A 57052-nucleotide genomic window follows, 5' to 3' on the forward strand; every position below is an offset into this window, starting at 1 on the left:
TACGAGGTGAACAACACCTACCGCGCCGAACTCGAGAAGAAGACCGGCATCCTCTTCTCCGGCACCTCCCCCGACGGCAAACTCGTCGAATACGTCGAATACCCCCGCGACATCCACCCCTACCTCGTCGCCACCCAGGCCCACCCCGAACTCCGCTCCCGCCCGACCCGCCCCCACCCCCTCTTCGCCGGACTGGTGAAGGCGGCGGTCGCGCGCAAGATCGGCAAGTAGCGACCGGTTGTACGGTTGCCGGGGTGTCCGCCGCGAAGGCGGGCACCCCGGTTGCACCGGGGTACGGCTCGTGCGGAAGGACAGGCATGACGATCAGGGACACTCCGGAGGAGTGGGAGGTCCGGGGGACGCGGACCCCGTTCACCGGCGCCAAGACCTCGATGCGGACCGACGACGTGGTCATGCCCGACGGGTCGGTGGCCGGCCGCGACTACCAGGTCCACCCCGGCTCCGTCGCGGTGCTCGCCCTCGACGACGAGGACCGGGTCGTGGTGCTGCGCCAGTACCGCCACCCGGTGCGGCAGCGGCTGTGGGAGATCCCGGCCGGCCTGCTCGACGTGCCCGGCGAGAACCCGCTGCACGCCGCCCGGCGCGAGCTGTACGAGGAGGCGTACGTCAAGGCCGAGGACTGGCGGGTGCTGACCGACGTGTACAGCACCCCCGGCGGCTGCGACGAGGCCGTGCGGATCTTCCTCGCCCGTGAGCTGTCCGAGGCCGAGGGCGAGCGCTTCGCCGCGGAGCACGAGGAGACGGACATGGAGCTGGACCGGGTCCCGGTCGCGGACCTGGTGCGCGGGGTGCTCGCGGGAGAGCTGCACAACAACTGCCTCGCGGTCGGCGTCCTCGCGCTCACCGCGGCACGCCAGGGGGAGGGCCTGGAGGCTTTGCGCCCGGCGGAGGCACCGTGGCCGGCGCGCCCCTTCGCCTCCTGAACCGGCCGCTCTCCTGATCGTGTGACCATCGCCTGATCCGATCGGGCGACCTGCCCGCCGTGCTCCTCCCGGAACGTCGCAGAGCGTGAACTAGGCTCTTCAAACGCCCGTACCGGAGTCCCCGGCGGGTATGCGCGTGCGGTGGACGGGAGCGTGGCCCGTGACGGATCAGGCGGTGGACGCAGGTGGCGGGAACCTGACGCGTGACGACCGGCCGGCCGCGGCCCCACGCCCTCTCTTCCTGGGCCGCACCCGCGAGTTGAAGGACCTGCGCGCCGACATCGCGCGCGCCGGACTCGACACCATCTCCGGGCGCAAGGCGCCCCGCGCGCGCGTCCTGCTCATCGCGGGCCGGCCCGGCTCCGGCCGCACCGCGCTCGCCGAGAAACTGGTACGGCAGGTCGCCTCCCGCTACCCCGACGGCGTCCTGCGCGCCCGGCTCGGCGAACCCGACGGCACACCCGTCCCGGTCGAGCGCGCCGCGGGCGACCTGCTCACCGCCCTCGGCCTGCCGGTCCCGCCCGGCGCCCGCGAGGACGAACTCGCCGAGCGGCTGCGCGAGGCCCTCGCCGTGCGCCGCGTCCTGCTGCTGCTCGACGACGCGGCCGGCGCCGAACAGGTCGACGCGCTGCTGCCGGACAACGCCGACTGCCTGCTCGTCGCCGTCTCCCGCGGCCCCCTCACCGGCATCGCCGACGTCCGCCCCTGCACCCTGGGCGGCCTGGACGCCAAGTCCGGGGTGGAACTGCTGGCCGACCGCATCGACCCGGTCCGCATCACCGTCGACCCACGCGCCGCCGAGTCCCTGGTCGAGGTCTGCCAGGGCCAGCCCGCCGCCCTCGCCCTGGCCGGCGGCTGGCTCGCCGCCCACCCCAAGGAAGCCGTCTCCGACCTGGCCAAACGGCTGCACGCCGACCCCGGCGACGGCGCCGCGCTCGACCGCGTCCTCGACTTCGTGCACGGCGGCCTGCCGGGTCCGGCCGCCCGGATGCTGCGGCTGCTCTCCCTCGCCCCGGCCGGCGACGCCGACCCGCACACCGCCTCCGCGCTGGCCGGCTGCTCCCTGGAGAGCGCTCGCGCCCTGCTGGACCGGCTCACCGCCCTCGGCCTGCTGCGGGCCGTCCCCGCGCCGCTGCCCCGCTACGAGGTCCCCGGCTGCCTGCACCCGCTGCTGGCGGCGCTCGCCGCGCGCGAGGACCGGCCCGCCGAGCTGCAACTGGCCCGGGCCCGGATGCTGGAGCGGACCGTACGGCTGCTCCAGTCCTGCCGGGCGGCCACCGAGACCGAGGGCCCCGAGGCCGCCGAGCGGCTCAGGCAGCTGCCGCCCGCGCTGCGCTTCGCCTCCCGGGAGGCGGCCGGGGAGTGGCTGCGCGCCCGCCGGCCCGCGCTGCTGGCCGCCGCCCGGCTCGCGGTCGCCGACGGGGAGCTGGACACCCTGGCCCGCCGGCTGATGGCCCAGCTGGTGCGGGCCATGGTCGCCCACCTCGGCACCGAGGCCGCGGCCGGCGACCTCTACGGCGTGCACCGCCTGGTCCTGGACGTGTCCAGGCGCCAGGACCTGCCCCGCGAGCAGGCCGCCGCCCTGCTGAACCTGGCCGATCTGGACGCCCGCACCGGCCGCACCGCCGAGGCGCTGGCCCGCTACCGGACCGCGCTGGACGTCGGACGGGCGGCGAACGACCCCTACGCGACCGGCCGCGCGATGGAATCCGTAGGCGGCGCCCACCAGGAACTGGGGGACCACGACCGGGCGGCCGACTGGTTCGGCCGGGCCCTGGCCGAGCGGCTGGCGCGCGGTGAACACGCCGACGCCGCCCGGCTGTACGGCCGGATCGCCACGGCGTACACCTACACCGGCCGCTACGGCGAGGCGCTGCGCAACTGGCGGGCCGCCGTCGCCGGTCACCGCAGGACGGGCGATGTCCCGGCCCACGCACGGGCGTTGAGCGAACTGGCCCGGGTACAGGAGTACGCGGGCCGCCCGGCGGAATGCCTGCGGACCTGCCAGGAAGCCGTCGAGTGGGCCCGCCGCGCCGAGGACGTACGGCTGCAGGCCGCGCTGCAACTGCGGCTGGCCGACACCCTGGAACGCCTCGGTGATCCGGCGGCGGCGCGGCTGCACCGCGGGGCCGCCGAGCGCCTGCTCACGGGCGAGATCCGGCCGGCCGGGGACCGGGCCGAGGACGGCCAGGGGGACAGTACGGCCGATACATCGCAGGCACAAGACTCTGGAGCCTGCGAAATCCGCAGCACATCTGCTGAAGATTGATGCAATGAAAGGCTAGACAGGGAGAACGCCTTCATTAGACTGGCTCTGCCGCTCGTTCCCCTGCGGTGTCTCCTGGTATGCCCCCGCATGCCGGGGTACGTCTTTATTGCCCCACATTCCCTGAGTCAAGGACCGTGATCGACGTGAAGGTCGGCATCCCCCGCGAGGTCAAGAACAACGAGTTCCGGGTGGCCATCACCCCGGCCGGCGTGCACGAGCTGGTGCGCCACGGCCACCAGGTCGTCGTCGAGCGGAACGCCGGCGTCGGCTCCTCGATCCCGGACGCGGAGTACGTCTCCGCCGGCGCCGAGATCCTGGAGACCGCCGACGAGGTCTGGGCCGCCGCCGACCTGCTGCTCAAGGTCAAGGAGCCCATCGCGGAGGAGTACCACCGCCTCCGCAAGGACCAGATCCTCTTCACCTACCTGCACCTGGCCGCTTCCCAGGAGTGCACGGACGCCCTCCTGGCCTCGGGCACCACGGCGATCGCCTACGAGACCGTCGAACTGCCGGGCCGCGCCCTGCCGCTGCTCGCCCCGATGTCCGAGGTCGCGGGCCGCCTCGCCCCGCAGGTCGGCGCCTACCACCTGATGGCCGCCGCCGGCGGCCGCGGTGTGCTGCCGGGCGGCGTCCCGGGTGTGCCGGCCGGCAAGGCCGTCATCATCGGCGGCGGCGTCTCCGGCTGGAACGCCGCGCAGATCGCCATCGGCCTGGGCTTCCACGTGACCCTGCTCGACAAGGACATCAACAAGCTCAAGGAAGCCGACAAGATCTTCGGCACGAAGATCCAGACCGTCGTCTCCAACACCTTCGAGCTGGAGAAGGCCTGCCTGGACGCCGACCTCGTGGTCGGCGCGGTGCTCATCCCGGGCGCCAAGGCCCCCAAGCTGGTCACCAACGAGCTGGTCTCCCGCATGAAGTCCGGCAGTGTCCTTGTCGACATCGCGATCGACCAGGGCGGCTGCTTCGAGGACTCGCACGCCACCACGCACGCCGAGCCGACCTTCAAGGTCCACGAGTCGGTGTTCTACTGCGTCGCCAACATGCCCGGCGCGGTGCCCAACACCTCGACCTACGCGCTCACCAACGCCACGCTGCCGTACATCGTCTCGCTGGCCAACAACGGCTGGGTCGAGGCGCTGCGCCGCGACGCCGCGCTGGCCAAGGGTCTCAACACCCATGACGGCAAGGTCGTTTACCGCGAGGTCGCCGAGGCCCACGGCCTGGACCACGTGGAGCTGGCCACCCTGCTCGGCTGAGTCCGGGATCGAGGAGTCGACCAAGTCACCCCGCAGGAAAAGGCGATACGTCAACACGTGCCGTCAACGCCACGCACCCGGCCGGACCTTGCCCCACAAGGTCCGGCCGGATGTGTGTATGGTCACTTCGCCGCACTCGGTCAACTCGCCTCGAACACAACCTTTCGACCGATTCGCGTACCGGTGAAACCTGCCGTGCGACGGCCGTACGCCCTTGACAGAGGGATGTTTCATTGCCGACACATCGGGCCGGGTCCGGCGGATTGTGTTGCTGCGGACGCCCGACACGCCATAGAGTCGCAAACCGTCGGCATGGTGCCACGCTGACCTGTCTAGAAGTTTCCTGGTCACCAAGGAGGTAAGACGACTTGTGAATGAGTCGACATTTTCTCCCGGGGGTGGTCCAGGAATGCCTGTGCAGGGCCAGAGCCCCACGGGGCCCGAGGCTGTCGGCTCCGTCGCTGTGCGCACCTTCGCAGCCCACCAGGGTCACCGGTTCTCAGGGGTGACCCAGCCAGGACACCAGAGCATGGATGGCCATCACGTGAACGCCATGGCCGGCGACGGAAGTGGCGCGCCCCACAACCACTTCGCCGACTACGACGAACTGCCCGAGGGGCACTTCTACGACCCCGACGCCGAGTACGAGCCCGATCCGGAGTACGCGGCCACGCTCGCGCCCGACGCTGCCCGCCAGCGCCGTGAGCGCGTCGGCCCGACCGGACGCCCGCTGCCGTACTTCCCGATCCCGGGCCCGCTGACCGACCACGGACCCGCGAAGATCATCGCGATGTGCAACCAGAAGGGCGGCGTCGGCAAGACCACGTCGACCATCAACCTGGGTGCCGCGCTCGCGGAGTACGGACGCCGGGTGCTGCTCGTGGACTTCGACCCGCAGGGCGCGCTGTCGGTGGGTCTCGGCGTCAACCCCATGGAGCTGGACCTCACGGTCTACAACCTGCTCATGGAGCGGGGCATGTCCGCGGACGAGGTCCTGCTGAAGACGGCGGTCCCCAACATGGACCTGCTGCCCAGCAACATCGACCTGTCGGCGGCGGAGGTCCAGCTGGTCTCCGAGGTCGCGCGCGAGTCCACGCTCCAGCGCGCGCTCAAGCCGCTGATGGACGACTACGACTACATCGTCATCGACTGCCAGCCCTCGCTCGGCCTGCTCACCGTCAACGCCCTCACGGCCGCGCACAAGGTGATCGTGCCGCTGGAGTGCGAGTTCTTCGCGCTGCGCGGTGTCGCGCTGCTGACCGAGACGATCGAGAAGGTCCAGGAGCGGCTCAACCCCGACCTGGAGCTGGACGGCATCCTCGCCACGATGTACGACTCGCGCACCGTGCACAGCCGTGAGGTGCTCGCGCGCGTCGTCGAGGCGTTCGACGACCACGTCTACCACACGGTCATCGGCCGCACGGTCCGCTTCCCGGAGACCACGGTGGCCGGTGAGCCGATCACCACGTACGCCTCCAACTCCGTGGGTGCCGCCGCCTATCGCCAGCTCGCCAGGGAGGTGCTCGCCCGGTGTCACGCCGAGTGAGTCTGCCGGGGGCCGACGAACTGTTCCGTACGACAGGGGGGACGGCGCTCCAGGCGTCCACTCCCCGGCGCCAGGCCGGCGGCGAGGCCCGGGTGCCCGCCCCCGCGGGGGAGAGCGACCCGGCGTCCGCGCCGGCGGAGGACGCCCCGCAGTCGGTGCCCGCGCGGGGCGGCGACGGCGAGGGCGCGGAGCACGCGGCGGCCGACGCCGAGCCGGCCGAGGCCGGGGAGTCCCGCAGCAGGGGCGCGAACGGGCCGGGCGCGGAGCGCGCCGGACGGCGCCAGGGCGCGCCGGACGGCGCCGGTGCGGCCGCCGACGCGCCGCGCAAGCGCGGGCGGGCGGCCGCCCGCCGGCCCAGCGGCCGCGAGCGGCACGACGAGAAGATCACCGTGTACGTCTCCGCCGAGGAGCTGATGGACCTGGAGCACGCCCGGCTGGTGCTCCGCGGCGAGCACGGCCTCGCCGTCGACCGGGGCCGGATCGTGCGGGAGGCGGTCGCCGTCGTCCTCGCCGATCTGGAGTCCCGCGGGGACGCGAGCATCCTCGTCCGCCGGCTGCGCGGGCGGTAGCGGTAGCCTGCGGAGGCCATGACCTCGAACGACGTCCCTCCCGCCGCCCCGGGCCCCGCCGCCCGCAGACGCGTGCTGGGCAGGGGCCCGGGCACCACCGCCCCCCACTCGGAACAGACCGGTCCCACCGCCCCGGCGGCCCGGGCACCCGAGTCCCCTCCGGCCGAGCCGGTCGCCGCCGAGCCGTCTGCCGCCGAGCCGGTCGCCGCCGAGCCCGGGACTCCGGACACCGCGCCCCCGCCGCTGTCCGCCCCCGGTCTCGCGCCGGCTCCCGCCCCCGATCCCGACAGCGCCCCGGAGGCCGGCGACGGTGTCTTCAAGGTGCGGCTCTCGAACTTCGAGGGGCCCTTCGACCTGCTCCTCCAGCTGATCTCCAAGCACAAGCTGGACGTCACCGAGGTCGCCCTGTCCAAGGTCACCGACGAGTTCATGGCGCACATCCGGGCGATGGGGCCGGACTGGGACCTGGACCAGACGACCGAGTTCCTGGTGGTGGCGGCCACCCTGCTGGACCTGAAGGCGGCCCGGCTGCTGCCCGCCGCCGAGGTGGAGGACGAGGGGGACCTCGCCCTGCTGGAAGCCCGCGACCTGCTGTTCGCGCGGCTGCTCCAGTACCGCGCCTACAAGCAGATCGCCGACATCTTCAACCGGCGCCTGGACGAGGAGGGCCGCCGCTACCCCCGTACCGTCGGCCTCGAACCGCACCACGCCGACCTGCTGCCCGAGGTCGTCATCAGCATCGGCCCCGAGGGCTTCGCCCGGCTGGCCGTCAAGGCGATGCAGCCCAGGCCCGAGCCGCGGGTGTACGTCGACCACATCCACGCGCCGCTGGTCAGCGTGCAGGAGCAGGCCGCGATCGTGGTCGCGCGGCTGCGCGAGGCGGGCGAGGCGGGCTTCCAGGACCTCGTCGCGGACACCGACGACACCCTCACGGTCGTGGCCCGCTTCCTGGCCCTCCTGGAGCTGTACCGGGAGAAGGCCGTCGCACTCGACCAGGAGACCGCCCTCGGCGACCTGATCGTGCGCTGGACCGGCGGGGACGTGGACGCGCACACGATGGTGACCGACGAGTTCGACCGGCCGCCCGAGGCGCCGAAGGAGGAGGAGAAGCCATGAGCGCCATGAGCGAGGAGAGCCCGCGGCCCCCGGCGGACCCGGGTGACGTCGCCGGCCTCGACCTCAAGCCCGCCCTGGAGGCCGTCCTCATGGTCGTGGACGAACCCGCGACCGAGGAGCAGCTCGCGAAGACGCTGGAGCGGCCCCCGCGGCAGATCGCGGACGCGTTGCGCGAGCTGGCCGACGAGTACACCGCGCAGCGGCGCGGCTTCGAGCTGCGGCTGGTCGCCGGCGGCTGGCGCTTCTACACCCGCCCCGAGTACGCCGCCGCCGTCGAGGGCTTCGTCCTGGACGGCCAGCAGGCCCGGCTCACCCAGGCCGCGCTGGAGACCCTGGCGGTGGTCGCCTACCGCCAGCCGGTCAGCCGCAGCCGGGTCTCCGCCGTGCGCGGGGTCAACTGCGACGGCGTGATGCGCACCCTGCTCCAGCGCGGACTGGTCGAGGAGGCGGGCACGGAACCCGAAACAGGTGCGATCCTGTACAGGACGACGAACTACTTCCTGGAGCGGATGGGCCTGCGCGGTCTGGACGAGCTCCCGGAGCTCGCGCCCTTCCTCCCGGAGGCGGAGGCGATCGAGGCCGAGACCCAGGAGGCCGTACCGTCGTTCGACCCGGACGCCCCGGACCCGGACGAGGGCTTCGGGACACACATGACTGACACGACGACGACGGAACTTTGATGCGAAGCAGCGGCAGCGGCAAGAGCGGCGGGCGCGGTAACCACCGCGGCGCCGGCAACGACAGGGACCAGAAGCAGGGGCAGGACCGCCCCCGCAAGCCCCGCCCCGAGGAGCGCCGCTACGACGTGGGCCCCGGCGCCACGAAGGACGGCCCCAAGGCGGGGCGCGGCGGCGCGGCCCGCGGCGGCGCCAAGGGCGGCCCCAGGAGGCCCGACGCCCAGGGCGGGCGTACGGCTCCGGCGCGCTCGCGCGAGTACGAGACGCGCGCGGAGGAGCGCAACCGCGAGCGGTACGCGGGCAAGAAGGACATCAAGCTGCCCAAGACCTTCCCGGGCGCCGAGCAGGAGGGCGAGCGGCTGCAGAAGGTGCTCGCCCGCGCCGGGTACGGTTCGCGGCGCGCCTGCGAGGAGCTGATCGAGCAGGCGCGGGTCGAGGTGAACGGCGAGATCGTCCTGGAGCAGGGCCGCCGGGTCGACCCGGAGAACGACGAGGTCAAGGTCGACGGCCTGACCGTGGCCACGCAGTCGTACCAGTTCTTCTCGCTGAACAAGCCCGCCGGGGTCGTCTCCACCATGGAGGACCCGGAGGGCCGCCAGTGCCTCGGTGACTACGTCACCAACCGCGAGACGCGCCTGTTCCACGTCGGCCGGCTCGACACCGAGACCGAGGGCGTCATCCTGCTCACCAACCACGGCGAGCTGGCGCACCGCCTCACCCACCCCAAGTACGGCGTGCGCAAGACCTACCTCGCGCACATCGTCGGCCCGATCCCGCGCGACCTGGGCAAGCGCCTCAAGGACGGCATCCAGCTGGAGGACGGCTACGCGCGCGCGGACCACTTCCGGGTCGTCGAGCAGACCGGCAAGAACTACCTGGTCGAGGTCACCCTGCACGAGGGCCGCAAGCACATCGTGCGCCGCATGCTGGCCGAGGCCGGCTTCCCGGTCGACAAGCTGGTGCGCACCGCCTTCGGCCCCATCACCCTGGGCGACCAGAAGTCCGGCTGGCTGCGCCGCCTGTCCAACACCGAGGTCGGCATGCTGATGCAGGAGGTCGACCTGTAGGCGTCCACCCCGGCCCCGGGGCTTCGGCGAGCGGGCGGTGGCGCTGTACGGTGCGGACAACGCCACCGCCGAGGCGTGTCCGCCGCCGTTCAGGCCCGCCTCCGAAGACGTCCGCATGCCCACCACGACCGCCGGCCGGCGTGCCGCGACGGGAGCGCTGCTGGGGCTGGCCCTGGGCGACGCGCTGGGGTTCCCGACCGAGTTCAACGACGTGCCCTCGGTTCTCGCCCAGTGCGGGCCGTGGCGGCGGCTGGAGCTGCCGCGCCCGGCGATCGTCACCGACGACACCCAGATGACGCCGGCGCCTGGCCGTCCGACTGGACCGCCCGCATCGAGTACCGGGCCGAACTGCCGGCGCTCGGCGCCCTCTGGGACGCCTGAGCGGCGCGCGGCCGGGCGGGGCGGGGGCTGTCAGGGGCGTTCGGTGCGCGGGGCGTGTACGGCGGCGTCCTGCGCGTGTCCGCCGTCCGGGGCGGCCGTGAGGGCCGAGTCGCGGCGTACGCGGTGCAGGAAGTCCGCCACGCGGCGCTGGTCGGGTTCGGCGGGCAGGGGGCTGCGGGGGAGGGCGTGTTCGGCCTCGGTGGCCAGGCGGGTCATGCGGGACTCGACCTCGGACCAGGGGACCTCGCCGCGCTTGACCGCCAGCAGGTGGTCGCGCTCGGCGCCGACGTCCAGGGTGAGTTCGCCGGTGCGCAGCAGGTCGCGGGCGGTGAGGAGCAGGCGCAGCAGGTGCACGGCGTGCTTCCAGCGCGGGGCGCCGTGCGTGCGCAGCGCGGCGGCGAGCCTGCGGTGCTGGGCGACGGCGTACCCGGTGAAGGTGGTGTGCACCCGGCGGGACAGGAACGCCCCGCGCAGCGCGAGCAGTTCGCGGCCCCGGTCGTCGGCGTGCTCCACCAGCGGGGAGTGCAGGCACTCCAGGACGTTCGGATCGGCGCGCAGCGCCAGCTCGCAGAAGCGTTCCAGCTCCCAGCTGAACTGCTCGGGCAGCGGGCCGTCCACATGCGTCGGCGGCTTCTGGAAGCGCCAGAAGAGCGGGGTGGGGGCGACGAAGACGCCACGGCGGTCCGTGTCGCTGTCCTCCGTCGCCAGCCCGAAGGCCCGCGAGCCCATGACACAGGAGTAGATGGTGTGGTCGCGTACCAGATCCTCGGGCTGCATGCCCGGGAGCGTACGCGGCCCCTTCAGGTCAGGCGGATGGAATTTCCCCGCACCTCGATCTTCCTGGCGGCCAGCGGGCTGGTCGCCGGGCCGTGCGTGACCGAGCCGTCGGCGATGTGGAACATGCTGCCGTGGCAGGGGCAGTCGATGGTGCCGTCGGCGACCTCGGCCACCGTGCAGCCCTGGTGGGTGCAGACCGCCGAGAACGCCTTGAACTGGCCCTGGGACGGCTGGGTGACGACCACCCGCTGCTCCTTGAAGACCTTGCCCCCGCCGATCGGGATGTCGCTCGTGCGGGCCAGTTCGCCCCCGGCCGCCGAGCTGTGCGGGGGCGAGGTCGCGGCCGCCGGGGCCGAGGACGTCGCGGCCGTGGTGGCCGGCGCGGCCGGGGCCGACGAGGACGTGCTGGTACTGCCCGAGTTCGAGTCGCTGCAACCGGCGGCGAGCGCAACCGCGCCCGTCGCGAGAACCGTGCGCCGGGTCGAGCCCTGTGTCATGCCGTCACTCCGAGAGGTGCCGAAGGGAAGTCGCTCCGAGTGGAGCGGCGGCAATCTTCGCACCGAAATACCCCAAGACGAAGTAAATCGGAAGGTAACTCCCCAAAAGCCACTCCCGTCGGGTGTCTCAGCGGGCGGGCGCGGTGCGTGCCCGGCCGCCCGGCTGACTAGGCTGGACGGCCGAGGACAGACACACGCACATCAGCGAGGAGCAGCGCCGTGGCGGTACGAGCGGTCCGGGGGGCCGTCCAGCTGGAGCGGGACGAAGCCGGCCACATGAGCGAGCAGGTCGAGGCCCTGCTCACCGCCGTCCTGGAGCGGAACGGACTGAGCGCCGACGACCTGATCAGCATCTGGTTCACGGCCACGCCCGACCTGCACAGCGACTTCCCGGCGGTCGCCGCCCGCCGGCTCGGCATCGTCGACGTACCGCTGATCTGCGCGCAGGAACTGGACATCGAGGGCGCGATGCCCCGCGTCGTACGGCTCCTCGCGCACATCGAGACCGACCGGCCGCGCACCGGGATCGCCCATGTGTACCTCGGCGCGGCGGCCGCCCTGCGCAAGGACATCGCCCAGTGAGGACCGCGCTCGTCATCGGCACCGGCCTGATCGGCACCTCCGCCGCCCTGGCCCTCGCGCAGCGCGGCGTGACCGTGCACCTGGCCGACCGCGACCCAGAGCAAGCCCGTACGGCCGTCGCGCTCGGCGCCGGCACCGACGCGGCCCCGGACGGCCCCGTCGACCTGGCGATCGTGGCCGCCCCGCCGGCCCATGTGGCCGCCGTGCTCGCCGACGCCATGCGCCGGGACGCGGCCCGCGGCTACCTGGACGTGGCCAGCGTCAAGGGCGGCCCGCGCCGCGAGCTGGAGGCGCTGGGCCTGGACCTGACCGGCTACCTCGGCACCCACCCCATGTCGGGCCGCGAGAAGTCCGGCCCGCTGGCCGCCACCGCCGACCTCTTCGAGGGCCGCCCCTGGGTGCTCACCCCCACCCGCGACACCGACACCGAGGTCCTCAACCTCGCCCTGGAGCTGGTCTCGCACTGCCGCGCGGTACCGGTCGTCATGGACGCCGACGCCCACGACCGCGCCGTGGCCCTGGTCTCCCACATGCCCCAGCTCGTCTCCAGCACGGTCGCCGCGCGCCTGGAGCACGCCGAGGAGGCCGCCGTACGGCTGTGCGGGCAGGGCATCCGGGACGTGACCCGGATCGCGGCCTCCGACCCGCGGATGTGGATCGACATCCTGTCGGCCAACCCGGGCCCGGTCGCCGACCTGCTCTCCGACGTCGCCGCCGACCTGGCCGAGGCGGTGCGGGCGCTGCGCGCGCTGCAGTCCGCCGACCAGGACGAGCGCCGCGCGGGCGGCGCCGGCATCGAGGACGTGCTGCGGCGGGGCAACGCGGGCCGGGTCCGGGTCCCCGGCAAGCACGGCTCCGCGCCGCGCGCCTACGAGGTCGTCGCCGTGCTCATCGACGACCAGCCCGGGCAGCTGGCCCGCATCTTCGCGGACGCGGGAGCCGCCGGGGTCAACATCGAGGACGTACGGATCGAGCACGCCACCGGGCAGCAGGCCGGCCTGGTGCAGCTGATGGTCGAACCGCGGGCGGTCCCGGTCCTGACGGCGGCCCTGCGGGACCGGGGCTGGGCCCTGCGCCAGTAGCCGACGCGCGGCGGGGCCCCTCCCGGCCCCCCGGGAGGGGCCCCGCGCACGCCACCCGTATGGCGGGGTCCGGGAAGCCAGTAACCTTGTGCGGGGGCGTCCTCGCGTCCCGCACACCCATCCACCACCCTTCACCAGGAAGGTGCCCCGCTGTGGAAGACGGCGCCGCCCGGACCGCCCAGCCCGTGATTGTCGCCATCGACGGCCCCTCCGGCACGGGCAAGTCGAGCACGTCCAAGGCCGTGGCCGCGCAACTCGGCCTCAGCTACCTGGACACCGGCGCCCAGTACCGGGCGATCACCTGGTGGATGGTGACCAACGGCATCGACATCGACGACCCCACCGCGATCGCCGCCGTGGCCGCCAAGCCCGAGATCGTCTCCGGCACCGACCCGGCCCAGCCGACGATCACCGTCGACGGCGTGGACGTGGCCGGCCCGGTCCGCACCCAGGAGGTCACCTCCCGGGTCAGCGCGGTCAGCGCGGTGCCCGAGGTGCGCACCGTCATCACCGAGCTGCAGCGCTCGCTGGCCGCCGCCGCGCGGGACGGCATCGTCGTCGAGGGCCGCGACATCGGCACCACCGTGCTGCCCGACGCCGACCTCAAGATCTTCCTCACCGCCTCCCCGGAGGCCCGCGCGGCCCGCCGCAGCGGCGAGCTGAAGGGCGCCGACGTCAAGGCCACCCGGGAGGCCCTGATCAAGCGGGACGCGGCCGACTCCAGCCGGACCACCTCCCCGCTGGCCAAGGCCGGCGACGCGGTCGAGGTGGACACCACCGAGCTCACCCTCGCCCAGGTCATCGAGTGCGTCGTCACCCTGGTCGAGGAGAAGCGGGCCGCGAAGTGACTCCCGCGTCCGAGCGCACGGCGGGCCTCCCGTCGGAACGCGGCGCCGACGTCGGCCGGAGGATCGGCGTCGGGCTGATGTACGGGCTGTGGCGCCCGCGGGTGCTCGGCGGCTGGAAGGTGCCCGCCACCGGACCGGTGATCTTCGCCGTCAACCACTCGCACAACGTCGACGGCCCGATGGTCATGGGCGTGGCGCCCCGGCCGGTGCACTTCCTGATCAAGAAGGAGGCGTTCGTCGGCCCGCTCGGCTCCTTCCTGACCGGCATCGGCCAGGTCCAGGTGGACCGGCACAGCACCGACCGCACGGCGATCACCCGGGCGCTCGGCGTCCTCGGCCAGGGCGGCGTCCTCGGCATCTTCCCCGAGGGCACCCGCGGCGAGGGCGACTTCGCCTCGCTGCGCGCCGGACTCGCCTACTTCGCCGTGCGCAGCGGCGCGCCCATCGTCCCGGTGGCCGTGCTGGGAAGTTCCGAACGGCCCGGACGGCTGATCAAGGGGCTGCCCCCGCTGCGCTCCCGCGTCGACGTCGTCTTCGGCGACCCGTTCCAGGCGGGCGACGGCAGCGGCCGGCGGACCCGGCGGGTGCTGGACACCGCCACCGAGCACATCCAGAAGCAGCTCGCCGACCACCTGGAAAACGCCAGGCGCGCCACCGGCCGCCGGGTGACACTCAAGTAGTGGACCGCGGCCTCCCGCCGCGCGCCACCGACCACCACACTGAACTACGAGGTACGGACTTCATGAACGACGACATCCAGCCCGACGGCTCGGCCGCGCACGAGTACGAGCACGGGGCGCTCGGCGACGCCGAGTACGCGGAGTTCATGGAGCTCGCCGCGGAAGAGGGCTTCGACATCGAGGACGTCGAAGGCGCCATCGAGGCCGCCGGACACGGCCCGCTGCCCGTTCTCGCCGTCGTCGGCCGCCCCAATGTCGGCAAGTCGACCCTGGTGAACCGCATCATCGGCCGCCGCGAGGCGGTCGTCGAGGACAAGCCCGGCGTCACCCGCGACCGGGTCACCTACGAGGCCGAGTGGGCCGGGCGCCGCTTCAAGGTCGTCGACACCGGCGGCTGGGAGCAGGACGTCCTCGGCATCGACGCCTCCGTGGCCGCGCAGGCCGAGTACGCCATCGAGGCCGCCGACGCGGTCGTCTTCGTCGTCGACGCCAAGGTGGGCGCCACCGACACCGACGAGGCCGTGGTGCGGCTGCTGCGCAAGGCCGGCAAGCCCGTGGTGCTGTGCGCCAACAAGGTCGACGGCCCCAGCGGCGAGGCCGACGCCTCCTACCTGTGGTCCCTCGGCCTCGGCGAGCCGCACCCCGTCTCGGCGCTGCACGGCCGCGGCACCGGCGACATGCTGGACCGCGTCCTGGAGGTGCTGCCCGAGGCGCCCCGGGAGACCTTCGGCGCCGGCGGCGTCGGCGGCCCGCGCCGCATCGCCCTGATCGGCCGCCCCAACGTCGGCAAGTCCTCGCTGCTGAACAAGGTGGCCGGCGAGGAGCGGGTCGTCGTCAACGAGCTGGCGGGCACCACCCGCGACCCGGTCGACGAGCTGATCGAACTGGGCGGCGTCACCTGGAAGTTCGTCGACACCGCCGGTATCCGCAAGCGGGTCCACCTCCAGCAGGGCGCGGACTACTACGCCTCGCTGCGCACCGCGGCCGCCGTGGAGAAGGCCGAGGTCGCCGTCATCCTGATCGACGGCTCCGAGTCCATCTCCGTGCAGGACCAGCGGATCGTCACCATGGCCGTCGAGGCGGGCCGCGCGATCGTCCTGGCCTACAACAAGTGGGACACCCTCGACGAGGAGCGCCGCTACTACCTGGAGCGGGAGATCGAGACCGAGCTGGGCCAGGTCGCCTGGGCCCCTCGGGTGAACGTCTCGGCGCGCACCGGGCGGCACATGGAGAAGCTCGTCCCGGCCATCGAGACGGCCCTTGCGGGCTGGGAGACCCGGGTGCCGACCGGCAGGCTGAACGCCTTCCTGGGCGAGCTGGTCTCCGCCCACCCGCACCCGATCCGGGGCGGCAAGCAGCCGCGCATCCTGTTCGGCACCCAGGCCGGCACCAAGCCGCCGCGGTTCGTGCTGTTCGCCTCGGGCTTCATCGAGGCGGGCTACCGCCGCTTCATCGAGCGCCGGCTGCGCGAGGAGTTCAGCTTCGAGGGTACGCCGATCCATATCTCGGTGCGGGTGCGCGAGAAGCGCGGCGCGAAGAAGAAGTGACGCGGCCGCGCGGACGGCGCGGACGGAGGTGAGAAGGGCGGCCCCCCGGTGCGGGGAGCCGCCCTTTCCCTGTCCGTACGCCGACCTGTATGCCGGCCGTACGCCGATCCGTGTGCCCTCCGTACCCCGGGGGTCGCCCGTACGCCGGGGCCGTCAGGTGGCGCGGCGCGGGCCGGGCGGCAGTGCCGCCGGGACGTGGTGCATCCCGGTGCCGGTCTCCTGCCGCCCCACGGTCCCGACGCGCTGCCACAGCGACTGCTGCTGACCGGTGCCGTGCCGGGTGCTGTACGCCCCCGCGCTGTAGGCGATGTACGCGTTCGGGCCCGCGCCGTGCGGGAGGTTCCCGAACGCGACGAAACCCAGGTCCTCCTCGCCGCTGCGGTCGCCCGGCAGCGTCCGGTAGGACTTGACGTACTCGGCGTAGAGCGCGTCGTAGATCGGCGTGGCCGACGCGCCGCCGTGCGGATCGTCGGCCGGCCGCGCGGACCGGATCGGCTGGTAGGACTGGCGGCGGGGAAGGTCATATGCGTGCACGTATGTCCAAACGACCCCGAACCGGAAGAGATGCGGCTCAGGTCCCGGCCAGCGGCAGCGTGGCCGCGACCAGCCTGCCCCGCGCCGCCGCCTTGTCCAGCGCACCGCGCAGCAGGTCCTCGCGCGGCTGCCGCCCGATGGACCCGACCGGGGCGGCGAACAGCAGCACCTGCTGGTGCTTGTTGGCGGCCGCCCGCCAGCCGTCGCTGACCTGGAGCGGCTGGTGCGCCTGCCACCAGGCCGCCGTACCGCCGCCGCCGTTCGCGGCGGGCTGGAGTACGGCGTGCAGCTGGCCCATGGCCAGCAGCACCGACCAGCCGTGCAGCACCGGCGGCACCGAGCCGAGGTCCGCCACGGGCTGGTAGCCCTGCTCGGTGAGCAGCGTCAGGAAGTCGTCGCCGGGGCCGGTCGTGCCCGGCCGCACGATGGGCGCGGTCGGCTCGACCACCAGCGCGGGGTGCAGTTCCCCGGCGACCAGGACCAGGCCGCTGGTCACCCCCAGCACGGCCTGCTCGGGGACGGCCCTCTCCGGCGCGGGCTGCTGCGGCAGGCCCTGGGCGGGCACCCCGGCGGCGGCGCCCGCGTCCGCGTTGATGGACCGGACCGCGCCCCGCAGCTGATCCTCGGTGACCTGGACGACCTGCGAGGGCAGGCAGGTGGAGTGGGCGAAGGCGAGGACGGCGGTCTCGTCCCCGACGAACAGAACGGTGCTGGTGCGCTCCTGCGCGGAGTCGCCGGGGGTGCGGCAGGACGTGCAGTCGTAACTGCCCGGGGCGTTCTCTCCGGCGAGCAGCCGGTCGGCTTCTTCGTCGCCGATCTCGGCGCGTACGGCGTCGCTGACGTCGAGCATGCGCGGCACGGGTGGCTCCTCGGGATGCGGTGCGGCGGCGACCGGGTGGCTCCCGGCCCATGAACCGGGAGGGCCCCCGGCTCATGCAGAAGACAACGGGCGATCCGCGGCGGGGGTCACGCCCCGCGGCGAACCGAATGCACCTCCCCGACCGATGGTGACCATAAAGTGTTCGACTTGTTACTTTGCGTCAACTGTCAGAAGAGTGACCGGCCTTCGAGGACCGTGGCTGTCCGCGAGGGCTGGAAGACTCGCCCCCATGGTGGAGACCTCTGCTCGACTGCTGCGGCTGCTCTCGTTGCTCCAGGCCCACCGGGACTGGTCCGGTGCCGAGCTGGCCGACCGGCTCGGGGTGACCGCGCGTACGGTGCGCCGGGACGTGGACCGGCTGCGGGAACTGGGCTACCCGGTGCACGCGAGTCCCGGCACCGGGGGCGGCTACCAGCTGGGCGCGGGCGCCGAGCTGCCCCCGCTGCTCCTGGACGACGACGAGGCGGTCGCCGTCGCCGTGGGGCTGCGCACCGCCGCCGGGCAGGGCATCGAGGGCATCGAGGGCATCGGCGAGACCTCCGTGCGGGCGCTGGCCAAACTGGAGCAGGTGCTGCCGGGCCGGCTGCGCCGCCGGGTCGGCGCCCTCACCGCCTTCACCGTGCCGATGCTGCGCGGCCCGGGCACCGGGATCGTGGACCCGGCCGTGCTGACCGAACTGGCCCAGCTGTGCCGGGACGCCGAGCGGCTGCGGTTCGCGTACCGCGGCCACGACGGCGACCCGACCCGCCGGACCGTCGAACCGCACCGCCTGGTGTGCACCGAGCGCCGCTGGTATCTGGTCGCCTGGGACCTGGACCGCGAGGACTGGCGCACGTTCCGCGTCGACCGGATCACCCCGAGGCCGCCGCACGGCCCGCGCTTCACCCCGCGCACCCCGCCCGCCGGCGACCTCGCCGCCTATGTCTCCGAGGGCGTCTCCCGGCGCGTGTACGCCACCCAGGCCGTGGTCCGGCTGCTGGTGCCGCGGACGGAGGCGGCCGAGCGGGTCTTGCCCTCGGCCGGGACGCTGGAGCCGGACGACGGACCGGACTCCTGCATCCTGCGCACCGGCGCCCCGAGCCTGGAGGTGATGGCCGTGCACGTGCTGATGACGGGCCTGCCGTTCGAGGTGCTGGAGCCCGCCGGGCTGACCGAGGTGCTGCGGGCCGTCCGTGACCGGCTCGACGCGGCGCTGTCCCGCGGCGGCCCGGAGGGCACCGCCGCGGACGGCACCGGCACCCACCGCGCCGGCCCGCACGGCACCGGCACGGGCGGCGCCGTTACCGGTGGCGCTGTCCCCGGACGGTGAAATTGCTGTGCGCGCCGGGTTCCGCGCGCGGTGCGCGCACGGGTGTGGAGGAATGCGGGAGGAACGGCCCGTCGAACACACCTCGTCCCGGTTGCCGTCCCGTTCTCCCGGCCCTTTCCGCAAGGCTTTTCCCGGCCTGTTCGGGCCTCGGGGGAATTACGTTCGAATACCCGCGGAAGAGGGAACAACTCCTCCCGGGACCGAGGAAGTTCAGCCGGACACCGTCGTGGTGATCTTGTGACGTAAACGTGACAGGGGCGGCTGAGGCGGCTCACGTGACTCCCGGGGCGGTGGTGAGCTTCCCCCGTCGCCGCCCGGCGTCTAGCGTGGCGGCATGGCACCGATTCCCACTCCGCCCGCGGAGTCCCAGGACAGTCCGGAAGGGTACGTCGGCCTGGAGGCCGGCCGGGCCGAGCGGCTCGCGCGCGACCGGGGCTGGACCACGGTGCGCGCCCTGGCGCCGGGCACCGTCATCACCATGGAGTACCGGGTGGGACGGCTCAACTTCGAGGTCGAGGACGGGCGGGTGGCCCGCGCCTGGAAGGGCTGAGCCGGTCAGGGGCGGGCCGCCGAGGCCGTACCGCGCGGCACCCGGTCGGGGTGCGGCGGGCGGCGGCCGCCGGCCGGGCCGAGCGGCAGGCGCTCCGCGCGCGCCGGGTGCGGACCGGGGGCGAGGTAGACCGGCGCCCGGGCCGAGCGGCTCGCGCCGACCGTCTCGCGGGCCGACGCGGCCTCCTTCGGGGCGCCGGCCGGACGCGGCCGGCGCAGCGCGGGCACGCCCACGGGCAGGGCCGGGACGGGGGCCCGCAGCGGCCGCTCGCGCCGGGCCCGCCAGCGGTCGCGCAGGTCGAACAGGGCGGTCTCGGTACGCGCGATCAGCGGCTCGCACCACGGCAGCGCCAGCAGGATCAGCAGGCCGGCGGCCCAGCCGAGGAGCACGTCGCTGAGCCAGTGCGTCCCCAGGTAGACGGTGGTGAGGCCGACGCCGAGCGAGGTCACCGCGGACAGCGCCGACAGCCAGCGGCGCGCCCTCGGGGTGGAGGCGAGATAGGCCAGGATGCCCCAGGTCACCACGGCGTTGGCGGTGTGGCCGCTGGGAAATATATCGCCGCCCAGGCCCATCTCGTTCGAGCCGATGACGGTCGCGTAGTGCGGTCCGAGCCGTCCCATGCCGTACTTGGCGGCGCCCACCGTGACGTTCAGCAGCAGCAGGGAGGCGCCGAGGGTGAGCAGCGGGCGCAGGGTGTGCTGCCGCCAGGAGCGCCAGCCCAGCCAGGAGGCGACCATCACGGCGGTGGGGCCGCGCTGGCCCAGCACCACGTAGTAGTCGAGGAACGCGTGGATCTGCGGCCACTGCTGGTACGGCCGGAAGAACATGACCTGCCAGTCGAGGCGGACCAGCCAGGAGGTGGTCACCACGGCCCAGACGATCGCCAGGTAGAAGGCCAGGGTCGCCGAGAACAGCACCACCCGGTGCCTGCTCATTCTCGGCACGTCGATGTGCGCCGGCCGCTGTGGCTCACGGTCCAGCCTGGCGAACACCCGGTCCAGGCGGGTGAGGGTTCCTTCGGTACGCACCTAATCGACGTTACAGCGAGTGTGCTCAGTCCCCTGACGAATCAGGTGGTTTGTGATAACGATGTGATGTGGGATTGCTCTCAACGGAGCCTGTTTTCCGCGGATTTCACAATCGTCTTACCTGCCCGGCACGCATTTCCTTTGATCATTCCGGCGGGCGCTTATCTGAAGTTTATGAATGCTTCGCGGAAGTCCCGGAGAGGGAATTCGCCGCGGGGAGGGCCGGTCACGGCGGGCCCGAGCCGTTCAGCCACAGCGCCCCGTAGAGCGCCGAGACCAGCGCGACGCCGCCCACGATCCAGGCCGCCCGCCGGGCGCGCGTCCGGGCCAGGGCCAGGGCGAGCGGGAACAGCAGCGGGAAGGCGGGCAGCAGCAGGCGCGGCTTGGAGCCGAAGTAGCTCGACGCGCACAGCGCCAGCGCGGTGACCACGCCCGAGTACACCAGCGGCGCGAGCGGCTGGCGCTGCCGTACGCCGGTGGCGTACAGCCACAGGATCGCCGCCACCCCGGCGGTCAGCCCGAGCCCGGCCAGGGCCGGCAGGGGCGAGGTGAACTTGCCGGCGACGAAGCGGGCGAAGGCGTATCCGCCGTCGAAGCCGTTGCGCCAGCCGGCCTGGACGTCGAGGTAGCCGAGCGGGCCCCCACCGGTGCGATGGCCGACCCACAGGACGTAGCCGGCGGCGCCCAGCGGGGCGAGCAGCATGCCGAGGAGGCGGCGGGCGGGGGCGCCGGCGGCCGCGGGGGCGCGCGGAGCGGGCCGGGCGCCCCCGGGCGCCGGCGCGCTCCGGTCGGGCTCGAAGGAGGTGATCGCCGCCGCCCACACCGCGGCGGCCACGGCGAGACCGACCGGCCGGGTCAGCCCCGCCAGCAGCGCCAGCGTCCCCGCGCCGGCCCAGCGGCCGGTCAGCACGCAGTACAGCGACCAGGCGGCGAGCGCCGTGAACAGCGACTCGCTGTACGCCATCGACTGCACGATCCCCACCGGCAGGAGCGCCCACAGCAGCACCGCGCAGACCCCGGCCCGCCGGCCGTGCAGGAGGTCGGCCACCGCGAAGATCCCCCAGGCCGCGGCGAGCGAGGCGAGCAGGCTCACCACGAAGCCCGCGTCGGCGTACGACAGCGGGCCCACGGCGGCCCCCAGCCGCTCCAGCCAGGGCAGCAGCGGGAAGAAGGCCAGGTCGGAGTGGACGTCCCCGTTCGGCAGCCGCACCTGATGGCCGTAGCCGCCGCCGGCCACCCTGGCGTACCAGAGGGAGTCCCAGCGGGCGGTCAGCAGGGTGTACGCGCTCTTGCCGCGCGCCGCGCTCCACAGTGCCAGGACCAGCAGCCCCAGGGCGCGGACGGCCGCGTACCCGAGGAGCGCCGGGGCCACCCGGCGCAGGGCCCGGCGCAGGGCCGCCGGGCGGGTCGCTTCCGCGCGCGTCGCGAGATCGGTCACGGGCCCGATTATCGACGGGGCGCGGGGCGGCCGGGACCGCCGGGCCGGACCGGGCGGCCCGCACAGTGGCGTACGCCACACGGGTTGCGGGCGGCGGGTGAGAGCTGGGCCATGCTGGACGGCGGAGGACTCGCGTAGGCTGCCGAGTCACTCGCACATCGCCGCACAGGCCGGGGACCACCGCTCCTCCCCGGCCGAGCCGCGGGGGTCCCCGCCCCGCCGGCCCGCCGATGCGAGGGTTCATCTGGGAGGTACGTACATGTCCGGGACGACCACGGCCGCCGCACGGCTGCGCCGTCGTCAGGCCGGGGCCGGTGCGGGCCGCTGGGTCGTCCTGGTGGTGCTCTGCGTCAGCCTGCTGCTGGTCGCGGTGGACGCGACCGTGCTGCACGTGGCGGTGCCCGCCGTCACCGAGGACCTGCGGCCCGGCCCCGTCGAACTGCTCTGGATCGTCGACGTCTACCCGCTGGTCTGCGCCTCGCTGCTGATCCTCTTCGGCACGCTCGGTGACCGGGTCGGGCGCAGACGCGTCCTGCTGCTGGGCTACGGCCTCTTCGGGATCGCGTCCGCCGTGGCGGCCTTCGCCCACGAACCGCGGACGCTGATCCTCGCCCGGGCGCTGCTCGGCGTCGGCGGCGCCATGATCATGCCCGCCACGCTGTCGATCCTGCGCCAGGTCTTCCCCGACCGGCGCGAGCGCGCGCTCGCGATCGGTATCTGGAGCGCGGTCGCCGCGGTGGGCGCGGCGGTCGGGCCGCTGCTCGGCGGCTTCCTCCTTGAGCACTTCTGGTGGGGCTCGGTCTTCCTCGTCAACATCCCGCTGATGCTGGTCAGCCTGCCGGTGGGGCGGCTGCTGCTGCCCGAGTCGACCGGGGAGCGCGACGGGCCCTGGGACGTGGTCGGCGCGCTGCTCGCGGCGGCCGGCCTGTTCGGCACGGTGCTGGGGGTGCAGCGGCTCGGCGGCGGTGAGCCCGTGCTCAGCGCGCTCACCCTGGGGCCGCTGCTGGTGGGCGTGGCGCTCCTCGTGACGTTCGTGCGGCGGCAGCGCCGGCGCGAGCATCCGCTGGTGGACCTCGGGATGTTCGCGCGGCCGGCCTTCAGCACGGCGGTGGGCTGCATCGTGCTGGCGATGCTGGCGCTGGTCGGCCTGGAGCTGATCGCCGCCCAGTACTTGCAGCTGGTGCTCGGGCTCTCGCCGCTGCGCACCGGGCTGCGGCTGCTGCCGCTGACCTTCGCCGCGATGGCGGCCGGGCTCGCGGGCGCGCGCGTGCTGCGGCGGTTCGGGCCGCGGCGGATGGTGTCCGCCGGGTTCTGTGTGACAGCGGTCGCGGTCGTGGTGCTGACCGCGATGGGCGGGACCGACGACGCCGCGCTGCTGCTGGCCGGGTTCGTACTGCTCGGCCTCGGCCTGGAGACCACGCTGTTCGGGGCGTACGAGTCGATGCTCAGCGAGGCGCCGCCGGACCGCGCGGGCGGGGCCGCGGCGATCGGTGAGACCTCCTACCAGCTGGGCGCCGGGATGGGCATCGCCCTGCTGGGCACGGTGATGAACGCCGCGTACGCGCCCGGTCTCACCCGGGTGCCGGGGGTGCCGGCGGCCGACTCGGCGGCGGCCTCGCACTCGCTGGGGGAGGCCTACGACGTCGCCGCCCGGCTCGGCGGTCCGGCGGGCGGCGCCCTGCGCAGTGCCGCCCGGGACGCGTTCGTGCACGGACTGCATGTGACGCTGCTGGTCAGCGCCGGACTGCTGCTGCTGGGCGCGGTGGCCGCGCTGCGCCTGCCGCGGGTGATGCAGTGCGAGGAGGCGGGGGTGGAGGTGCCCGCGCAGCGCGAGGCCGAACGCTCCCGCGTCTCCGCGTGACCCGCCTCTCTCCTTGCGCCGCCGCGGCATCGGGCGCCGCCGCGCGGGGAAGGGCGGCTCTGGACGTGGGACGCGTCGCGTCGTAACGTCGGCCCGGAGCCGTTTAACTAGCGATGCTAGTTTCCTTAGTCGGAGGTGCCCATGCCGGCGTCGTCGAAGTCGTCGCTGCCCCCGTTCGACCCCGCCGACCCCCTCGGGATCGACGATCTGCTGGACCCGGAGGACCTCGCCGTCCGCGACACCGTGCGCGCCTGGGCCGCCGACCGGGTGCTGCCGCACATCGGCCGCTGGTACGAGGACGGCGAGCTGCCCGGCATCCGGGAGCTGGCCCGCGAGCTGGGCGCGCTCGGCGCGCTCGGCATGTCGCTGAGCGGGTACGGCTGCGCCGGCGCCAGTGCCGTGCAGTACGGCCTGGCCTGCCTGGAGCTGGAGGCCGCCGACTCCGGTATCCGCTCCCTCGTCTCGGTGCAGGGCTCCCTCGCCATGTACGCCATCCACCGCTTCGGCAGCGAGGAGCAGAAGCAGCGGTGGCTGCCCCCGATGGCGGCCGGTGAGGCGATCGGCTGCTTCGGGCTCACCGAGCCCGACCACGGCTCCGACCCGGCCTCGATGCGCACCCGCGCCAAGCGCGACGGCACCGACTGGGTGCTCGACGGACGCAAGATGTGGATCACCAACGGCTCGGTGGCCCAGGTCGCCGTCGTCTGGGCGCAGACCGAGGACGGCATCCGCGGCTTCGTCGTCCCCACCGACAGCCCCGGCTTCTCCGCCCCCGAGATCAAGCACAAGTGGTCGCTGCGCGCCTCGGTCACCAGCGAACTGGTCCTCGACGGCGTACGGCTGCCCGCGGACGCCGTACTGCCGGAGGTCACCGGGCTGCGCGGACCGCTCGGCTGCCTGTCGCACGCCCGCTACGGCATCGTCTGGGGCGCCATGGGCGCGGCCCGGTCCTGCTTCGAGGCCGCCGTCGGCTACGCCAAGGGGCGCGAGCAGTTCGGCAGGCCCATCGGCGGCTTCCAGCTCACCCAGGCCAAGCTCGCCGACATGGCGGTCGAACTGCACAAGGGGATCCTGCTCGCCCACCATCTGGGGCGGCGCATGGACGCCGGCCGCCTGCGCCCCGAGCAGGTCAGCTTCGGCAAGCTCAACAACGTGCGGGAGGCGATCGAGATCTGCCGCACGGCGCGCACGATCCTCGGCGCCAACGGCATCTCCCTCGAATACCCCGTGATGCGGCACGCGACCAACCTGGAGTCGGTGCTCACCTACGAGGGCACCGTCGAGATGCACCAGCTCGTGCTGGGCAAGGCGCTCACCGGTCTCGACGCCTTCCGGTGAGGCCCGGGTGGGGCAGGGCCGGCGTGCGGCCCTGCCTCAGCTCTGGTTGAAGAACCCGTCCGAACGGTGCGCCCCCGGGTCACCGCTGACGATCTCGGTGTCGGCGGGGGAGAGCAGGAACACCCGGGTGGACACGCGGTCGATGGAGCCGCGCAGCCCGAACACCAGCCCGGCCGCGAAGTCGACCACGCGTTTGGCGTCGGACGCCTCCATCGCCGTGAGGTTGACGATCACGGGTACCCCCTCGCGGAACAGCTCGCCGATGGCGCGGGCGTCGCGGAAGCTGTCCGGCGTCACCGTGCCGATCCGGCGGCCCTTCTCCTCGGCCGAGTCCGTGGCGACCTTCACCCGGGGGTCGGTGACCCAGGCGTCCCCGGGCTCGGCCCCCTCGGAGTAGTCGTCGTCGTAGTAGCGCTCGTCTTCGTTGTCGTCGACGAGGCCGAGCCACGCACTCGCCTTGCGTACCGATCCCATGGACGCCTCCTCTCACAGCGGTCTTTCTTGCTTTCCGCATCCCTATGGTCATCCATGATGCGGACGGCGCGCCAAGTGGATAGACGCCGCGCGGGGGGTTTGTGACGGTACTGGTGCACAGCCGATCCGTCGAGAGCCTTGTGCCCCAAGGGTCACGCCCTACACCGATGCTGACTGGGAGTGAAATATGATTGTCCACGGCACATGGGTGAGCAATGGCGCGTACGGGTGAACGTACGGCCGGGCGAACGGGTGACCGGTACGACCGGTACGGCCGCTGCGACGCGGCGGCCCAACGCCGTACAGACCACGGGGGATCGTCGTGTTCGGAATCGTCAGGCCCTGCGCCACCGGCTCGGCGACCGCCTCAAGGCCCAGTGGACGGCCCACTTGTGCGGGCTGTGCCTGGCGCTGCGCGGGGACCACGGGCAGTTCGCGCGGATCGCGACGAACTATGACGGCCTGCTCATATCGGTTCTGACGGAGGCTCAGGGGGAGGAGCCGGGCGAGTCCGGGCGCGGGCGGCGGCGGCGTACGGCCGGACCGTGCCCGTTGCGCGGGATGCGGACCGCGTCCGTCGCCCGGGGCGAGGGCGCGCGGCTGGCGGCCTGTGTCTCGCTCGTGCTGGCCTCCGCCAAGATGCGCGACCACGTCGCCGACGGCGACGGGCTGCTGGCCCGGCGGCCGGTGGCGCTCGCCGCACGCCGGGTCGCCGACAGCTGGTCACGCGCGGGGGCCCGCACCGGGGCCGACATCGGATTCGACACGGCCGTCCTGCTCGACGCGGTGCGGCGGCAGGACGGCGTCGAGGCGCTGGCCGGGCCCGGGACGCCGGTCCTGACGGTCACCGAGCCGACCGAGACGGCGACCGCCGCCGCCTTCGCGCACACCGCCCACCTCGCCGGACGGCCGGGCAACGCCGCGCCGCTCGCCGAGGCCGGGCGCCTCTTCGGCCGGCTCGCGCACCTCCTGGACGCGGTGGAGGACCGCGCGGCCGACGCCGCCTCGGGCGCCTGGAACCCGCTGACCGCGACCGGCACTTCGCTCACCGAGGCCCGCCGGCTCGCCGACGACGCGGTGCACGGCATCCGCCTCGCCCTGAAAGAGGTGGAGTTCGGCGACGGCCGGCTCGCGCACCTGCTGCTCGCGCACGAGCTGTCCCGCTCGGTGGACCGCGCCTTCGGAACCCGGTCCTGCGGACATGCGGCGGGAGAGGCGACAGGAGACCCGGCAGGGCATCCGGCAGGACACAAGGCGGAGGAGCCGCACGCCCCGCACGGCCCCGGCAACCCCTACCAGGGCGGTCGGCCGCACGACGGCGAGCCGCCGCGCCCCGGCGGCCGCGGTTTCTGGGCCGGGTGCGCGGCCGCCCTCGGGCTGTGCTGCACCTGCAAGGCGTGCTGCGCCGAGGAGTTCGACGGACCGTGGTCCGGGCGGCGGCGCGGGGGCTGGTGCCGGTACTGCGAGTGCTGCGAGGCGTGCGAGTGCTGTGAGGTGTGCGAGTGCTGCCAGTGCTGTGAGTGCTGTGGGGGCTGCAGCTGCTGAGCGCGCTCACGCTCCCGCTCCCGCGCTCCCGCTCCCGCGCTCCCGCGCTCCCGCGCTCCCGCGCTCCCGCGCCGGCCGTGACGGGCGTTCAGTTCTTCAGTTCGGGGGGTGAGATCCGGGACGTCTTGATCGCCGAGTCCGTCGTGCCCCACTTGTCGAGGATCTTCTTGTACGTCCCGTCGGCGATCAGCCGGTTCACCGCGGCCCGGAAGGCCGGCGCCAGTTCGGTGCCCTTCTTGAAGGCGAAGCCGACGTCGAGCCGGTGGAACTCGTTGAGGAACTTCAGCCCCGGCTGGTGGGCGACCGAGTACCGCAGGCCGTTGATGGTCGACATCACCACGTCGCTGCGGCCCTGCTGGAGCGAGGACCACAGGGCGCCGTCCTCGGCGTAGGTCTGCACGCGGTACGCCTTCTTGCCCGCGTCCGTGCACAGGTGCTTGTTCTGCTCCAGCGTGGCCTCGAAGGTGGTGCCCGCGCCGGTGGCGATGTCCAGGCCGCACAGCTGCCGGAGATCGGTGACCTTGCCCAGCTTGCTGTCCTTGCGGGTGGCGAAGCCCTGGCCGTCGTTGATGTAGGTGACGAAGTCGATGGTCCTGCGCCGCTTGTCGGTCACGCCGAAGTTGCCGGCGCCGATGTCGTACTTGCCGCTGTCGAGGGCGGGCAGGATCGCCTCGAAACTCGCCTGCCGCGTCTTGAGCTTGACGCCCAGTGCCTTGGCGACGGCGTTCGCGAAGTCGACGTCCTGGCCGGCCAGCGTCTTGCCGTCGCCCAGGAAGGAGGTGCCCGGCGGGGTGCTGCCGATCGCGTAGGCGATGGTCAGGTCCGAGGTGCCCGGCGGCAGCAGCGCGGCGGCCCCGGCGTCCTTCTGGACGCCGGAGACGACGTCCGTGGTCGGGATCTTGTCGGCCGCCCGGGAGGAGCCCCCGGCGGAGGCGCCGCCGGAACCGGAGCCGCACGCGGTGAGCAGCAGTGCCGCGGAACTGATCAGGGCAAAGGGGATGAAATGCCGTCTACGGGCACGCGTGGGCGTACGCATGGTGTGCGGTCTCCTGGGAGCAAAGGGGTGTCAGCGGGCGCGAGGGGAGGGGAGCGCGTGTGAAGGCGGGAAGCGCGTGCGAAGGCGGGAAGCGGGAGAATCAGGAGCAGCGGGGCGGCACGGCGGAACGCCGGGGACGCCCGGGGGCATCAAGGCGCGCAGGGGGTCGGCTCAACAAGAACAGGACCACACTCGACCGAAGTCGATGTGGGAGCGCGTGACCAGCCACTGCTGCGGATGCATGGGCCAAGTGGAACAGGCATGCGGGTCCGCGTCAACCGAGTCGAGACGTTCGGCTCATATGCTGGACACCCTTGACAGCGAGGGGAAACGGGACCGTACTCTCGACCGCGACGGCCCTGCTGAGGGGCTCGGCCGTAGCGCGCCCCGCGGCGCCGCCCGTGTGAAGGCACCACCCGTGTTCGACCTACGTCACGGAGCCTTCGCATGTCCTCCGACACCCTCGCCGAGGCGCCCGCCGCGCCCGGCATCCCCGGACAGGACGACGTCCCGCGCATCGTGCCGCAACGCCGGCTCGGCCAGTGGACCGCCGCCGCCGTCGTCCTCGTCCTGCTCGGCCTCGCCCTGACCTCCGTCGTCCGCAACAAGGCGTTCCAATGGGACGTCGTCGCCGACTACTTCACCTCCGCCTCCGTGCTGCGCGGACTGTGGCTCACGCTCTGGCTGACCGCCCTGGTGATGGTGCTCGGCTTCGCGCTCGGCACCCTGCTCGCCGTCTTCCGGCTCTCCGCCAACCCGGTGCTGCGCGCGGTCAGCCGCGGCTACGTCTGGCTGTTCCGGTCGATCCCGATCCTGGTGCAGCTGCTGCTGTGGTTCAACATCGGGGCGCTGTACCCGACGCTCTTCGGCGTGCGCACGGTCGACCTGCTCGGGCCGGTCACCGTCGCGATCGTCGGACTCACCCTGCACGAGGCCGCGTTCGCCGCCGAGGTGGTGCGCGGCGGCGTCCTCTCCGTGGACCGCGGCCAGATCGAGGCCGCCCAGGCGCTCGGCCTGAGCCGGTGGCGGCGCCTGCGGCGGATCGTGCTGCCACAGGCGATGCGCTCCATCGTGCCGCCCGCCGGGAACATGCTGATCGGCACCCTCAAGGGCACCTCCATCGTCAGCGTCATCGCCGTCCAGGACCTGCTGTACTCGGCCCAGCTCGTCTACCACCAGACCTATCAGGTCATCCCGCTGCTGATGGTGGCCACCCTCTGGTACACCGTCGTCACCACCGTGCTCGGCGTCGGCCAGCACTACGTCGAGAAGTACTACGCCCGGGGCACGGAGGCCACCCGGTGAGGCCCTCCCTGGTCATCGTCGGGGCCGGGCCGCGGGGGACCGGTCTCATCGAGCGGATCGCCGCCAACGCGCCCGAGCTGTACGGCGGTTCCGGTCTGGACATCCACCTCGTCGACCCGCACCCGCCCGGCGGCGGACGCATCTGGCGCGCCGCCCAGTCCCCGCTGCTGTGGATGAACTCGCACGCCGAGGACGTCACCATGTTCACCGACGACACCGTGGACATGGCCGGCCCGGTCCGTGAGGGCCCCACCCTGCACGAGTGGGCGGGCCTGGCCGGCCGCACCTTCGGCGACCGCCGCCTCCAGGGCGCCTATCTGCGCTGGGTGTACGACGAGGCGGTCGCCGCGCTGCCCGACGGTGTCACCGTGCACCACCACCGGCGCCGCGCCCTGCGCCTGAGCGGGCCGCGCGAGGGCCGCCAGCAGGTGTGGCTGGAGGGCCGCCCGCGCCCCCTGCTCGCCGATCTGGTGGTGCTCGCCCTCGGGCACCTGGACGCCGAACTCGACGACGAGCAGCGGGAACTGGCCGCCCACGCCCGCCGCCACGGCCTGGTCCACCTGCCGCCCGACTTCACCGCCGACAGCGACCTGTCCGTCCTGAAACCCGGCGAACCCGTCCTGGTGCGCGGCTTCGGGCTCGCCTTCGTCGACCTGATGGTGCTGCTGACCGAGGGCCGCGGCGGCCGCCACGAGCAGGGCACCTACCGGCCCTCGGGACGGGAACCGGTGCTGTACGCCGGCTCGCGGCGCGGGGTGCCGTACCACTCGAAGATCGGCTACGACCTCACCGGCGCCCGCCCGCCGCTGCCCCGCTTCCTCGGCCCCGCCGAGATCGACGCGCTGCTCGCCCGGCCGGACGGCGTGGACTTCCACCGCGACGTGTGGCCGCTGGTCGACAAGGAGCTGGGGTTCGCCCACTACCACCGGCTGTTCACGGCCCACCCCGAACGGACGGCCATGTCCTGGGCCGACTTCGAGGAGCGGTACGCCGTCGCCGGTCCCGCCGGCCGCCGGGCCCTGGCCGAGGCCGCCGTGCCCGACCCCGCCGACCGGCTCGACCTCACCGCCCTCGACCGCCCGCTGGCCGGTGTGCGGCATGCCTCGCCCGAGGAGTTCCAGGCGGAGCTGCGCGGCCGCATCGAGGCCGACCTGCGCCGCCGCCACGACCCGGCCCACAGCGCCGACCTGGGACTCTTCCTCGGACTGCTGTCCGTCTACGGGCAGTTGACCCGGCTCGGTGACACCGGGTCCCGGTGGCACGGCTTCTTCAGCTTCCTCGCCTCCGGGCCGCCCGGGCCCCGGCTGCGGCAGATGCTCGCGCTGTCGCGCGCGGGCATCCTGAAGTTCGTCGGCGCGGACATGACCGTCACCACCGGGGACGGCGTGTTCCGGGCGTCGAGCGCCTCCGTCCCCGGCCACACCGTCGAGGCGCGGGCGCTGGTCGAGGCACGGCTGCCCGAGCCCACGCTCCGGCGCACCCGCGACCCGCTGCTGCGCGCGCTGTACGAGGAGGGCGCCGCCGAGACCCCGGACGGACTGCTCCGCGTCGACCGCGCCGACGGCCGGGTCCTGGACCGGGCCGGCCGGCCGCACCCCCGGCGCTTCGCGCTCGGCCCGTACACCGACGGCCGTACCCCCGGCGCGTTCACCCGGCCGCGCACCGGCGGCCCCGCGTTCCGGCAGAACGACGCCGCCGCCCGCGCGGCGCTGGCCTTCCTGTGCGCGGGAGCCTCCCGCGCCGTCGCCTGAGCGCGGCCGCGCCCCGCGCGCCCCTCTCCCGCACCTCCCTTGCTTCCGCCCCTTCCCTTGCTTCCCTCCCTCACCACCGGCACCGAAGGAATCACCGCGATGAGCGTCATGGTCGACATCAGGTCCGTCCACAAGAGCTTCGGCCCGCTGGATGTCCTCAAGGGCATCGACCTGCAAGTGAGCACCGGTCAGGTCACCGTGATCCTCGGCCCGTCCGGCTCGGGCAAGTCGACCCTGCTGCGCACCATCAACCATCTGGAGAAGGTGGACCGGGGCGCGATCAGCGTCGACGGCACCCTCGTCGGCTACCGCCGCTCCGGCGACAAGCTGCACGAACTGCCCGAGCGCGAGGTGCTCAGACAGCGCACCCGGATCGGCTTCGTCTTCCAGAACTTCCATCTCTTCCCGCACCTGACCGTGCTGGAGAACATCGTCGAGGCACCCGTCGCCGCGCTCAAGCGGCCCCGCGCCGAGGCCGTGGCGGCCGCGCGCGGCCTGCTGGAGCGGGTGGGGCTCGCCGACAAGGCCGGCGCCTATCCGCGGCAGCTCTCCGGCGGCCAGCAGCAGCGCGTGGCGATCGCCCGCGCGCTGGCCCTGGAGCCCGGCCTGCTGCTGTTCGACGAACCGACCTCCGCGCTCGACCCCGAACTGGTCGGAGAGGTCCTCGACGTCATCAAGGACCTGGCCCGCCAGGGCACCACGATGATCGTCGTCACCCATGAGATCGGCTTCGCCCGCGAGGTCGCCGACACGGTGGTGTTCATGGACGCCGGGCGGATCGTCGAGCAGGGGCCGCCCGGCGAGGTGCTGGACCGGCCGCGGCACGAGCGGACGCGGGCCTTCCTGTCCAAGGTCCTGTGACCGGCGTGATGTGCGTGACGCGCCGGGACGGCCGCGGGGGCCGCGGCCCGTGCGGGAAGGACGTCCCGCGATGACGGTGCCGCACGCGCGGGGGCTGCTGCACCTGGCCGCCGCCGTCGACCGGCAGTCGGCGTACGACGCCGGTGCCTACGCCGAGGCGGTCCGGCTCGCCGAGAGCGGGGGCCTCGACTTCGTGACGCTCGACGACAGCCGCACGCGCCCCGGGCCCGACGCGCTCGCCGTCCTGACCCGGGCGGCCCCCGCCACCCACCGCATCGGCCTGGTCCCGACCGTCACGTCCCCGCACACGGGGCCGACGCCGGTGCCGGCGGCCGTGACGGCCCTCGACCGGATCACCCGCGGCCGGGCCGGCTGGCGCGCGGGGGCGCCGGCCGGTGGAGGCGCTGGCGTGACGGTGGGGGTGGATGAGGAGTGGGGGGCGGGCGGCGACGAGTGGGGAGAGGAGGGGGCCGGGGACGGCCGGGGCGGGAACGTCGACGTCCGGGACCGGGGTCGACGGGACGGTGTGAGCGACCGGGGCGGTCCGGGCGACCGGGACCGTCTGAGCGACCGGGGCGGCCGGGGCGGTCGTACGGATCGTGTCGGGGGCTGGGACGTGAGCCGGGACATGAGCCGGGACGGGGGCGTCGGCCGGTTGGCCGGTCGGGGGGAGGGGCGGTACGGCGGTGGCGCCGGGGCGGCCCTCGCCGGGCGGGCCGCCCCGGTCGCGTCCCGGTCCCCGCAGGGGTGTCCCGTCCGGGTGGTCGACGCCACCGAGGACCCCGAGAGCGCCGTACGGGGCACGGTGGCGCGCGACGCCGACGTCGTGCTGATCCGCGTGCGGAGCCCGGCGCGGGCCGCGGCCGTACGGGACGGGCTGCGCGCGGAGGCGGCCCGGTCCGGCCGCGACCCGGACACCCTGCGGGTCCTGGCCGGCCTGGTCGTGGACCTCGGCGACGGCGAGTACGCCGCCGAACGGGGGTGGGGGCACCCCCCGTTCGAGCGCGCCCGGGAACTCGGGGGAGCGGGCGGCGGCCCCCGGCCGGGCCCCCGGGACCCGCTGTACCGGGGCGGCCCGGTGGACCTCGCCGAACTGATCACCACCTGGCACCGGGAGGGCGCCGTCGACGGGTTCCACCTGGTGCCCGCCGAGCCGGGCCGCGACCTGGAGCGGCTGGTCAACGGCACGGTGGCGCTGCTCCAGCACCGCGGCCTGTTCCGCACCTTCTATCCCGGCAGCACGCTCAGGGAGCACCTGGGGCTGGGCCCGGTCCGCCGGACCGGGGCGCGGGCGGCCGGCGGCGGGGGCCGCGGGTGAACGGGGCGCGTACGCGGCCGTCGTACGGGCCCGCCGCGGAGCCATCCGGTCGTCGTCCGGGCGGGCGAATCGAACGCCGGCCGGACGTCCGCCCTCCCGGCGGCCGGCCCGGTCCCCGCCCGGCACCGCCCGGCTCGGCGGGTGCGCGCGCCGGGAGACGGGCGATGGCCGCGCCCCCCTCGGGACACGGGCGACGGCCGCGATCCCCCCGCGCACACGCGGTACCAGGGCGCCCCTGTGCGCCCGCACTCCGGTTTGGCCGCCTGGCCACCTATGGAAGGGTTGATCACATGACGGACGCATCCGACCGGTGGAAGCAGTGGCACGAGCACCGCACCGAGACGGTGTCGGCGCCCTACGGCCCGCTCTCGCTGACCGGCACGCACTGGCTCCAGGACCACCCGGACGGTTCCCTTCCGGGCATTCCCGGGACCTGGACGGCCGACGGCGACGCGGTCGTGCTCACCGCTGCCGGGGCGGACGGACCGACCGTCGACGGCCGCCCGCCCGCCGGCCCGGTACGGCTCGGCGCCGACACCGGCGCGGTGGCGGACGCCCGGGTCGCGCTGGGCGAGCGCCGGCTGACCGTGCTCGTCCGCGAAGGCGCCTGGGCCGTACGGGACTACGACCCCGGCTCCCCGGCGCACCGGGCGTTCCGGGGCATCGAGGCCACCCCGCACGACGCGCGCTGGTCGGTGCCGGGGCGCTTCACGCCGTACGAGGAGAGCCGGACCGTGCGCGTGCCCCACGCGGACGGACACGAGCGCGGCCTCGGGCTCGCCGGCGAACTGGCTTTCACGCTGGAGGGACAGGAGCACACGCTCCAGGTCGCCCGGCAGCCGGACGGCGCGCTGTGGGCGGTGTTCGCCGACGCCACCAGCGGGAAGGACAGCTTCCGCTTCCGGTTCCTGCACCCGGAGGCGCCGGACGGCGAGGGGCGCACCACGGTGGACTTCAACCGCGCCGTGCTCCCGCCGTGCGCGTTCGCCGACCACTTCCTGTGCCCCTTCCCGCCGCCCGGCAACACGCTGGACCTCGCGATACCGGCGGGGGAGCGCACCCTGCTCTGAGGGCGCGCTGCCCGGTGACTGACGTCCCGTCAAGCACCCACGATCGCACACAGTCCACTCGAAACACACAGGGCCGCACGGCCGAAAGGCACCCTTGCGCCGACCGGCCGTGCGGCCGAATACTCCCCCCACAGCGCTTGTCAGGGGCACAACCTGTCTGGTTCCCGGACCTTCGCTCCTGGCTCTGCGCCTCACGGGCCCCGACCCCACGCGGGCCCCCGACTTCCTTTGTGGAGGAACGAAAAGTGAGGATCAAGCGCACTGCCCCCCGCGGCGGCATCACGAGACAGGCCCGGCTGATCGCCCTCGCCGCCGGGCTCGTGGCCACCGCCGCGTTCGCGGCCCCCAGCGCGAACGCGTCCGACACCGGCACCTTCAGCGCCGCCCAGCTCACCAAGGCGAGCGACTCGGTGCTCAAGGCCGACGTCCCCGGCACCGCCTGGGTGGTCGACAGCGCACACAACCGGGTGGTCGTCACCGCCGACAGCAGGGTCTCCCAGGCCCAGATCGACAAGATCGAACAGCAGGCGGGCACCGACTCCGGGGCCCTGACCATCAAGCGCACGCCGGGCAGGTTCAACAAGCTGATCTCCGGCGGCGACGCCATCTACGCCAGCGGCTGGCGCTGCTCGCTGGGCTTCAACGTCCAGGACGCCAGCGGCAACTACTACTTCCTGACCGCCGGCCACTGCACCGACGGCGCGGGCACCTGGTGGTCGGACTCCTCGCACGCGACCACGCTCGGCACCACGGCCGGCTCCTCCTTCCCGACCAACGACTACGGCATCGTGCGCTACACCAACAGCTCGGTGACCAAGTCCGGCACGGTGGGCAGCGTGGACATCAAGAGCGCGGCCACACCGTCCGTCGGCACCACCGTCTACCGGCGCGGCTCCACGACCGGCATCCACAGCGGCCGGGTCACCGCGCTCAACGCGACGGTCAACTACGGCAACGGCGACGTCGTCTACGGCCTCATCCAGACCACGGTCTGCGCCGAGGCCGGCGACTCCGGCGGTCCGCTGTACTCCAACAGCGGGGTCGCCTACGGCCTGACCTCCGGCGGCAGCGGCGACTGCACCTCCGGCGGTACGACCTTCTTCCAGCCGGTCACCGAGGCGCTGAGCGCCTACGGGGTCCACGTGTACTGACATGTACTGACGGCAGCCTTCGGACGAGGCCCCGCACGCGACTCGCGTGCGGGGCCTCGCCGTTGCCGGTCCTTCGGAACCTTCGGTTCCGTAAGGGCGAGAACAAGACAGGAGTAGACCTCACAGAGCGCTGACAGGTTACTCGCTCGTAGTGTTTGCAGAGCGAACGGGGACGGTGTGACCTCGGGCGCTCAAGGCGCAAGGGGCGTACGCCGGTTGACGTACGTGCGTCCAGAACTCGACCTTGTGTGCTCCCTGCGGGCCTCGGAATAGTAGGCGCCGTTCAACCGCCTTCCGGCCCGCGAGGTCCCCACAACCTCCCTGGTCGATCCCCCCACAGGAGGACGAAGTTGAAGCATCGACGCATACCCCTGCGCCGTCCGGCCGTGGTGGGCGCGGGCATCGCCGCGCTCGTCGCCGCCGGAGTCACCTTCCAGACTGCGAACGCCAGTGAGCCCGCGCAGGCCCCCACGGCCCGCACGCTGTCCGCCCCGGCGGCCGGAAAGGTCGCCTCGACCCTGCTCAAGGACCTCGGTTCCGGCACGGCGGGCGCGTACTACGACGCCCGGGCGCGCCACCTCGTGGTCAACGTGCTCGACGAGGACACCGCCCGGACTGTGGAGCGGGCGGGGGCGAAGGCCAGATTCGTCGAGCACACCCTCGCCGAACTCGACGGCGCCCGTACGGCGCTCGCGAAGGGCGCGACCATCCCCGGCACCTCGTGGGCGACCGACCCGGTCACCGACAAGGTGGTCGTCACCGCCGACAGCACGGTCTCCGGGGCCGGCTGGGCCAAGCTGTCCAAGGTCGTCGACGGGCTCGGCGGCAAGGCCGAACTCAAGCGGTCGCGGGGGAAGTTCAAGCCCTTCGTCGCGGGCGGTGACGCCATCACCGGATCCGGGGGCCGCTGCTCGCTCGGCTTCAACGTGGTCAAGGGCGGCCAACCGTACTTCCTGACCGCCGGCCACTGCACCTCCGCCATCTCCACCTGGTCGGACTCCAGCGGCACGGTGATCGGCGGCAACGCGCAGTCCGAGTTCCCGGGCAACGACTTCGGCCTGGTCAAGTACACCGGGTCCGTGGACCACCCGAGCGCGGTCGACCTCTACAACGGCTCGGCGCAGCAGATCACCAAGGCGGGCGAGGCGACCGTCGGCGAGAAGGTGACCCGCAGCGGCTCCACGACCCATGTGCACAGCGGCACGGTCACCGGTCTGAACGCCACCGTGAACTACTCCGAGGGCACGGTCAGCGGCCTCATCCAGACCGATGTGTGCGCCGAGCCCGGTGACAGCGGCGGTTCGCTGTTCGACGGCGACACCGCGATCGGCCTGACCTCCGGCGGCAGCGGCGACTGCGCCTCCGGCGGCGAGACCTTCTTCCAGCCGGTCACCGAGGCGCTGTCGGCGACCGGCACCCAGCTCGGCTGAGGCCGACCCTCCGGCCGGACCACACCCCCCCCACGGGAACCGTGAGAGTCCCGCTTCCGCGCGTGAGAGACGCGGGGGCGGGGCTCTCACGTGTCGTCCTCGGCGCCGGGGGCGGTGCTGGTGTTGGGGGCGGGGTCCGTGTCGGCTCCCGTGCCGGGGGCGGGCGCGGCGTTCGGGTCGGTGAAGGTGTCGTGCTCGCGCGGGGGCCTGGGGGTCTCCGCGGGCGTATCTGTGCGCGTAGGCGCAGGCGCAGGGGTGGATGTGGCCCCGTCCGTGCGGGCCTCGCCCGCCGCCTCCGTCTCCTCGGGGCTGTCCTTCCACTCCGTTCCGGCGGCGCCGCCCGTACCGCCCGTACCGCTCGCGACGCCCGCCGCCCGTCTCCGCGTCAGCCCCGCGGCCAGCAGGGTGAGCACCACCCCGGCCGCCGCCCAGGCCGCCAGCACCAGCAGGGCGCCCGTCAGGGCGTGGCCGCGGAAGTACGCGATCGAGCGCGCCGCCCAGGTCCCCGCCCCCGGCGGCAGGGCCGGCCCGATCGCCTTCCAGAACGGCGGCAGCAGCGGCAGCGGGAAGGCGCCGCCCGCGCTCGGGTTGCCCGCGATCACCACCAGCAGGATCGCCAGGCCGATGCCGATGATGCCGAAGACGCCCTGGAGGGCGAGCGTGGCGGCGCCCACGGCGAAGGTGACCAGCGCCCCGAGCCCCCACAGGGACACGACCCTGCCCGGCAGCGCGCCCAGGACCGGGCCCACGACGACCGCGCCGCCCAGCCCGCCGGCGATCGCGACCAGGGCCATGGCGGCCAGCCGGATCGAGGCCCGCCGGAGGTTGGCGGGCCGGGCGCCGGTGCTGATGGCGAGGATCGAGGCGCACAGATAGCCGCCGACGCACCAGCCCACGACCAGGTAGAAGGCGGACAGGCCGTTGAAGTCGCCGGCCTGGGCCGGGGCCACGTCCACCGTCCGTACCGCCCGCCGCTGGTCCTTCTCCACGGCGCCGACCAGCCGGTCCAGGGTGGTGGCGAGGATGGTGCCGCCGCCGGAGGCGACCAGGAGCGTGTCGGTGGTGCCGGACGGGGCGACGACCAGGGCGCCGTCGATGTCCCGGTCCATGATCTGCCGGCGGGCCGCCGCCTCGTCGGCCACCGTGCGCGGGTCCAGCGGCGTGCCGGGCAGCCGGCGCAGCCGGTCCGCCGTCCGCTCGGCCACCGACCGGGGCGCCACGACCGCGAAGGGCACGTCCTTGGCCTTCGGGTGGTGCAGCGCGCCCACGTAGGAGGCGATGAACAGCAGCTGGAGCGCCACCACGCCGATGACGAGCAGCGTGGCCCGTGGGGTGACGGCGTCCTTGACCTCCTGGCGGAAGGGGCGGGTGCGCCGGTGGGCGGCGTGGGGGTGCGTCATGCCCTCACGCTGCTCGGCGGCGGACGTTTGCGCAGGTGGGGGGCGCCCGAATGGATGTCGCACAGATGTTCGGGAATTGGTTTATGGTGGGGGAGGAGTAGTGAACAGATGTTCGATAGTTCGTTCGGGCTCACGAGTGCGGGAGGTGCGGATGCCGGGTTTCACGCATCTGCACACCGCCTCCGGGTTCTCCCTGCGCTACGGCGCCTCGCACCCGGAGCGGCTGGCCGAGCGCGCCGCCGAGCGGGGCATGGACGCCCTCGCCCTCACCGACCGCGACACCCTGGCCGGCGCGGTGCGCTTCGCCAAGGCCTGCGCGACGGCGGGCGTCCGCCCGCTGTTCGGCGTGGAACTGGCGACGGCCGGACCCGAGCCGGTACGGCCCGAGCGGCGCCGGACGCCGGTGCGCGGCGGTGCCTTCGTAGACGAGTCGGCCCCCCGTGTCACCTTCCTCGCCCGGGACGGCGCCCGCGGCTGGGCCGACCTGTGCCGCCTGGTCACCGCCGCCCACGCGGGCCCCGGCACCCCGCTGCTCACCTGGCCCGACAACCACGCCGACGGCCTGACCGTGCTGCTCGGCCCCGGTTCCGACGTCGGCCGGGCGCTGGCCGCGGGCCGCCCCGACCGGGCCGCGCGGCTCCTCGTCCCCTGGCGCGAGGTCTACGGCGACGCCCTGCGCCTGGAGGCCGTCTGGCACGGCCGCGAGGGCACCGGGCCCGGCTCCCTGCGGCTGGCCGCCCGTACCGTCGGCTTCGCCGCCGAGCAGCGGGTCCGGCCGGTGCTCAGCAACGCCGTCCGCTACGCCGACCCCGGCCAGGGCCCGGTCGCCGACGTCCTGGACGCCGCCCGCCGGCTGGTCCCCCTGGCCGCCGCCGGGGAACGCGACTCCGGCGAGGCGTGGCTGAAGGACCCGGGCGCGATGCTGGGCGCGGCCGAGCGGATCGTGGCGGCCGCGGGCTTCCGGCGCGAGGCCGCCCACCGGCTGCTGGAGCGGACCCGGGCCGCGGCCGCCGAGTGCCTGGTCGGCCCGGAGGAAGACCTCGGCATGGGCGTCGTCCACTTCCCCGAGCCGCGGCTGGTCGGCGCCGCCCGCCGCACCGCCCAGCGCACGCTCGCCTCCCGGGCGGCGGCGGGCATGGTGCTGCGCGGCCACGCCGGACGGCGCGCGTACTGGGAGCGGATGCACGAGGAACTGGACGTCATCGCGTACCACGGCTACGCCTCCTACTTCCTCACCGTCGCCCAAGTGGTGGACGACGTACGGAAGATGGGCATCCGGGTGGCCGCGCGCGGTTCCGGCGCGGGCTCCCTCGTCAACCACCTCCTCGGCATCGCCCACGCCGACCCGGTCGAGCACGGGCTGCTGATGGAGCGCTTCCTGTCCAGGCGGCGGTTCGTGCTGCCCGACATCGACATCGACGTGGAGTCCGCGCGCCGCCTGGAGGTCTACCGGAAGATCATCGACCGGTTCGGCGCCGAACGGGTGGCGACGGTCGCCATGCCGGAGACGTACCGGGTCCGGCACGCCATCCGCGACGTGGGCGCGGCGCTGTCCATGGACCCCGCCGAGATCGACCGCGTCGCCAAGTCCTTCCCGCACATCCGCGCCCGCGACGCCCGCGCGGCGCTGGAGGAACTGCCCGAGCTGAAACGGCTGGCCGGACAGAAGGAGCGGTACGGCAGGCTGTGGGAACTGGTCGAGGCGCTGGACGCCCTGCCGCGCGGCGTCGCCATGCACCCCTGCGGCGTGCTGCTGTCCGACGCCTCCCTGCCGGCCCGGACGCCGGTCGTGCCCACCAGCGGCGAGGGGCTGCCCATGTCCCAGTTCGACAAGCAGGACGTGGAGGACCTCGGGCTGCTCAAACTGGACGTGCTGGGGGTGCGGATGCAGTCCGCGATGGCGCACGCGGTCGCGGAGGTGGCGCGGACCACGGGGGAGCGGATCGACCTGGACTCCGTGCCGCAGGGCGACCCGGCGACGTACCGGCTCATCCGCTCCACGCAGACGCTGGGCTGCTTCCAGATCGAGTCCCCTGGCCAGCGCGATCTGGTGGGGCGGCTCCAGCCGGCCACGTTCCACGATCTGGTCGTCGACATCTCGCTCTTCCGGCCCGGCCCGGTCGCCGCCGACATGGTGCGGCCGTTCATCGAGGCGCGGCACGGGCGGGCGCCGGTGCGCTATCCGCACCCGGACCTGCGGGAGCCGCTGGCGGAGACGTACGGGGTGGTCGTCTTCCACGAGCAGATCATCCACATCGTGCACGTCATGACCGGCTGCGGACGCGACGAGGCGGACCGGGTGCGGCGCGGGCTGTCCGATCCGGAGTCGCAGGGGCGGATCAAGGTGTGGTTCGCGCAGCACGCGGCGGCACGGGGATACGGCGAAGAAACGATTCAGCGCACCTGGGAGATCGTCGAGGCGTTCGGGTCGTACGGCTTCTGCAAGGCGCACGCGGTGGCCTTCGCCGTGCCGACGTACCAGTCGGCGTGGCTCAAGGCCCACCACCCGGCCGCCTTCTACGCCGGGCTGCTCACGCACGATCCCGGGATGTACCCGAAGCGGCTGCTGCTGGCCGACGCGCGGCGGCGCGGGGTGCCGATCCTGCCGCTGGACGTGAACCGGTCGGGGATCGCCCACCGGATCGAACTGGTGTCTGATCAGGGGTCCTCTTCGTCCGGAATCTGGGGACTTCGGCTGGCCCTCTCGGACGTGCACGGCATCAGCGAGACCGAGGCGGCGCGGATCGCGGACGGCCAGCCGTACGCCTCGCTGCTCGACTTCTGGGAACGGGCCCGCCCCAGCCGTCCCGTCGCCGGGCGGCTCGCCCAGGTGGGCGCGCTGGACGCGTTCGGCGCCAACCGCCGCGACCTGCGACTGCACCTGACCGAGCTGCACCGGGGCACCCGCGGCGCGGGCGGCCGCCAGCTCCCGCTGGCCGGCGGGCGCCGGACGGCCGGGGCCGGGCTGCCCGACCTGTCCGACGCCGAGCGGCTCAGCGCCGAACTGGGCGTGCTGTCCATGGACACCTCGCGCAACCTCATGGACGACCACCGGGCCTTCCTCGACGAGCTGGGCGTGGTCTCCGCGCGCCGGCTGCGCACGGCACGGCACGGTGAGACGGTGCTGGTCGCGGGCGCCAAGGCGGCCACCCAGACGCCGCCGATCCGGTCCGGCAAGCGGGTCGTCTTCACCACGCTGGACGACGGCACCGGCCTGGTCGACCTGGCCTTCTTCGACGACTCCCACGACGCCTGCGCGTACACCGTCTTCCACTCCTGGCTGCTGCTGGTGCGCGGAGTGGTGCAGCGGCGCGGCCCGCGCAGCCTGAGCGTGGTGGGCGCCGCCGCCTGGAACCTCGCCGAACTGGCCGAACTGCGCGCCGAGGGCGGCCTGGAGCAGGTCGCGGCCCGGCTGGCCCGCCCCGGCGGCACGGCGGAGGGGGCCGGGGGCGGTGGTGACGGAGAGGGCCACGACGGCGGTGGTGGAGAGGGCCGCGACGGCGGTGGTGGCGATGCGCGGCGGGCGCGGCTCGCCGGGTCGGACGGCCGGCCCGCGCCCGCCGGTTCCGCGGCGCCGGACCCGATGGAGACGGCCCGGGCCGCCGGGGACCGCCGCATCCGGATGCCCACCGGCTACGAGATGCACCCATGGGCGGATCTGCGCCCGGCGGGCGAAGGGCCCGCGAGCGGAAGGAAGTTGTGGCACCAGAGTCCAGGGAGCGCGGGATGACCATCCTCTGTGTACGTTTCCAGCTGCCTTCGATGTACGAGGCGGCCCTGCCGGGACTGCTCGGACTCCTGGAGGAGTTCACCCCGGTCGTCGAGGCGCTGCCGCCGGACGGGGCGCTGGCCGATCTGCGCGGCGCCGAACGGTACTTCGGGCGCGGCGCGGCCGAGCTGGCGTCGGTGATCCGGGTCCGCGCGCTCGCCCGGTTCGGCGTCGACTGCGCGATCGGCGCCGGACCGGGACCGATGCTGGCCCGCATGGCCCTGGGCGAGGCGAGGCCCGGACTCACCCGCGCGGTGCCGGGCGATCCGGACGCGGTCGCGGAGTTCCTCGCCGGGCGGCCCGTCGTCGCGCTGCCCGGCGTCGGCCCGGCGACGGCGCGCACCCTGGGCGAGTACGGCCTGGACACCCTGGGCCGGGTCGCCGCCGCGCCGCTGTCCACGCTCCAGCGCCTGGTCGGCGCGCGGGCCGGCCGCGAGCTGCACGAGAGGGCGAACGGCGTCGACCGCGGCCGGGTCGTCCCCAACGCCGTCTCCCGGTCCCTGGCCACCGAACGCCCCTTCGGCCACGACGAGCTGGACCCCGGCCGGCACCGCGCGGCCCTGCTCTCGGCCGCCGGGGAACTGGGCGAGCGGCTGCGCGCCCTCGGCAAGGTCTGCGGCGCCCTGACCCTCACCGTGCGCTACGCCGACCGGTCCGCCACCGTCCGCTGCCGCGCGCTGGCGGAGCCGACCGCCCACTCGGCGGCGCTGACCGGGGCCGCGTACGGCATGTACGAGGCCCTGGGGCTCCAGCGCGCCCGGGTCCGGGTGCTCGCCCTGCGCGCCGAGGGGCTGGACTCCGCCGAGCACGCCTCCCACCAGCTCACCTTCGACCCCGCTGACGAGAAGGTCCGCCGGATCGAGGAGGTCGCGGACCGCGCGCGGGCCAGGTTCGGGCCGCGCGCGGTGCTGCCGGGGACGCTGGCCGCGTGACCTCCGCCGCGGCGCGGTCAGTTGGCCCACGGCGGGGTGAGCACGGTGCCGTCCGCCAGGTGGGCCCGCAGGCCGACGGACGTGGTGACCCAGGAGACCGCGGTGCGGTCCGCGGGGTTCTCCACGGTGAGTGTCGCGCCGGGGTTGATGATCACCGTGTCGCCCGCGGTGACGCGCTCGGTGCGGTCGTCCAGCGTGATCAGCAGCTCGCCTTCGAGCAGGTGGAAGATCTCCTCGTGGGTGACGGTGTGGGCGGGCGCCCTGGTGCCGGCGGGGATCTCGCCGCGCCAGGCGCACAGCTGCCGGGAGCCGGTGAGCGGGGTGGCGTACGAGACGAAACGGGCGCCGTGGATCTCATGGGTCACGGCTTCGGAGGCGCGGACGACGGGCATGGGTGTCTCCTCGGGAAAAGTAGTCAAGCTGCTTGACCAAGCGTCTCGGCTCCATGGTCAAGCAGGTTGACCAATTGGTCAAGGGTGTTTCAATGTCCCGGTGCACAGCTCCGAGGCCATGGCCCTCTCCGCCGCCCTGCTCGCCGCCGCCGGCGAACTGACGCAACGCGTCAACGAGGGCGTCGCCGCCCGCGGTTTCGAGGGGGTGCGGCCCGCGCACGGCTTCGCGTTCGCGCGCCTCGCGCCGGACGGCGCGACCGTCACCGAGCTGGCTGCCCACCTCGGGGTCACCAAGCAGGCGGCCAGCCAGCTCGTCGACGAGATCGTGCGCAAGGGGTACGCCGAGCGGCGGCCCCACCCCGGCGACGCGCGCGCCCGGCTGATCGTGCTGACCGCGCGGGGCCTGGCCTGCACGCGCGCGGCGGAGGAGTCGGCCGCGGAGGCCGTGCGGGGGTGGACCGCGGTGCTCGGCGAGGACGAGGCGCGCGCGCTGGGGGAGCGGCTGACGCGGATCGCGCCGCGCGGACCCATTCGGCCCGCCTGGTGACGAGGGGGCGGTCTGCCGTGTGACGGCTCGGCAGGGCTGTTGTCACGCAGGCCCGTCGACTCTGCGGGCACCCCGGAAAGTTTTTACTGACGCGTAACTTCACACTTGGACTACTCGTTCGTAACTTGACGAGTGAACAGCATCCTCGTGATCCGGATCACAGGGCGCAGTGCCGTCGCACCTCCCTTGAGCCGCAAGGAGATCACACGATGCTGCCCTTCCCGCGCGCCCGGAGACACCTGGCCGCCCTGTTCCTGGCCGCCGCCCTCGCCGTCGTCCCGGCCGCCGCCGCCCACGCCTCCGCCGCCCCCAGTTCGGGCTGGAACGACTACCACTGCAAGCCGTCCGCCGCCCACCCCCGCCCCGTCGTCCTCGTCCACGGCACCTTCGGCAACTCCGTCGACAACTGGCTCGGCCTGGCGCCCTACCTCCAGGCCCGCGGGTACTGCGTCTTCTCCCTCGACTACGGGCAACTGCCCGGCGTCCCGGTCTTCAACGGCCTCGGTCCCATCGACAAGTCGGCAGGCCAGCTGTCCGCCTTCGTCGACCAGGTGCTCGCCGCCACCGGCGCGGCCAAGGCCGACCTCGTCGGCCACTCGCAGGGCGGCATGATGCCCCGCTACTACCTGAAGTTCCTCGGCGGCGCCGCCAAGGTCAACGCCCTCGTCGGCATCGCCCCCGACAACCACGGCACCACCCTCAGCGGCCTGGCCAACCTGCTGCCGTACTTCCCGGGCGCCGCGGACCTGCTCTCCGCCGCCACGCCCGGACTCGCCGACCAGGTCGCCGGGTCCGCCTTCATCACCAAGCTCAACGCGGGCGGGGACACCGTGCCCGGCGTGCACTACACGGTCATCGCCACCCAGGACGACGAAGTGGTCACCCCCTGGCGGACCCAGTACCTGAGCGGCTCCGACGTCCACAACGTCCTGCTGCAGGACCTCTGCCCGGTCGACCTGTCCGAGCACGTGGCCATCGGCACGATCGACCGCATCGCCTTCCACGAGGTGGCCGACGCACTCGACCCCGCGCACGCCACCGCCACCACCTGCGCGTCCGTGTTCAGCTGACACGGCGTGCGCGCCGGAGGGTCAGCCTTCCGGCCACCAGGTGCGCGCGATGTCCTTGCGGACCTCGGGCCGCCCGGCGGGACGCTCGTCGGCCTCCTCCCGGACCCGGCGGGCGTCCGTCTTCCTCGTCAGGGGCTTCTGCACTGTCGTCCGGCGCATCGGGGCCTCCTTAGACGTCTACCGGGTTCCGTGTTCTCACGGAGGTAGACCCTTGTGGCGAGAGTTCCTCATCGGGGCGGGTCTGTCTGTGGTGGCGGTCACGGACCGGTTGTCAGTGGCGGGTGTCACCCTGGGGACCATGAGTGAGCGACTGACCACCGGCGGTGGAGCGACGGCCCTGGACTGGGACGCGCAGGCCGCCGTCTTCGACGACGAACCGGATCACGGACTGCGCGATCCGCGGGTGCGCGCCGCCTGGGCGGACCGGCTGCGCGGCTGGCTGCCCGAGCACCCCGCCGAGATCCTCGACCTCGGCTGCGGCACGGGCAGCCTGTCGCTGCTCGCGTGCGCACAGGGACACCGGGTGACCGGCGTCGACAGCTCCCCCGCCATGGTGGAGCGGGCCCGCGCCAAACTCGCGGGCCGGGACGCGGCGTTCTCGACCGGCGACGCGGCGCGCCCGCCGGTGGGCGAGCGGCGCTTCGACGCCGTCCTGGTCCGCCATGTGCTGTGGGCGCTGCCGGACCCGGCCGGTGCGCTGCGGCACTGGCGGGACCTGCTGCGGCCCACGGGGCGGCTGGTCCTCGTGGAAGGCGTCTGGGGGACGGTCACGCCGGTCGGCATACCCACGGATCGGCTCCTCACTCTCCTCGCGCCCCTCGCGTCACACACGCGTGTGGAACACCTGTCGCACGACGCCCTGCTGTGGGGCAAGGAGGTGAGCGACGAGCGGTACGCGGTGGTGGCGTCGGTGTGAGCCCCGCGGACGACCCCGGACGGGGACCCGCCCGGGTCAGGACAGCAGTGCGGTGAAGCCGTCCCGGCGGGCCAGCGCCTCCAGTTCGGCGAGCGCCGCCACGGCGGCCTCCGCCGCGCGCGGATCGCGCTCCGCCAGGCCGCTCGCCGCGAACTCGTCCTCGTCCAGACGCCGTACGTCCGTGCCGTCCGCCGAGCGCCACAGGTCCAGGTCGAGATCCTCCACGACCAGTTCCGCGCCCGTGCGCACGGCCGGGCGGGCGATGTCGCAGTACCAGCCCTTGAGCCGCCCCGTGCCGTCGCGGACCTCCTTCACCGCGTACCAGCGGTCGCGCCAGTAGTACTCGGTGAAGACGTCGCCCGGCTCGAAGCGCACGAAGCCGAAGTCGCGTACGCCGTCGCCCGCCCAGGGCGCCCGGACGGTGATCCGCGTGCCGTCGTCGGCCACGAGCACGCTCGCGTAACGGATCTTCTCCCGGCCGCCCTTGACCAGGACGACGGTCAGCCGGACCGTCACCGGACCCGCAGGATCAGCCGAGTTCGCGGACATGGCGCACCTCTGTCGCGCACACCTCGTAGCCGAACCACTCGTTGATCGCGATCATCGGCTCGTTGCCGGTGTCGTTGCCCGTCAGTGCCTCCGTGTACCCGGCGGCCCGGGCCCGGTGCAGCGAGTCGTTCTTGGCGAGCTTGGCCAGGCCCCGGCCGCGGAACTCACGGGCGGTGCCCGTCATGACCGTGGCGTAGCGGGTGCCGCCGTCCGTCCGGGCCGCCGAGAAGGCCGCGGGACGGCCGTCGACCAGCGCCACCGAGGTCAGCTCGGCGCTGAACAGCGGGTGCCGCCAGGTCTCCTCCAGCCAGGCCTCGTAGTCGGTGAAGTCGTGGTCCACGTCACTCGGTTCGTCCTGGACCGTCTGCGCGTCCAGCTCGAACAGCGGGCGCGGATCGCCGGCGAAGTCCGCGCCCCGGCGCAGCTCCACGCCCGGCGGCAGCTCCTGGCGCGGCGGGAGCGTGCCGCCCGCCAGGTCCAGGCGCAGGAAGTACGCGGAACGGCTCGCGCGGTAGCCGTGCAGCCCGGCGAAGGCGCGGTTGCCCGGCGCGTCCAGCACCCAGGCGTGCAACCGGACCGCACCGTGCGCGGCCAGGTGCTCCTCGGCGGCGCGCACCAGCAGCGAACCGGCGCCCCGGCGGGTGTGCCCGGGATGCACGTACACGTTGACGTTGCCCTGGCCGGGCTCGGCGCTCTCATGGGCCAGGTGCACCTGCGCCGTGCCGATCACCTCGCCGTCGGCCACGGCGACCAGCGGCCGGTAGTGGGCGTCGGGGTGCATCCGGGTCAGGTCGTAGGCGAGGGACTCGGGGGTGGACAGGACGTACGGCAGCGCGAGATGGCGGACCCGGGCGAAGCCTTCGAGGTCGGCGCGCGCGTCGGGGCGCAGTTCACGAATGATCATGGTCATGGGAGCGTACGTTACGGGGCGGCGCCGGGCGGGCGCCTCCCAATTTCCCCGCCGCCCCGCCGCCCCGCCGCCCCGCCGCCCCGCCGCCCCGCCGCCCCGCCGCCCCGCCGCCCCGCCGCCCCGCCGCCCCGCCGCCCCGCCGCCGCCCCGCTGCCTCGCCGCATTTCTCCGCCGCGTCCCGCCGCCCGCCCTCGCCGCCCGCCCGTGCGCGACAATCACCGGGTGACCTTGAGGATCCACATCGATGACGGCGCGGCCCCCTACGAGCAGGTGCGGGCCCAGATCTCCGAGCAGGCCCGGTCGGGCGCGCTGCCGGTGGGCTACCGGCTGCCCACCGTGCGCGCGCTGGCCGAGTCCCTCGGGCTGGCGGCGAACACGGTCGCCAAGGCGTACCGCGCGCTGGAGACGGACGGGGTGATCGAGACCCGGGGCCGCAACGGCACCTTCGTGGCCGCCGCGGGACCGGCCGCCACCCGCGAGGCGGCGGCGGCCGCGCAGGCCTACGCGGAACGGGTACGGCGCCTGGGCCTGGACGAGGACACCGCGCTCGCCGCCGCCCGGGACGCCCTGCGGGCGGCGTACGGGCGGTAGCTGGCCGCCCGGGACGGGGGGGCGGGGCCCCTGGCCGGTGACGCGTCAGTGGCGCGCCGGCAGCCGCCCCGGAGTGCGGGTCGGGTCCAGGCCCGCCCGGCGTGCCGCGCCCGCGAACGTCACCGCGTCGCGCACCGCCGCCCCCGTCGGGTCGTTGTTGAAGTACGCGTACACGTCCCGCCCGTCCGGCCAGGCCGTCGCGATCCGGTCGGCCCAGGTCTCCAGGGACCGCCGGCCGTAGTGCGGCCAGGCCAGGGCCCGGCCCACGTGGAAGCGGACGTAACCCCAGTCGGTGGTCGGCCACAGCGGGGTGACCGGGCGGCCGTGGGCGTCGGCCCAGCACAGGGCCGCGCCCCGCGCCATCAGGACGTCACGGACCCGCGGCGTCCACCACGTCTCGTGCCGGGGTTCCACCGCGACCCGGAGGCCGGCCGGGAAGCAGGCCAGGCACGCGTCCAGCAGGCCGGGATCGGCGCGCAGCGTGGGCGGCAGCTGGAGCAGCACCGGGCCGAGCCGGTCGCCGAGCCCGGCGGCGTGCGCCAGCAGGCGGCGCACCGGCTCCTCGGGGTCCTTGAGCCGCTTGACGTGGGTCAGGTAGCGGCTCGCCTTGAGCGCGACCGTGAAGTCCGGCGGCACCCGCTCCCGCCACGCCCGGAACGTCTCCCGCGAGGGCAGCCGGTAGAAGGCGTTGTTGACCTCCACCGTGGCGAACGCCGACGCGTACTCCTCCAGCCACAGCCGCAGCGGGCAGCCCTCGGGGTACAGCACCCCCCGCCAGTCCTTGTACTGCCAGCCCGACGTCCCGACGAACAGGGTCATACGTCCATCAGAACACCGACGGGCGCGCGCTTCAGGACACCGACGGGCGCGCGCTACAGGTACAGCCCGGCGTCCGCGCCCTCCCGCGGCTCGGGGAGGGCCGTCGGGGAGGTGCCCCGGCGCAGCGCGTACAGCTCGGCCAGGGTCGCCCCGTCCCGGCCCACGCCCTCCTCGGTCCCCAGCCAGTCCACCGCCTCGCGCCGGGTCAGCCGGTCCACCTCGATCCGGGCCAGGCAGCGGCCCGGGCGGACCACAGCCGGGTGCAGGCGCTCCAGGTCCTCGTTGGTCGTCACCCCGACCAGCACGTTGCGGCCCTGGCCGAGGAGGCCGTCGGTCAGGTTCAGCAGGCGGGACAGGGCCTGCCCGGCCGTGTGCTTGGCCTCGCCGCGGATCAGCTCGTCGCAGTCCTCCAGGAGCAGCAGCCGCCAGCGGCCCTTGCCCGTCGCGTCCTCCTCGCCGATGGCGATGTCCATCAGGTAGCCGACGTCGCTGAAGAGCCGCTCCGGGTCGAGCACGCAGTCCACCTGGCACCAGTCCCGCCAGGAGCGGGCCAGCGTGCGCAGCGCGGAGGTCTTGCCGGTGCCCGGCGGGCCGTGCAGCAGCAGGAGGCGGCCCGCGATGTCCTGGGGGGTGGTCTTCATCAGGCGGTCCATCGCGTCCGCGACCGGCGCCGTGTAGTTCGCCCGGACCTCGTCCCAGGTGCCGGCCGAGATCTGCCGGGTGGTGCGGTGCGGGCCGCGCCGCGGGGAGACGTACCAGAAGCCCATCGTCACGTTCTCCGGCTGCGGCTCCGGTTCGTCGGCCGCGCCGTCCGTGGCCTGGCCGAGGACCCGCTCGGCCAGCTCCGCGTCGGTCGCGGTGACCGTGACGTCGGCCCCCCGGTTCCAGCGGGAGACCAGCAGGGTCCAGCCGTCGCCCTCCGCCAGGGTCGCGCTGCGGTCGTCGTCGCGGGCCGTGCGCAGCACCCGGGCGCCCTCCGGCAGCAGGGTGGCCCCCGAGCGCACCCGCTCGATGTTGACCGCGTGCGAGAACGGCTGCTCGCCCGTCGCGAAACGGCCGAGGAACAGCGCGTCGACGACGTCGGACGGCGAGTCGGAGTCGTCGACGTTGAGCCGGATCGGCAGCGCGTCGTGTGGGTTCGCAGACATGCCGCCATGATCCGCCACCCGACCGCCCCGCGCACCCTCTTTCCCGGCCGAGCGCCCCGTGTCGCGCCCGGCGGCGCGCAGGGCCGCGAGCCCCGCCGCCGATCACATCGGCGGGCGCGCCACCGGCCGTACTGCCGGCGCGCCACCGGCCGTACCGCCGGCGCATCCTCGGCCGTACCGCCCACGTACCCCCGGCCGTACCCCCGCCGCACCGCCCACAGCTCCCCGGCCGCCCCGCCGACCCACCCCCAGCCGCACCGAACCCGAACATCCCCGAACCCCGCCCCGGCGGCGTTCTCCGCCCGTACTGTGGTTCCCGATGCGACGTCATGGGGGAATCCGGTGATGCGCCGGTGGCGGCTCGCCGCGCTGCTCGGGGTGGCCCTGGCGATCGCGGCCCTGGTGGTGGCGCTGGCCGACACCCGGCCGGACAGCGCGAGCACCGCGGGCACCACCCGCGACGGCGCCCGCGTGCACGGCACGCCCGCGCCCGGACCGCACGCGGGCGACCCGGACGTCGGCTGGGGCTTCACCCACACGCAGTTCAGCGCCGACCAGGGCAGCCCCGCCGCGACACAGCGCGCCGCGAAGCTGCTGGCGGCCGGCGACGGGCTGCCGCAGAACCAGGCGATCATGGGCTGGGGCGCCGACAACCCCGAACCGGTGAAGGGCCATTACGACTTCACCGCGCTGGACCGCCGGATCGACCTCATGCGCGCCTCCGGTGCCGCCCCCGTCATCACCCTGTGCTGCGCCCCGGACTGGATGAAGGGCGGCCGGGCCGGCGCGGACCGCACCGACTGGAGCAGGCAGGCCCTGGAGACCGCCCCCACCCCCGGCCACTACGCGGACTACGCCGCGCTCGCCGCGACCGTCGCCCGGCGCTACCCGGACGTGCGCCACTTCCTCGTCTGGAACGAGTTCAAGGGCTTCTGGAACGACGCCGCGTCCCGCTGGGACTACGAGGGGTACACCAAGCTGTACAACCTGGTCTACAAGGCGCTCAAGAAGGTCGATCCCCAGATCATGGTGGGCGGCCCGTACCTCGGCATGGACAGCGTCGACCCCCGGCAGGACGACGCCTCCACCGTGCTGCGCGGCCCCTGGGGCGCCCTGGATCAGCGGGTCCTGGACGCCTTCACCTACTGGAACACGCACAAGGCGGGCGCCGACTTCGTCGTCGTGGACGGCTCCAGCTACACCAAGGACGACGACCTGCTGCCCGACGAGTTCGCCGCCACCGACAAGCTGACGGCCGTCGGCCGGTGGGTGCGGCAGCAGACCCACGGCCTGCCCCTGTGGTGGGCCGAGTACTACGTGGAGCCCGCCGACGGCGACGACGACCGCAAGGGCTGGACCGAACCGCACCGCGTCGCCGTCCAGGCGGCCGGCCTGATCGCCATGGTCCGCGGCGGAGCCTCCTCCGGCTTCTACTGGAACCCCGAGAAGGAGGACGGCCCCGACTGCCCCGGCTGCCTGTGGACGCCCACCGGCGGCGCGGACGGCGGACGGGCGCTGCCCATGGACGGCCTGCTGACCCGCTTCGCCCGCGCCTTCCCGCCCGGCACGCGCTACCCGGCCGTGCCCGTCGCCGCCGGTGACGCGTCCGGCCTGCGGGTGCTGGCGAGCGACCGGACCGTCCTGGTGGTGAACACGCTCGACCGTACGGTCGCCACCCAGGTCGACGGCGAGCGGATCGAGCTGGCGCCCTACGAGGTGAAGTGGCTCGGCCGGCAGGCCGCCCGTGCCACCACCCCCTGAACCGCCCGGCGGCCGCTCAGCCCTTGCCCATCGTCAGGAACCGCTGCGCCAGCGAGGCGAACAGCACCGCGAGCAGCGGCAGCGAGAACCAGAAACTCCCCTGGAGCCACCGCAGTTGCCGCACGCCCGGCCGCAGCGCCACCCGGACCACCTCCCGGGCCGTGAGCAGCACGACCAGGGCGAGGGCCGCCAGGGCGCCGACCACCGACCACGGCGTCCAGGTCACCCGGGGGCCGATGGGGCCCGGGTGCGGCCGCGGCACCGGGTCCGCGGACGGCTGCCGCAGCGCGTACAGGGTCACGTCGTCGTTGCCGAAGACCTTCGCCAGCTCCGACCGCCCGTCGAGGTTGCGCACCAGCCGCGCCTCCCAGCCGGCCGGGTAGCCCGCGTCCATCCGCAGATACGTGGCCTGGCCCCGGTCGACCATCAGGTACGAGTTCGGTCCCGCGTCCTTGAGTGACTTGACCAGGCCCGACACCAGCACCGGGTCGCTCGGCGCCAGGGTCGGCACATAGTCGACGCGTTCCATGTCCCTGGCGCCCCACGGCATGGCCGGGGTGACCTCGTTCACCGGGTCCTGGCTCAGCCACAGCAGGCGCACGGTCGGCCGGTCGTGGGCGTAGACGTAGTCCATGGCCGCGACCTCGCCGGGCCTGACCCGCTCGAAGGGCTCGTTGCCCCAGCGGGCCACCAGGAAGCCGCCCATGAGCAGCAGCCCGGTCAGCAGCGCGGCGAGCGGGGCCAGGTGCCGCCGCCTTCCGCGGCGTTCGTCCGCGGTGCCGCCGGCCCGCGGGAAGAGCGCGAGCGCGGCGAGCAGCGCGGCGCCCGGCAGGGCGAACAGGAAGACCCTGAGCGCCATCTCGCCGCCGTAGGACTGCATGCCGAAGCCCAGGAACGGCACGAAGGCCAGCACCGGCAGCGACCGCTCGCGGTACCGGTTACGGCGCCGCCGCCACCAGCCCCAGCAGGCGAGGCACAGCACCGAGCCGGCCAGCAGCACCCGCGTGTACAGCACCAGCCGGTGGGTGGAGTCACCGCCCTGGATGCGGCCCGTCACGGAGGTCGACACATTGCCGCCGACCCCGCCGACCCCGCCGAACAGCTCGTCGAAGTGTCCCGACCAGTACGGCTCGGCCATGAAGCCCAGCCAGAACACCACCAGCACCGCGCACAGCACGGGCAGGCCGCGCAGTTCGGACCGCCCGGCCAGGACCAGCACCGCCAGCACGCCGAGCATCACGAACGGGGTGAGCTGGTGGGCCGGGACGCTCGCCGCGAACAGCCCGATCAGCACCAGCAGCAGTACGGTCTTCTGCCGCCGGCCGGTCTCCTCGACCTCCGCCTCGCCGGGCCGCAGCCGCGTCCACAGCACGCGCGGCGCCCGGAACCAGACCAGCAGGATCGCCACGAAGGCCAGGTAGAGCAGGTAGGTGAAGCCCTGCGGGGAGAAGTAGTCCTGGCCCACCCAGCCGCTCAGCACGAAGATCCACACCCCGGTCCACCGGGCCCGCCAGCTCGCCCGCAGCGAGCGGGTCAGCAGGAACACCGGGGGCAGGTAGAGGAGTTGGACGGTCAGCGGCCACCAGCGGATGACCTCGGTGAAGTCGCTCAGCCCGCAGGCCCGCCCGGCGAACGCGGCCACCGCGAAGAAGCCGGGCCAGCTCCAGCGCGCGTCCAGGTCGGGTACGGCCGCCCCGGTGCGGTCGATGTAGTCGATGAAACCGAGGTGCTGCCAGGCCGTCGGGAACCGCGGCTCGCTCTCGATCACCGCGGGCAGCGCGTGCAGCGACACCACTGTGGCGAGCAGGGTGACCAGCAGCAGTGCCCGGTGTTCGCGGCGCCGCCACAGCAGCGCGGCGAACACCACGACCAGCAGCGCGGCGCCCGCGAGCGTCGGCAGCGGCAGCACGGAGACCAGGCCGAGCCCGCCCATCCGGTCCAGCGCCGCGTCGTCGAGCCGCAGCGCGGGCACCCAGTACAGCAGCAGCGCGGCGAGCAGCAGACAGCCGAGGACGAGCCCGGAACGGGTGGGCGTCAGGCGCTGCCGCCAGGGGGGCGGGGGAGCGGCGGGGGGTGCCGTGTCCGAGGCCGGGTCTGAGGCTGGGTGCGGGGCTGGGGCTGGGGCCGGGGCCGGGGCCGGGTGTGGGTTCCGGCCCCAGTCCGGGTCCGAGTCCGGGTCCGCGTCCGGGCCGGGTTGCGGGCAGGTGGTCTCCCGCGCCGCCGCCTTCCGTACCGCCGTGGAGGGTTCCGGTGCCGCCTCCCGTACCGCCGTGGAGGGTTCCGGTGCCGCCTTCCGCGCAGCCGTGGAGGGTTCCGGTCCCGCTTCCCGTGCCGCCGTGACTGGCTCCCGTGCCGCCGTCGCGGGGACGCCCGCGGGCGGGGTGCCCGGGCCGGGGCGTACGTCGGGACGGCGTTCCACGTGGTCGAAGTCGACGTGGAGGCCGAGGGCCAGGGTGTCCGGCTCCCGCGCCCACGCGGGCCGCCGGTGCGGGGCGGGCCCGGTGATGTCCTCGCCGGCCCCCAGGTCGGCCAGGTCCCCGTCGGGCGCCGTGCTCCCGGCGGCCGCGACGGCGGCGGGCGCGGCCCGTACCGTCCGGTACAGCCGGGGCGCGGCGATCGCGACGATCACCGCGAGGCTGGAGATCTCCGCGACCCCCGCCCCGGTCAGCCCCATCCGGGGCAGCAGCAGCACCGTCAGCCCGAGCACCAGCACGCACAGCAGGCCCTGGAGCCAGGCGAGTCCGGCGGTGCGGCTCTGCGCGCGCAGCACCGCGAAGTAGGTCTCCATCACCACCCGCAGCAGCGCGCCGACCGCGAACCAGCGCAGCAGCGGGGTGGCGGCGTGCGCGTACCCCTCCCCGAAGACGTGCAGGATCCACGGGGCCAGCAGGAACAGCAGACCGCAGACGGGCAGCATGATCCGGGCCATCCGCCGCAGCGCCGCCCGGGTGTTCGCGGCCAGCCGGGCCGGGTCGTGGGAGCCCTCCACGGTGAGCGAGGCGCCCATGTTGATGGCGAGCAGGTTGACCGTGCCGCCGATGGTGGTGGTGATGTAGAAGTAGGCGTTCTCCGCCGAGCTGACCTGCGAGGCGATGATCACCGGCACCAGATAGACGACCGCGAGCGAGAACAGCGAGCCGGTGTAGTCGCCGGCCAGGAACCGGCCCAGCTCCCGGCCGGTCGGCGGCCTGGCGAGCCCCTCGGTGGCCGTGACGTGCCGGGGCACCAGGCGCCGGAACACCAGCCGGCCCAGCGGCACCACGGAGGTGGCGATGGCGATCACCCAGGAGACGAACACCCCGGTGGTGGTGAGCACGGTGGCGAGCCCCACCAGCAGTGCCAGCTTCACCGCCGAGAACACGGTGTTGCCCACCGGCACCCAGGGCGCGCTGCGCAGCCCGGTCAGCACCCCGTCCTGGAGGGTGAGCAGGTTCCAGGCCATCACGGCGGCGATGAAACCGAGCCCGTGGGCGAGGCCGTGCAGGAAGCGGTACGACGGCCCCCAGGTGTCCAGGGTGAGCAGGAACACCGCCGCCCCGCACGCCACCACCAGCGAACTGCCCGCGTACGTACGGGCGATCAGGCGGCCGGTGGCGTGGCCCGCGACCGGGATGAACCGGGCCAGGGCCCCGGTGAGCGTCACCGCGGTCAGTCCGGCCAGGAACTTCATGGCGGCGATCGCGGCGGAGCCCTGGCCGACCGCGGAGTCGGTGTAGTAGCGGGCGGCGACCAGCCAGAAGCCGAGGCCCAGCACCGCGGAGATCCCGGTGTTGAGCATCAGCGCGTAGGCGTTGCGGAACAGCTGGCCGCCGCCGGGGGAGCGGTCGCCGCGTCCGGGCAGGCGCAGCCGGCGTCCCGGCCGCTCGGGCGCCTCGGGTCCGGTGGTCGGTTCCTCGGTGGTGGTGGTCGTGTCAGACACGGGTACGGATGGCCTTCCGGCGGACCTGTCGGGCTCTGCGGATCAGGGCGTAGCCCCGGGTGAGGGCGCGGTCGCGGGCGAAGTCCCGGGCGATCCGGTGGCCCAGGACCAGCCGCTGGAACTCCTCGGGGGTGGTGGTGCGGCGCACGGTGAGCCGGTGCAGGGCGTAGGGGCCCTGGGCGCGGCGGGCCAGGCCGTTGCCGACGGCGAGCGCCTGCCGGAAGCCGGCCGCCCGCACCCGGGCGCGCACGCGGCGGCTGGAGTAGCCGTACGGGTAGGCGAAGGAGGCGGGAGCGGTGCCCAGTTCGGCGGCGACGGTCTCCTTGCAGCGGATCAGCTCCGCCCACAGGGTGTCGTCGTCGAGCTGGTCGAGCTGCGGGTGGGTGTGGCTGTGCCCGCCGATCTCCACCCCGCCGGCCGCCAGTTCGCGCACCTGGTCCCAGTCGAGCATGGTGTCCGGGCCGCCGCCGCTGTCGTGCGCGCCGCGCAGCCAGCCCGTGGCCACGAACAGCGTGGCCGGGAAGGCGTGGGCCGCCAGCACCGGCAGGGCGTGCCGGTGCACACCCTCGTAACCGTCGTCGAAGGTGATCAGGACCGGGCGCGGCGGCAGCGGCCGGGCGCCGTCCGTACGCCAGTGGGCGGCCAGTTCGGCGGTGGTGAGCGGGTGCAGGCCCAGGTCCTCCAGCACGGCCATCTGCTCCGCGAACGCCCCGGGGGAGACGGACAGTTCACGCGTGGCCGCGTTCGGCTCCTCGGTCACCGCGTGGTACATGAGCACGGGCACGGGTGCGTTCACACGGCTCTCCCCTCGCCGCCCGGCGGGGTGCCGGCGGTCCCGTTCGCTCCGCCGTCCGGGGCCGCGCCCGTGGTGCCGCTCCCGGTGCCGCCCGCCGCGATGTCCACGACGGAGAACGCCGTGCCGCCCCGGCGGGCCCGTACGCTGCCGACGGCGTAGCCGCCCGCCGTGGTGAGTGCCCCGGCGACGATCGCGGCGGCCCGGCCCGCGCCGCCCGGCCGGGCCAGCAGCGCGTCGCGCAGGCCGCGGGCCACCCCGGCGGGCAGCACCCGGGTGGTGTAGCGGCGCTCGGACTCCAGGCCCTTGGCCGCGCCGACACTGCGCGACACCAGCGCCTTGGACAGGCCCTCGGCCCAGGTCCGGGTGCGGAAGTAGCGGAACCGCTCGCGCGCGTTCGGCACTCGGTGGTGGATGACCGCCCGGTCGTCGATCAGGAGGACGGCGTCCGGCCGGGCGCGGCTGAGCCGGATGCACAGCTCCGTCTCCTCGCAGCCCAGCGGCCGCTTGTCGCCGTCGCGGCCGATGCCGGTGGCGAAGCCGCCCGCCGCGTCGAAGGCGGTACGCCGGAAGGAGGCGTTGCCGCCCAGGACGTTGCGCACCCGGGCCAGGCCCGGCGGCAGACCCCGGTAGGTGCAGCCCACCACCCAGTCGAACTCCTCCGGGAACCAGGCGGGCCTGCGGCCCGACGCCCAGATCGGCACGGTCCGGCCGCCCACCGCCATCACCCGCGGGTCGGCGTACCCCTCGGCGAAGCGGCGCAGCCAGTCCCGCTCGGCCACCGCGTCGTCGTCGAGGAAGGCGATGACCTCGCCG

The 57052-nt window shown here is 74.1% G+C and carries 48 protein-coding genes and 4 pseudogenes (1 of these 52 cut by a window edge); 34 read left to right on the plus strand and 18 right to left on the minus strand.

Features of this window, described 5'->3' with window-relative positions:
• The 10 genes and pseudogenes from ABZ858_RS35415 to ABZ858_RS35460 form a co-directional block, all read left to right on the plus strand.
• Positions 1-231, plus strand: a pseudogene (locus ABZ858_RS35415) (CTP synthase); the annotation flags it as partial.
• An 86-nt stretch (positions 232-317) separates the two neighbouring features.
• Positions 318-944, plus strand: coding sequence for an NUDIX hydrolase (locus ABZ858_RS35420; RefSeq protein ID WP_361388515.1), 627 nt, complete (start codon positions 318-320; stop codon positions 942-944).
• A 160-nt stretch (positions 945-1104) separates the two neighbouring features.
• Entirely contained in the window at positions 1105-3213 is a 2109-nt protein-coding gene (locus ABZ858_RS35425; protein ID WP_361388518.1) for a tetratricopeptide repeat protein, read from the plus strand.
• Between the two features lie 134 nt (positions 3214-3347).
• On the plus strand, positions 3348-4472 hold the full coding sequence (gene ald / locus ABZ858_RS35430) for an alanine dehydrogenase (RefSeq protein ID WP_361388521.1): 1125 nt from the start codon (positions 3348-3350) through the stop codon (positions 4470-4472).
• 409 nt (positions 4473-4881) lie between these two features.
• Positions 4882-6018 carry a ParA family protein gene (locus ABZ858_RS35435; RefSeq protein WP_361388524.1) on the plus strand — a complete coding sequence of 379 codons (1137 nt, stop codon included), beginning with the start codon at positions 4882-4884 and terminating at the stop codon, positions 6016-6018.
• Entirely contained in the window at positions 6003-6587 is a 585-nt protein-coding gene (locus tag ABZ858_RS35440; protein WP_361388527.1) for a hypothetical protein, read from the plus strand. The genes ABZ858_RS35435 and ABZ858_RS35440 overlap by 16 nt, the downstream gene beginning before the upstream one ends.
• 18 nt (positions 6588-6605) lie before the next feature.
• Entirely contained in the window at positions 6606-7703 is a 1098-nt protein-coding gene (locus ABZ858_RS35445; RefSeq protein ID WP_361388530.1) for a segregation/condensation protein A, read from the plus strand.
• Between the two features lie 5 nt (positions 7704-7708).
• On the plus strand, positions 7709-8383 hold the full coding sequence (gene scpB, locus ABZ858_RS35450) for an SMC-Scp complex subunit ScpB (RefSeq protein WP_361388664.1): 675 nt from the start codon (positions 7709-7711) through the stop codon (positions 8381-8383).
• Positions 8383-9447 carry a pseudouridine synthase gene (locus ABZ858_RS35455; RefSeq protein ID WP_361388533.1) on the plus strand — a complete coding sequence of 355 codons (1065 nt, stop codon included), beginning with the start codon at positions 8383-8385 and terminating at the stop codon, positions 9445-9447. The genes scpB and ABZ858_RS35455 overlap by 1 nt, the downstream gene beginning before the upstream one ends.
• A 115-nt stretch (positions 9448-9562) precedes the next feature.
• Positions 9563-9760, plus strand: a pseudogene (locus tag ABZ858_RS35460) (ADP-ribosylglycohydrolase family protein); the annotation flags it as partial.
• Positions 9761-9858: 98 nt separating this feature from the next.
• On the opposite strand, the gene ABZ858_RS35465 reads toward ABZ858_RS35460, so the two are convergent.
• Positions 9859-10605 carry a nucleotidyltransferase domain-containing protein gene (locus ABZ858_RS35465; RefSeq protein ID WP_361388536.1) on the minus strand — a complete coding sequence of 249 codons (747 nt, stop codon included), beginning with the start codon at positions 10603-10605 and terminating at the stop codon, positions 9859-9861.
• 23 nt (positions 10606-10628) lie between these two features.
• Entirely contained in the window at positions 10629-11102 is a 474-nt protein-coding gene (locus ABZ858_RS35470) for a Rieske (2Fe-2S) protein (RefSeq protein WP_361388539.1), read from the minus strand.
• 219 nt (positions 11103-11321) lie between these two features.
• On the opposite strand from ABZ858_RS35470, the gene aroH reads away from it, so the two are divergent.
• The 5 genes from aroH to der all read left to right on the plus strand — a co-directional run bounded on the left by aroH (position 11322) and on the right by der (position 15841).
• Entirely contained in the window at positions 11322-11684 is a 363-nt protein-coding gene (aroH, locus tag ABZ858_RS35475) for a chorismate mutase (RefSeq protein WP_361388542.1), read from the plus strand.
• A complete protein-coding gene (locus ABZ858_RS35480; RefSeq protein WP_361388545.1) occupies positions 11681-12766 on the plus strand; it encodes a prephenate dehydrogenase in 1086 nt (361 codons plus the stop codon). The genes aroH and ABZ858_RS35480 overlap by 4 nt, the downstream gene beginning before the upstream one ends.
• 152 nt (positions 12767-12918) lie before the next feature.
• Positions 12919-13614: a (d)CMP kinase gene (gene cmk, locus ABZ858_RS35485; protein ID WP_361388548.1), complete on the plus strand. Its 696-nt coding sequence runs from the start codon at positions 12919-12921 to the stop codon at positions 13612-13614.
• Positions 13572-14294 carry a lysophospholipid acyltransferase family protein gene (locus ABZ858_RS35490; RefSeq protein ID WP_361388551.1) on the plus strand — a complete coding sequence of 241 codons (723 nt, stop codon included), beginning with the start codon at positions 13572-13574 and terminating at the stop codon, positions 14292-14294. Before cmk ends, ABZ858_RS35490 begins: the two co-directional genes overlap by 43 nt.
• Positions 14295-14356: 62 nt before the next feature.
• Positions 14357-15841: a ribosome biogenesis GTPase Der gene (der, locus tag ABZ858_RS35495; RefSeq protein WP_361388554.1), complete on the plus strand. Its 1485-nt coding sequence runs from the start codon at positions 14357-14359 to the stop codon at positions 15839-15841.
• Between the two features lie 153 nt (positions 15842-15994).
• On the opposite strand, the gene ABZ858_RS35500 is transcribed toward der, so the two are convergent.
• Entirely contained in the window at positions 15995-16375 is a 381-nt protein-coding gene (locus ABZ858_RS35500; protein WP_361388557.1) for a hypothetical protein, read from the minus strand.
• Between the two features lie 37 nt (positions 16376-16412).
• The gene (locus tag ABZ858_RS35505; protein ID WP_361388560.1) at positions 16413-17234 is read right to left on the minus strand and encodes a hypothetical protein; all 822 of its coding nucleotides are present in this window, start codon (positions 17232-17234) and stop codon (positions 16413-16415) included.
• 250 nt (positions 17235-17484) lie between these two features.
• Here ABZ858_RS35505 and ABZ858_RS35510 point away from each other — a divergent pair.
• Both ABZ858_RS35510 and ABZ858_RS35515 read left to right on the plus strand, forming a co-directional pair.
• Positions 17485-18456: pseudogene (locus tag ABZ858_RS35510) on the plus strand (YafY family protein); the annotation flags it as partial.
• A 442-nt stretch (positions 18457-18898) separates the two neighbouring features.
• Positions 18899-19114 (plus strand): I78 family peptidase inhibitor, encoded by a 216-nt coding sequence (locus tag ABZ858_RS35515; RefSeq protein ID WP_361388563.1) that lies wholly within the window; start codon positions 18899-18901, stop codon positions 19112-19114.
• Between the two features lie 5 nt (positions 19115-19119).
• Here the strand turns inward: ABZ858_RS35515 and ABZ858_RS35520 are convergent, their stop codons facing one another.
• Positions 19120-20142 carry a phosphatase PAP2 family protein gene (locus tag ABZ858_RS35520; RefSeq protein ID WP_361388566.1) on the minus strand — a complete coding sequence of 341 codons (1023 nt, stop codon included), beginning with the start codon at positions 20140-20142 and terminating at the stop codon, positions 19120-19122.
• Positions 20143-20368: 226 nt separating this feature from the next.
• Entirely contained in the window at positions 20369-21580 is a 1212-nt protein-coding gene (locus ABZ858_RS35525; protein ID WP_361388569.1) for a hypothetical protein, read from the minus strand.
• A 259-nt stretch (positions 21581-21839) separates the two neighbouring features.
• Between ABZ858_RS35525 and ABZ858_RS35530 the strand changes: the two genes are divergently transcribed.
• Both ABZ858_RS35530 and ABZ858_RS35535 read left to right on the plus strand, forming a co-directional pair.
• The gene (locus tag ABZ858_RS35530; RefSeq protein ID WP_361388572.1) at positions 21840-23441 is read left to right on the plus strand and encodes an MFS transporter; all 1602 of its coding nucleotides are present in this window, start codon (positions 21840-21842) and stop codon (positions 23439-23441) included.
• 141 nt (positions 23442-23582) lie between these two features.
• Positions 23583-24779 (plus strand): acyl-CoA dehydrogenase family protein, encoded by a 1197-nt coding sequence (locus ABZ858_RS35535; RefSeq protein ID WP_361388575.1) that lies wholly within the window; start codon positions 23583-23585, stop codon positions 24777-24779.
• Between the two features lie 36 nt (positions 24780-24815).
• Here the strand turns inward: ABZ858_RS35535 and ABZ858_RS35540 are convergent, their stop codons facing one another.
• Positions 24816-25253 (minus strand): cell division protein SepF, encoded by a 438-nt coding sequence (locus ABZ858_RS35540; protein ID WP_361388578.1) that lies wholly within the window; start codon positions 25251-25253, stop codon positions 24816-24818.
• Between the two features lie 204 nt (positions 25254-25457).
• Between ABZ858_RS35540 and ABZ858_RS35545 the strand changes: the two genes are divergently transcribed.
• Positions 25458-26798 (plus strand): DUF5685 family protein, encoded by a 1341-nt coding sequence (locus tag ABZ858_RS35545; RefSeq protein ID WP_361388581.1) that lies wholly within the window; start codon positions 25458-25460, stop codon positions 26796-26798.
• 88 nt (positions 26799-26886) lie between these two features.
• Here the strand turns inward: ABZ858_RS35545 and ABZ858_RS35550 are convergent, their stop codons facing one another.
• Positions 26887-27834 (minus strand): ABC transporter substrate-binding protein, encoded by a 948-nt coding sequence (locus ABZ858_RS35550; protein ID WP_361388584.1) that lies wholly within the window; start codon positions 27832-27834, stop codon positions 26887-26889.
• Positions 27835-28281: 447 nt separating this feature from the next.
• Between ABZ858_RS35550 and ABZ858_RS35555 the strand changes: the two genes are divergently transcribed.
• The 7 genes from ABZ858_RS35555 (at position 28282) to ABZ858_RS35585 (ending at position 36720) form a co-directional block, all read left to right on the plus strand.
• Positions 28282-29139: an amino acid ABC transporter permease gene (locus ABZ858_RS35555; RefSeq protein WP_361388587.1), complete on the plus strand. Its 858-nt coding sequence runs from the start codon at positions 28282-28284 to the stop codon at positions 29137-29139.
• Complete coding sequence (locus ABZ858_RS35560; RefSeq protein ID WP_361388590.1) at positions 29136-30890, plus strand: FAD/NAD(P)-binding protein; 1755 nt, start codon at positions 29136-29138, stop codon at positions 30888-30890. Before ABZ858_RS35555 ends, ABZ858_RS35560 begins: the two co-directional genes overlap by 4 nt.
• A gap of 99 nt (positions 30891-30989) precedes the next feature.
• Positions 30990-31751, plus strand: coding sequence for an amino acid ABC transporter ATP-binding protein (locus tag ABZ858_RS35565; protein ID WP_361388593.1), 762 nt, complete (start codon positions 30990-30992; stop codon positions 31749-31751).
• Between the two features lie 70 nt (positions 31752-31821).
• On the plus strand, positions 31822-33069 hold the full coding sequence (locus ABZ858_RS35570; RefSeq protein ID WP_361388595.1) for an LLM class flavin-dependent oxidoreductase: 1248 nt from the start codon (positions 31822-31824) through the stop codon (positions 33067-33069).
• A gap of 290 nt (positions 33070-33359) precedes the next feature.
• A complete protein-coding gene (locus ABZ858_RS35575; RefSeq protein ID WP_361388598.1) occupies positions 33360-34139 on the plus strand; it encodes a DUF1684 domain-containing protein in 780 nt (259 codons plus the stop codon).
• Between the two features lie 245 nt (positions 34140-34384).
• Complete coding sequence (locus tag ABZ858_RS35580; RefSeq protein ID WP_361388601.1) at positions 34385-35290, plus strand: S1 family peptidase; 906 nt, start codon at positions 34385-34387, stop codon at positions 35288-35290.
• Between the two features lie 350 nt (positions 35291-35640).
• Positions 35641-36720 (plus strand): S1 family peptidase, encoded by a 1080-nt coding sequence (locus ABZ858_RS35585; RefSeq protein WP_361388604.1) that lies wholly within the window; start codon positions 35641-35643, stop codon positions 36718-36720.
• Between the two features lie 377 nt (positions 36721-37097).
• Here ABZ858_RS35585 and ABZ858_RS35590 read toward each other — a convergent pair.
• Positions 37098-38120 (minus strand): annotated as a pseudogene (locus ABZ858_RS35590) (DUF3533 domain-containing protein); the annotation flags it as partial.
• A gap of 151 nt (positions 38121-38271) precedes the next feature.
• On the opposite strand from ABZ858_RS35590, the gene ABZ858_RS35595 reads away from it, so the two are divergent.
• Positions 38272-41850: a DNA polymerase III subunit alpha gene (locus tag ABZ858_RS35595; protein ID WP_361388607.1), complete on the plus strand. Its 3579-nt coding sequence runs from the start codon at positions 38272-38274 to the stop codon at positions 41848-41850.
• Entirely contained in the window at positions 41847-42821 is a 975-nt protein-coding gene (locus ABZ858_RS35600) for a hypothetical protein (protein ID WP_361388610.1), read from the plus strand. Before ABZ858_RS35595 ends, ABZ858_RS35600 begins: the two co-directional genes overlap by 4 nt.
• A 17-nt stretch (positions 42822-42838) precedes the next feature.
• Here the strand turns inward: ABZ858_RS35600 and ABZ858_RS35605 are convergent, their stop codons facing one another.
• On the minus strand, positions 42839-43213 hold the full coding sequence (locus ABZ858_RS35605) for a cupin domain-containing protein (RefSeq protein WP_361388613.1): 375 nt from the start codon (positions 43211-43213) through the stop codon (positions 42839-42841).
• A 100-nt stretch (positions 43214-43313) separates the two neighbouring features.
• Here ABZ858_RS35605 and ABZ858_RS35610 point away from each other — a divergent pair, with 100 nt between their 5' ends.
• Both ABZ858_RS35610 and ABZ858_RS35615 read left to right on the plus strand, forming a co-directional pair.
• Positions 43314-43760: a MarR family winged helix-turn-helix transcriptional regulator gene (locus tag ABZ858_RS35610; RefSeq protein WP_361388616.1), complete on the plus strand. Its 447-nt coding sequence runs from the start codon at positions 43314-43316 to the stop codon at positions 43758-43760.
• A 209-nt stretch (positions 43761-43969) separates the two neighbouring features.
• Positions 43970-44830: an alpha/beta fold hydrolase gene (locus ABZ858_RS35615; protein WP_361388619.1), complete on the plus strand. Its 861-nt coding sequence runs from the start codon at positions 43970-43972 to the stop codon at positions 44828-44830.
• A gap of 21 nt (positions 44831-44851) precedes the next feature.
• Here the strand turns inward: ABZ858_RS35615 and ABZ858_RS35620 are convergent, their stop codons facing one another.
• Positions 44852-44989, minus strand: a complete 138-nt coding sequence (locus ABZ858_RS35620) for a hypothetical protein (RefSeq protein WP_361388622.1) — start codon at positions 44987-44989, stop codon at positions 44852-44854.
• 139 nt (positions 44990-45128) lie between these two features.
• Here ABZ858_RS35620 and ABZ858_RS35625 point away from each other — a divergent pair, with 139 nt between their 5' ends.
• Positions 45129-45746: a class I SAM-dependent methyltransferase gene (locus ABZ858_RS35625; protein WP_361388625.1), complete on the plus strand. Its 618-nt coding sequence runs from the start codon at positions 45129-45131 to the stop codon at positions 45744-45746.
• A 36-nt stretch (positions 45747-45782) separates the two neighbouring features.
• Here the strand turns inward: ABZ858_RS35625 and ABZ858_RS35630 are convergent, their stop codons facing one another.
• Together ABZ858_RS35630 and ABZ858_RS35635 are read right to left on the minus strand one after the other, a co-directional pair.
• Positions 45783-46295 (minus strand): DUF402 domain-containing protein, encoded by a 513-nt coding sequence (locus ABZ858_RS35630; RefSeq protein ID WP_361388628.1) that lies wholly within the window; start codon positions 46293-46295, stop codon positions 45783-45785.
• Entirely contained in the window at positions 46276-47205 is a 930-nt protein-coding gene (locus ABZ858_RS35635; protein WP_361388631.1) for a GNAT family N-acetyltransferase, read from the minus strand. Before ABZ858_RS35635 ends, ABZ858_RS35630 begins: the two co-directional genes overlap by 20 nt.
• Positions 47206-47427: 222 nt before the next feature.
• On the opposite strand from ABZ858_RS35635, the gene ABZ858_RS35640 reads away from it, so the two are divergent.
• The gene (locus tag ABZ858_RS35640; protein WP_361388634.1) at positions 47428-47796 is read left to right on the plus strand and encodes a GntR family transcriptional regulator; all 369 of its coding nucleotides are present in this window, start codon (positions 47428-47430) and stop codon (positions 47794-47796) included.
• 45 nt (positions 47797-47841) lie between these two features.
• Here the strand turns inward: ABZ858_RS35640 and ABZ858_RS35645 are convergent, their stop codons facing one another.
• Complete coding sequence (locus ABZ858_RS35645) at positions 47842-48615, minus strand: DUF72 domain-containing protein (RefSeq protein ID WP_361388637.1); 774 nt, start codon at positions 48613-48615, stop codon at positions 47842-47844.
• A 53-nt stretch (positions 48616-48668) separates the two neighbouring features.
• On the minus strand, positions 48669-49763 hold the full coding sequence (locus ABZ858_RS35650; protein ID WP_361388640.1) for a DUF5925 domain-containing protein: 1095 nt from the start codon (positions 49761-49763) through the stop codon (positions 48669-48671).
• A 345-nt stretch (positions 49764-50108) separates the two neighbouring features.
• Here ABZ858_RS35650 and ABZ858_RS35655 point away from each other — a divergent pair, with 345 nt between their 5' ends.
• A complete protein-coding gene (locus ABZ858_RS35655) occupies positions 50109-51524 on the plus strand; it encodes a xylan 1,4-beta-xylosidase (RefSeq protein ID WP_361388643.1) in 1416 nt (471 codons plus the stop codon).
• A gap of 16 nt (positions 51525-51540) precedes the next feature.
• Here ABZ858_RS35655 and ABZ858_RS35660 read toward each other — a convergent pair whose 3' ends face one another.
• The 3 genes in view from ABZ858_RS35660 to ABZ858_RS35670 are tightly spaced (at most 20 nt apart) and all read right to left on the minus strand, a layout consistent with a single transcriptional unit that may run on beyond the window.
• The gene (locus ABZ858_RS35660; protein ID WP_361388646.1) at positions 51541-55443 is read right to left on the minus strand and encodes a lipopolysaccharide biosynthesis protein; all 3903 of its coding nucleotides are present in this window, start codon (positions 55441-55443) and stop codon (positions 51541-51543) included.
• Complete coding sequence (locus tag ABZ858_RS35665; RefSeq protein ID WP_361388667.1) at positions 55436-56215, minus strand: polysaccharide deacetylase family protein; 780 nt, start codon at positions 56213-56215, stop codon at positions 55436-55438. The genes ABZ858_RS35660 and ABZ858_RS35665 overlap by 8 nt, the downstream gene beginning before the upstream one ends.
• A 20-nt stretch (positions 56216-56235) precedes the next feature.
• On the minus strand, positions 56236-57052 hold the 3' portion of the coding sequence (locus ABZ858_RS35670; protein WP_361388649.1) for a glycosyltransferase family 2 protein. Its footprint extends 287 nt past the window's final position; the window shows 817 of its 1104 coding nt (coding positions 288-1104); its start codon lies beyond the right edge, outside the window; the stop codon is at positions 56236-56238.

Origin of the sequence: Streptomyces sp. NPDC047017 (genome assembly GCF_040644175.1) — a bacterium.
Classification (GTDB): Bacteria; Actinomycetota; Actinomycetes; order Streptomycetales; family Streptomycetaceae; genus Streptomyces.

What these genes read in the sequence shown, in the direction of transcription:
- ABZ858_RS35420 (WP_361388515.1), top strand. Translation starts at nt 318, where the DNA reads ATGACGATCAGGGACACTCCGGAGGAGTGGGAGGTCCGGGGGACGCGG.
- ABZ858_RS35435 (WP_361388524.1), top strand. Translation starts at nt 4,882, where the DNA reads ATGCCTGTGCAGGGCCAGAGCCCCACGGGGCCCGAGGCTGTCGGCTCC.
- ABZ858_RS35445 (WP_361388530.1), top strand. Translation starts at nt 6,606, where the DNA reads ATGACCTCGAACGACGTCCCTCCCGCCGCCCCGGGCCCCGCCGCCCGC.
- scpB (WP_361388664.1), top strand. Translation starts at nt 7,709, where the DNA reads ATGAGCGAGGAGAGCCCGCGGCCCCCGGCGGACCCGGGTGACGTCGCC.
- ABZ858_RS35455 (WP_361388533.1), top strand. Translation starts at nt 8,383, where the DNA reads ATGCGAAGCAGCGGCAGCGGCAAGAGCGGCGGGCGCGGTAACCACCGC.
- ABZ858_RS35465 (WP_361388536.1), bottom strand. Translation starts at nt 10,605, where the DNA reads ATGCAGCCCGAGGATCTGGTACGCGACCACACCATCTACTCCTGTGTC.
- ABZ858_RS35470 (WP_361388539.1), bottom strand. Translation starts at nt 11,102, where the DNA reads ATGACACAGGGCTCGACCCGGCGCACGGTTCTCGCGACGGGCGCGGTT.
- der (WP_361388554.1), top strand. Translation starts at nt 14,357, where the DNA reads ATGAACGACGACATCCAGCCCGACGGCTCGGCCGCGCACGAGTACGAG.
- ABZ858_RS35515 (WP_361388563.1), top strand. Translation starts at nt 18,899, where the DNA reads ATGGCACCGATTCCCACTCCGCCCGCGGAGTCCCAGGACAGTCCGGAA.
- ABZ858_RS35530 (WP_361388572.1), top strand. Translation starts at nt 21,840, where the DNA reads ATGTCCGGGACGACCACGGCCGCCGCACGGCTGCGCCGTCGTCAGGCC.
- ABZ858_RS35535 (WP_361388575.1), top strand. Translation starts at nt 23,583, where the DNA reads ATGCCGGCGTCGTCGAAGTCGTCGCTGCCCCCGTTCGACCCCGCCGAC.
- ABZ858_RS35540 (WP_361388578.1), bottom strand. Translation starts at nt 25,253, where the DNA reads ATGGGATCGGTACGCAAGGCGAGTGCGTGGCTCGGCCTCGTCGACGAC.
- ABZ858_RS35545 (WP_361388581.1), top strand. Translation starts at nt 25,458, where the DNA reads ATGGGTGAGCAATGGCGCGTACGGGTGAACGTACGGCCGGGCGAACGG.
- ABZ858_RS35550 (WP_361388584.1), bottom strand. Translation starts at nt 27,834, where the DNA reads ATGCGTACGCCCACGCGTGCCCGTAGACGGCATTTCATCCCCTTTGCC.
- ABZ858_RS35555 (WP_361388587.1), top strand. Translation starts at nt 28,282, where the DNA reads ATGTCCTCCGACACCCTCGCCGAGGCGCCCGCCGCGCCCGGCATCCCC.
- ABZ858_RS35565 (WP_361388593.1), top strand. Translation starts at nt 30,990, where the DNA reads ATGAGCGTCATGGTCGACATCAGGTCCGTCCACAAGAGCTTCGGCCCG.
- ABZ858_RS35570 (WP_361388595.1), top strand. Translation starts at nt 31,822, where the DNA reads ATGACGGTGCCGCACGCGCGGGGGCTGCTGCACCTGGCCGCCGCCGTC.
- ABZ858_RS35575 (WP_361388598.1), top strand. Translation starts at nt 33,360, where the DNA reads ATGACGGACGCATCCGACCGGTGGAAGCAGTGGCACGAGCACCGCACC.
- ABZ858_RS35595 (WP_361388607.1), top strand. Translation starts at nt 38,272, where the DNA reads ATGCCGGGTTTCACGCATCTGCACACCGCCTCCGGGTTCTCCCTGCGC.
- ABZ858_RS35600 (WP_361388610.1), top strand. Translation starts at nt 41,847, where the DNA reads ATGACCATCCTCTGTGTACGTTTCCAGCTGCCTTCGATGTACGAGGCG.
- ABZ858_RS35605 (WP_361388613.1), bottom strand. Translation starts at nt 43,213, where the DNA reads ATGCCCGTCGTCCGCGCCTCCGAAGCCGTGACCCATGAGATCCACGGC.
- ABZ858_RS35615 (WP_361388619.1), top strand. Translation starts at nt 43,970, where the DNA reads ATGCTGCCCTTCCCGCGCGCCCGGAGACACCTGGCCGCCCTGTTCCTG.
- ABZ858_RS35620 (WP_361388622.1), bottom strand. Translation starts at nt 44,989, where the DNA reads ATGCGCCGGACGACAGTGCAGAAGCCCCTGACGAGGAAGACGGACGCC.
- ABZ858_RS35625 (WP_361388625.1), top strand. Translation starts at nt 45,129, where the DNA reads ATGAGTGAGCGACTGACCACCGGCGGTGGAGCGACGGCCCTGGACTGG.
- ABZ858_RS35630 (WP_361388628.1), bottom strand. Translation starts at nt 46,295, where the DNA reads ATGTCCGCGAACTCGGCTGATCCTGCGGGTCCGGTGACGGTCCGGCTG.
- ABZ858_RS35635 (WP_361388631.1), bottom strand. Translation starts at nt 47,205, where the DNA reads ATGACCATGATCATTCGTGAACTGCGCCCCGACGCGCGCGCCGACCTC.
- ABZ858_RS35645 (WP_361388637.1), bottom strand. Translation starts at nt 48,615, where the DNA reads ATGACCCTGTTCGTCGGGACGTCGGGCTGGCAGTACAAGGACTGGCGG.
- ABZ858_RS35650 (WP_361388640.1), bottom strand. Translation starts at nt 49,763, where the DNA reads ATGTCTGCGAACCCACACGACGCGCTGCCGATCCGGCTCAACGTCGAC.
- ABZ858_RS35655 (WP_361388643.1), top strand. Translation starts at nt 50,109, where the DNA reads ATGCGCCGGTGGCGGCTCGCCGCGCTGCTCGGGGTGGCCCTGGCGATC.
- ABZ858_RS35665 (WP_361388667.1), bottom strand. Translation starts at nt 56,215, where the DNA reads ATGTACCACGCGGTGACCGAGGAGCCGAACGCGGCCACGCGTGAACTG.